General features: G+C 68.6%; 55 protein-coding genes (1 of these 55 running past the window's edge). 19 read left to right on the plus strand and 36 right to left on the minus strand.

What is annotated here, in order from left to right; translation table 11 throughout:
- Positions 1-221: 221 nt before the first annotated feature.
- From DW306_RS15815 to DW306_RS15830, 4 genes are read right to left on the minus strand one after another with little or no spacing between them, the layout of a single operon-like run.
- Complete coding sequence (locus DW306_RS15815) at positions 222-689, minus strand: hypothetical protein (protein ID WP_136056550.1); 468 nt, start codon at positions 687-689, stop codon at positions 222-224.
- Positions 686-3,001 carry an NAD-dependent DNA ligase LigA gene (gene ligA, locus DW306_RS15820; protein WP_136056551.1) on the minus strand — a complete coding sequence of 772 codons (2,316 nt, stop codon included), beginning with the start codon at positions 2,999-3,001 and terminating at the stop codon, positions 686-688. Before ligA ends, DW306_RS15815 begins: the two co-directional genes overlap by 4 nt.
- A gap of 39 nt (positions 3,002-3,040) precedes the next feature.
- Entirely contained in the window at positions 3,041-4,138 is a 1,098-nt protein-coding gene (mnmA, locus tag DW306_RS15825) for a tRNA 2-thiouridine(34) synthase MnmA (RefSeq protein WP_136056552.1), read from the minus strand.
- A 9-nt stretch (positions 4,139-4,147) separates the two neighbouring features.
- Positions 4,148-5,323 (minus strand): cysteine desulfurase family protein, encoded by a 1,176-nt coding sequence (locus tag DW306_RS15830; RefSeq protein WP_136056553.1) that lies wholly within the window; start codon positions 5,321-5,323, stop codon positions 4,148-4,150.
- A 100-nt stretch (positions 5,324-5,423) separates the two neighbouring features.
- On the opposite strand from DW306_RS15830, the gene glgX reads away from it, so the two are divergent.
- The 3 genes from glgX to glgB all read left to right on the plus strand — a co-directional run bounded on the left by glgX (position 5,424) and on the right by glgB (position 11,838).
- Complete coding sequence (gene glgX, locus DW306_RS15835) at positions 5,424-7,496, plus strand: glycogen debranching protein GlgX (RefSeq protein ID WP_136056554.1); 2,073 nt, start codon at positions 5,424-5,426, stop codon at positions 7,494-7,496.
- Between the two features lie 143 nt (positions 7,497-7,639).
- Positions 7,640-9,637, plus strand: coding sequence for an alpha-1,4-glucan--maltose-1-phosphate maltosyltransferase (locus DW306_RS15840; RefSeq protein WP_136056705.1), 1,998 nt, complete (start codon positions 7,640-7,642; stop codon positions 9,635-9,637).
- Positions 9,634-11,838, plus strand: a complete 2,205-nt coding sequence (gene glgB, locus DW306_RS15845) for a 1,4-alpha-glucan branching protein GlgB (RefSeq protein ID WP_136056555.1) — start codon at positions 9,634-9,636, stop codon at positions 11,836-11,838. Before DW306_RS15840 ends, glgB begins: the two co-directional genes overlap by 4 nt.
- 44 nt (positions 11,839-11,882) lie before the next feature.
- Here glgB and DW306_RS15850 read toward each other — a convergent pair whose 3' ends face one another.
- Together DW306_RS15850 and DW306_RS15855 are read right to left on the minus strand one after the other, a co-directional pair.
- The gene (locus tag DW306_RS15850) at positions 11,883-12,806 is read right to left on the minus strand and encodes a tetratricopeptide repeat protein (RefSeq protein WP_136056556.1); all 924 of its coding nucleotides are present in this window, start codon (positions 12,804-12,806) and stop codon (positions 11,883-11,885) included.
- A complete protein-coding gene (locus tag DW306_RS15855; RefSeq protein ID WP_136056557.1) occupies positions 12,803-14,815 on the minus strand; it encodes a glycosyl transferase in 2,013 nt (670 codons plus the stop codon). Before DW306_RS15855 ends, DW306_RS15850 begins: the two co-directional genes overlap by 4 nt.
- Positions 14,816-14,995: 180 nt before the next feature.
- Between DW306_RS15855 and DW306_RS15860 the strand changes: the two genes are divergently transcribed.
- Positions 14,996-16,057 carry an AI-2E family transporter gene (locus tag DW306_RS15860; protein WP_136056558.1) on the plus strand — a complete coding sequence of 354 codons (1,062 nt, stop codon included), beginning with the start codon at positions 14,996-14,998 and terminating at the stop codon, positions 16,055-16,057.
- Positions 16,058-16,063: 6 nt separating this feature from the next.
- On the opposite strand, the gene DW306_RS15865 is transcribed toward DW306_RS15860, so the two are convergent.
- From DW306_RS15865 to rpsB, 9 genes are all read right to left on the minus strand, one after another.
- On the minus strand, positions 16,064-16,780 hold the full coding sequence (locus tag DW306_RS15865) for an alpha/beta fold hydrolase (protein ID WP_136056706.1): 717 nt from the start codon (positions 16,778-16,780) through the stop codon (positions 16,064-16,066).
- Positions 16,781-16,782: 2 nt separating this feature from the next.
- Complete coding sequence (locus DW306_RS21655) at positions 16,783-17,070, minus strand: hypothetical protein (RefSeq protein ID WP_136056559.1); 288 nt, start codon at positions 17,068-17,070, stop codon at positions 16,783-16,785.
- Positions 17,071-17,079: 9 nt separating this feature from the next.
- Complete coding sequence (locus DW306_RS15875; protein ID WP_136056560.1) at positions 17,080-17,745, minus strand: transglycosylase SLT domain-containing protein; 666 nt, start codon at positions 17,743-17,745, stop codon at positions 17,080-17,082.
- A gap of 66 nt (positions 17,746-17,811) precedes the next feature.
- On the minus strand, positions 17,812-18,393 hold the full coding sequence (locus tag DW306_RS15880; protein ID WP_136056561.1) for a DivIVA domain-containing protein: 582 nt from the start codon (positions 18,391-18,393) through the stop codon (positions 17,812-17,814).
- Positions 18,393-19,535 (minus strand): phosphatidate cytidylyltransferase, encoded by a 1,143-nt coding sequence (locus DW306_RS15885; RefSeq protein WP_205814196.1) that lies wholly within the window; start codon positions 19,533-19,535, stop codon positions 18,393-18,395. Before DW306_RS15885 ends, DW306_RS15880 begins: the two co-directional genes overlap by 1 nt.
- 5 nt (positions 19,536-19,540) lie before the next feature.
- Positions 19,541-20,095, minus strand: a complete 555-nt coding sequence (gene frr / locus DW306_RS15890; RefSeq protein WP_116635057.1) for a ribosome recycling factor — start codon at positions 20,093-20,095, stop codon at positions 19,541-19,543.
- Positions 20,096-20,163: 68 nt separating this feature from the next.
- On the minus strand, positions 20,164-20,880 hold the full coding sequence (pyrH, locus tag DW306_RS15895; protein WP_017202017.1) for a UMP kinase: 717 nt from the start codon (positions 20,878-20,880) through the stop codon (positions 20,164-20,166).
- A gap of 92 nt (positions 20,881-20,972) precedes the next feature.
- Positions 20,973-21,800, minus strand: coding sequence for a translation elongation factor Ts (gene tsf / locus DW306_RS15900; protein WP_136056562.1), 828 nt, complete (start codon positions 21,798-21,800; stop codon positions 20,973-20,975).
- 46 nt (positions 21,801-21,846) lie between these two features.
- Entirely contained in the window at positions 21,847-22,821 is a 975-nt protein-coding gene (gene rpsB, locus DW306_RS15905; protein ID WP_136056563.1) for a 30S ribosomal protein S2, read from the minus strand.
- Between the two features lie 321 nt (positions 22,822-23,142).
- Between rpsB and DW306_RS15910 the strand changes: the two genes are divergently transcribed.
- Positions 23,143-23,664: a M23 family metallopeptidase gene (locus tag DW306_RS15910; protein WP_136056564.1), complete on the plus strand. Its 522-nt coding sequence runs from the start codon at positions 23,143-23,145 to the stop codon at positions 23,662-23,664.
- Between the two features lie 23 nt (positions 23,665-23,687).
- On the opposite strand, the gene DW306_RS15915 is transcribed toward DW306_RS15910, so the two are convergent.
- The 9 genes from DW306_RS15915 to DW306_RS15955 all read right to left on the minus strand — a co-directional run bounded on the left by DW306_RS15915 (position 23,688) and on the right by DW306_RS15955 (position 30,795).
- Entirely contained in the window at positions 23,688-24,590 is a 903-nt protein-coding gene (locus DW306_RS15915; protein ID WP_136056565.1) for a tyrosine-type recombinase/integrase, read from the minus strand.
- Between the two features lie 86 nt (positions 24,591-24,676).
- On the minus strand, positions 24,677-25,870 hold the full coding sequence (gene dprA, locus DW306_RS15920) for a DNA-processing protein DprA (protein ID WP_136056566.1): 1,194 nt from the start codon (positions 25,868-25,870) through the stop codon (positions 24,677-24,679).
- The gene (locus DW306_RS15925; RefSeq protein WP_136056567.1) at positions 25,867-27,396 is read right to left on the minus strand and encodes a YifB family Mg chelatase-like AAA ATPase; all 1,530 of its coding nucleotides are present in this window, start codon (positions 27,394-27,396) and stop codon (positions 25,867-25,869) included. The genes dprA and DW306_RS15925 overlap by 4 nt, the downstream gene beginning before the upstream one ends.
- A complete protein-coding gene (locus tag DW306_RS15930) occupies positions 27,393-27,755 on the minus strand; it encodes a YraN family protein (RefSeq protein ID WP_136056568.1) in 363 nt (120 codons plus the stop codon). Before DW306_RS15930 ends, DW306_RS15925 begins: the two co-directional genes overlap by 4 nt.
- A 131-nt stretch (positions 27,756-27,886) precedes the next feature.
- A complete protein-coding gene (locus DW306_RS15935; RefSeq protein ID WP_136056569.1) occupies positions 27,887-28,213 on the minus strand; it encodes a DUF2469 family protein in 327 nt (108 codons plus the stop codon).
- A gap of 70 nt (positions 28,214-28,283) precedes the next feature.
- On the minus strand, positions 28,284-28,943 hold the full coding sequence (locus DW306_RS15940; RefSeq protein ID WP_136056570.1) for a ribonuclease HII: 660 nt from the start codon (positions 28,941-28,943) through the stop codon (positions 28,284-28,286).
- Positions 28,940-29,671: a signal peptidase I gene (lepB, locus tag DW306_RS15945; protein WP_136056571.1), complete on the minus strand. Its 732-nt coding sequence runs from the start codon at positions 29,669-29,671 to the stop codon at positions 28,940-28,942. The genes DW306_RS15940 and lepB overlap by 4 nt, the downstream gene beginning before the upstream one ends.
- A 118-nt stretch (positions 29,672-29,789) precedes the next feature.
- The gene (gene rplS / locus DW306_RS15950; protein ID WP_136056708.1) at positions 29,790-30,137 is read right to left on the minus strand and encodes a 50S ribosomal protein L19; all 348 of its coding nucleotides are present in this window, start codon (positions 30,135-30,137) and stop codon (positions 29,790-29,792) included.
- Positions 30,138-30,306: 169 nt separating this feature from the next.
- On the minus strand, positions 30,307-30,795 hold the full coding sequence (locus tag DW306_RS15955; RefSeq protein WP_136056572.1) for an MFS transporter permease: 489 nt from the start codon (positions 30,793-30,795) through the stop codon (positions 30,307-30,309).
- Between the two features lie 109 nt (positions 30,796-30,904).
- Between DW306_RS15955 and map the strand changes: the two genes are divergently transcribed.
- Both map and DW306_RS15965 read left to right on the plus strand, forming a co-directional pair.
- Positions 30,905-31,687, plus strand: a complete 783-nt coding sequence (gene map / locus DW306_RS15960; RefSeq protein ID WP_136056573.1) for a type I methionyl aminopeptidase — start codon at positions 30,905-30,907, stop codon at positions 31,685-31,687.
- A 42-nt stretch (positions 31,688-31,729) separates the two neighbouring features.
- Positions 31,730-32,323, plus strand: a complete 594-nt coding sequence (locus DW306_RS15965; protein WP_240747228.1) for a histidine phosphatase family protein — start codon at positions 31,730-31,732, stop codon at positions 32,321-32,323.
- A gap of 18 nt (positions 32,324-32,341) precedes the next feature.
- Here DW306_RS15965 and trmD read toward each other — a convergent pair whose 3' ends face one another.
- Genes trmD through rpsP form a run of 4 tightly spaced genes read right to left on the minus strand, consistent with a single transcriptional unit; the run spans position 32,342 to position 34,365 of the window.
- Positions 32,342-33,052: a tRNA (guanosine(37)-N1)-methyltransferase TrmD gene (trmD, locus tag DW306_RS15970; protein ID WP_136056574.1), complete on the minus strand. Its 711-nt coding sequence runs from the start codon at positions 33,050-33,052 to the stop codon at positions 32,342-32,344.
- A gap of 19 nt (positions 33,053-33,071) precedes the next feature.
- Positions 33,072-33,686 (minus strand): ribosome maturation factor RimM, encoded by a 615-nt coding sequence (rimM, locus tag DW306_RS15975; protein ID WP_136056575.1) that lies wholly within the window; start codon positions 33,684-33,686, stop codon positions 33,072-33,074.
- Between the two features lies 1 nt (position 33,687).
- Positions 33,688-33,918: an RNA-binding protein gene (locus tag DW306_RS15980; protein ID WP_017830729.1), complete on the minus strand. Its 231-nt coding sequence runs from the start codon at positions 33,916-33,918 to the stop codon at positions 33,688-33,690.
- Between the two features lie 6 nt (positions 33,919-33,924).
- Positions 33,925-34,365, minus strand: a complete 441-nt coding sequence (gene rpsP / locus DW306_RS15985) for a 30S ribosomal protein S16 (RefSeq protein ID WP_136056576.1) — start codon at positions 34,363-34,365, stop codon at positions 33,925-33,927.
- A gap of 206 nt (positions 34,366-34,571) precedes the next feature.
- On the opposite strand from rpsP, the gene DW306_RS15990 reads away from it, so the two are divergent.
- Positions 34,572-35,723 carry a glutamate--cysteine ligase gene (locus tag DW306_RS15990; RefSeq protein ID WP_136056577.1) on the plus strand — a complete coding sequence of 384 codons (1,152 nt, stop codon included), beginning with the start codon at positions 34,572-34,574 and terminating at the stop codon, positions 35,721-35,723.
- Positions 35,724-35,726: 3 nt separating this feature from the next.
- Here DW306_RS15990 and DW306_RS15995 read toward each other — a convergent pair whose 3' ends face one another.
- Positions 35,727-36,698 (minus strand): sugar-binding domain-containing protein, encoded by a 972-nt coding sequence (locus tag DW306_RS15995; protein ID WP_136056578.1) that lies wholly within the window; start codon positions 36,696-36,698, stop codon positions 35,727-35,729.
- 102 nt (positions 36,699-36,800) lie between these two features.
- Between DW306_RS15995 and DW306_RS16000 the strand changes: the two genes are divergently transcribed.
- The 3 genes from DW306_RS16000 to glpK all read left to right on the plus strand — a co-directional run bounded on the left by DW306_RS16000 (position 36,801) and on the right by glpK (position 40,919).
- Entirely contained in the window at positions 36,801-38,510 is a 1,710-nt protein-coding gene (locus DW306_RS16000; RefSeq protein ID WP_136056579.1) for a glycerol-3-phosphate dehydrogenase/oxidase, read from the plus strand.
- Between the two features lie 92 nt (positions 38,511-38,602).
- A complete protein-coding gene (locus DW306_RS16005) occupies positions 38,603-39,358 on the plus strand; it encodes an MIP/aquaporin family protein (protein ID WP_136056580.1) in 756 nt (251 codons plus the stop codon).
- Positions 39,359-39,404: 46 nt separating this feature from the next.
- On the plus strand, positions 39,405-40,919 hold the full coding sequence (gene glpK, locus DW306_RS16010) for a glycerol kinase GlpK (RefSeq protein WP_136056581.1): 1,515 nt from the start codon (positions 39,405-39,407) through the stop codon (positions 40,917-40,919).
- An 85-nt stretch (positions 40,920-41,004) separates the two neighbouring features.
- On the opposite strand, the gene DW306_RS16015 is transcribed toward glpK, so the two are convergent.
- Both DW306_RS16015 and DW306_RS16020 read right to left on the minus strand, forming a co-directional pair.
- Positions 41,005-41,946, minus strand: coding sequence for a hypothetical protein (locus tag DW306_RS16015; RefSeq protein ID WP_136056582.1), 942 nt, complete (start codon positions 41,944-41,946; stop codon positions 41,005-41,007).
- 98 nt (positions 41,947-42,044) lie between these two features.
- A complete protein-coding gene (locus DW306_RS16020) occupies positions 42,045-42,926 on the minus strand; it encodes a LysR family transcriptional regulator (protein ID WP_136056583.1) in 882 nt (293 codons plus the stop codon).
- Positions 42,927-43,004: 78 nt separating this feature from the next.
- Here DW306_RS16020 and DW306_RS16025 point away from each other — a divergent pair, with 78 nt between their 5' ends.
- A complete protein-coding gene (locus DW306_RS16025) occupies positions 43,005-43,919 on the plus strand; it encodes an EamA family transporter (RefSeq protein ID WP_136056584.1) in 915 nt (304 codons plus the stop codon).
- A 5-nt stretch (positions 43,920-43,924) separates the two neighbouring features.
- Here the strand turns inward: DW306_RS16025 and ffh are convergent, their stop codons facing one another.
- Together ffh and DW306_RS16035 are read right to left on the minus strand one after the other, a co-directional pair.
- Complete coding sequence (gene ffh, locus DW306_RS16030) at positions 43,925-45,487, minus strand: signal recognition particle protein (protein WP_136056585.1); 1,563 nt, start codon at positions 45,485-45,487, stop codon at positions 43,925-43,927.
- Positions 45,488-45,541: 54 nt separating this feature from the next.
- A complete protein-coding gene (locus DW306_RS16035) occupies positions 45,542-46,129 on the minus strand; it encodes a TetR/AcrR family transcriptional regulator (RefSeq protein WP_136056586.1) in 588 nt (195 codons plus the stop codon).
- A gap of 97 nt (positions 46,130-46,226) precedes the next feature.
- Between DW306_RS16035 and lipB the strand changes: the two genes are divergently transcribed.
- Together lipB and lipA are read left to right on the plus strand one after the other, a co-directional pair.
- The gene (gene lipB / locus DW306_RS16040; RefSeq protein WP_136056710.1) at positions 46,227-46,886 is read left to right on the plus strand and encodes a lipoyl(octanoyl) transferase LipB; all 660 of its coding nucleotides are present in this window, start codon (positions 46,227-46,229) and stop codon (positions 46,884-46,886) included.
- A complete protein-coding gene (lipA, locus tag DW306_RS16045; protein WP_136056587.1) occupies positions 46,883-47,872 on the plus strand; it encodes a lipoyl synthase in 990 nt (329 codons plus the stop codon). The genes lipB and lipA overlap by 4 nt, the downstream gene beginning before the upstream one ends.
- Here lipA and DW306_RS16050 read toward each other — a convergent pair.
- From DW306_RS16050 to smc, 3 genes are read right to left on the minus strand one after another with little or no spacing between them, the layout of a single operon-like run.
- Positions 47,869-48,369, minus strand: a complete 501-nt coding sequence (locus DW306_RS16050; protein WP_136056588.1) for a DUF2004 domain-containing protein — start codon at positions 48,367-48,369, stop codon at positions 47,869-47,871. The two genes, lipA and DW306_RS16050, sit on opposite strands and share 4 nt — an antisense overlap.
- A gap of 43 nt (positions 48,370-48,412) precedes the next feature.
- A complete protein-coding gene (ftsY, locus tag DW306_RS16055) occupies positions 48,413-49,285 on the minus strand; it encodes a signal recognition particle-docking protein FtsY (protein ID WP_136056589.1) in 873 nt (290 codons plus the stop codon).
- A gap of 53 nt (positions 49,286-49,338) precedes the next feature.
- Positions 49,339-52,881 carry a chromosome segregation protein SMC gene (gene smc, locus DW306_RS16060; protein WP_136056590.1) on the minus strand — a complete coding sequence of 1,181 codons (3,543 nt, stop codon included), beginning with the start codon at positions 52,879-52,881 and terminating at the stop codon, positions 49,339-49,341.
- A 535-nt stretch (positions 52,882-53,416) separates the two neighbouring features.
- Here smc and DW306_RS16065 point away from each other — a divergent pair.
- The 5 genes from DW306_RS16065 to DW306_RS16085 form a co-directional block, all read left to right on the plus strand.
- Complete coding sequence (locus DW306_RS16065) at positions 53,417-53,698, plus strand: hypothetical protein (RefSeq protein WP_136056591.1); 282 nt, start codon at positions 53,417-53,419, stop codon at positions 53,696-53,698.
- A gap of 14 nt (positions 53,699-53,712) precedes the next feature.
- A complete protein-coding gene (locus DW306_RS16070; RefSeq protein WP_136056592.1) occupies positions 53,713-54,801 on the plus strand; it encodes a GNAT family N-acetyltransferase in 1,089 nt (362 codons plus the stop codon).
- Positions 54,798-55,877 (plus strand): GNAT family N-acetyltransferase, encoded by a 1,080-nt coding sequence (locus DW306_RS16075; protein WP_136056593.1) that lies wholly within the window; start codon positions 54,798-54,800, stop codon positions 55,875-55,877. Before DW306_RS16070 ends, DW306_RS16075 begins: the two co-directional genes overlap by 4 nt.
- A 99-nt stretch (positions 55,878-55,976) precedes the next feature.
- Positions 55,977-56,672, plus strand: a complete 696-nt coding sequence (locus tag DW306_RS16080) for an ABC transporter ATP-binding protein (RefSeq protein ID WP_136056594.1) — start codon at positions 55,977-55,979, stop codon at positions 56,670-56,672.
- Positions 56,669-56,801 carry the start of an FtsX-like permease family protein gene (locus DW306_RS16085; RefSeq protein ID WP_136056595.1) on the plus strand. It continues 1,190 nt past the right edge of the window, so 133 of the gene's 1,323 nt are visible here — the first part of the coding sequence; its start codon is at positions 56,669-56,671; the stop codon falls past the right edge of the window. Before DW306_RS16080 ends, DW306_RS16085 begins: the two co-directional genes overlap by 4 nt.

Here is a 56,801-nt window from a genome sequence, read left to right on the forward strand (position 1 = left end):
GACGGTGCGGACCGCGGCGATCGGTTCGAGCGTCGCGACCGCCCGGAGCGTCGCGACGAGCGCCCGGGCCGCAGCGGCGACCGCGAGGAGAAGCCCTTCCGCAAGCCGCGGCACAAGGGCTGACGCAGGACTTCCGCAGTACGACGCGAACTTCGCAGGGATTCACACGAACTCTGCGAAGTTCGCGTCGTTCTGCGGGGTTCCGACGGAGGACGCGACCGCTAGATGGATTCGCGCGCGAGCAGTGCGGCGATGTCGACCAACGGCTCGGGGTGGGCGAGCAGCGCCCGCTGCTCCGGGTGGGCGATGAGGTGTGCCAGCAGATGGTGCGCGCCGTCGACGGTCGGACCCCAGTACCCACCGACGTGATGACGGCTCAGCGGCATCACCCGTGGCTCACCGTCGACGACGAGGGTCACCCGCCCGTCGTCGGGATCGACACCGAGGTCTGAGAGAGCGATCGCCGTCAGCGCGCCGAGCACGACTGTCCCGACGAGCCCCGGCAGCCGGAACCTCGTGGTCGGCACATCGAGCGTGATGCGGTCGAGGCCGTCCCACGTGACGATGCCCCGATTCTCCGCTCCTTCCCGGAGGATCACCGCGTCCGGGGTCAGCCGAACGTGATTCCGGCCGGGGTCGCCCACAGCCAGAGCGCCGGGCACGGCGATCAGCGGTCCGTAGCGCTTCATGCGAGGGCGTCGGGGCCTTCGGTCACGAGGATGTGGAACTGCGCTGCGTCGAGGATGCGGATGCCGAGTTCTTCGGCCTTCGCGAGCTTGGAGCCCGCACCCGGGCCAGCGGCCACGAAGTCGGTCTTCTTCGACACGCTCGACGCCGCCTTTCCTCCTGCGGTGATGATGGCCTCCTGCGCCCCGTCGCGGGTGTACCCGTCGAGCGATCCTGTGGCGACGATCGTGAGTCCCTCGAGCACCCCTCCCGCGGCGATCGCCCCGCCAGGACCCGGATGACCGGGCGTCGCCCACTGCACCCCGGCCTCTGTCCAGCGCTGCACGATCTCCTGATGCCAGTCGATCTCGAACCAGGCGAGGAGCGAGTCGGCGATGATGCCTCCGACTCCCTCGACCGCCGCGAGCTCGTCTCGTGAAGCCGCACGGATCGCATCGAGCGAGCCGAACCACTGCGCCAGCGCCCGCGCCGCGGACGGACCGACATGACGGATGTTCAGTGAGACGAGCAGTCGCCAGAGATCTTTGGTCTTCGCCTTCTCGAGTTCGGCGAGCAGAGTGATGGCCTGGGACGACGGCTGCGGCCCTTCGACGCCGCTCTTCTTCTCGGCAGCCGTCGGATTCCGTCGGAACGGCGCCCGCGTCTTGACGAGGCCGTCTTCGTCTTCCTTGGGGAGTCCGGTCTCGGCGTCGCGCACGAAGAGCTCGATAGGCACGAGCTGATCGATCGTCAGGGCGAAGAGTCCGGCCTCGGTCTGCAGCGGCGGCACCTCGGGCGAGGTCGGCTGAGTCAACGCGGCGGCCGTCACCTCGCCGAGCGCCTCGACATCGAGAGCCCCTCGCGATCCGATGTGCTCGACCCGTCCGCGCACCTGGGCGGGGCACGATCGCGCGTTGGGACAGCGGAGATCGATGTCGCCCTCTTTCATCGGGCGCAGGGGCGTGCCGCATTCGGGGCATTCGACCGGCATGACGAACTCGCGCTCGGTGCCATCGCGCTTCTCGACCACCGGGCCGAGGACCTCGGGGATGACATCACCGGCTTTGCGCAGCACGACGGTGTCGCCGATGAGCACGCCCTTGGCCTTCACCACGTCTTTGTTGTGCAGAGTCGCCTGCCGCACGACCGAACCGGCGACCTGTGCCGGGGCCATGACCGCGAACGGCGTCGCGCGCCCGGTGCGCCCCACGGAGACGACGATGTCGAGCAGCTTCGTCTGCACCTCTTCGGGCGGGTACTTGTAGGCGATCGCCCAGCGCGGCGCGCGACTGGTCGCGCCGAGCTCGTCGTGCAGTTCGAGTTCGTCGACCTTCACGACGATGCCGTCGAGCTCGTGCTCGATGTCGTGGCGGTGCACGCCGAAATACTCCACGAACGAGGCGACTTCGTCGATCGACGCGCAGACCTTGGAGTGGGGGCTCGTCGGGAGCCCCCATCCGGCCAGCAGTTCGTAGACCTCGCTCTGGGCTTCGACCGGCGGATTCGTCCAGGCGCCGACGCCGTGCACGTAGAGGGCGAGCGATTCGATGCGCAGAAGACCCGCCTCGAGCTCGAGACCGTCCTTCTTGTCGATCTGCTGGCGGAGACCGCCGCTGGCCGCATTCCGGGGGTTGGCGAACGACGGGAAGCGCCGTGCGGCCGCCGTGCGCGCCTTCTCTTCGTCGAAGGGCTTCTTCGCGCCGCCGCGGGCCTCCCAGCGTGCGAGCGCGTCGTCGTAGGCGCGCTCGCGGAACGACGCCTGCGCGGCGTTGAGACGCTCGAACGCGGCGACCGGGATGAACACCTCGCCGCGGACCTCGACGATCGCCGGATGCCCTTCCCCGGTGAGGCGCTCGGGGATCTCGGGCAGCCGGAGCGCGTTCTCGGTGACGATCTCGCCCACGCGCCCGTCTCCTCGGGTGGCGGCCGAGGTGAGCACCCCGTTCTCATAGCGCAGGTTGATCGCGAGGCCGTCGATCTTCAGCTCGGTGAGCCACGCGACCTGGCGCCCGGCCGATGCCTGGGTCTTCGCGGCCCATTCCCGCAGCTCCTCGATCGAGAAGACGTTGTCGAGGCTCAGCATGCGCTCGGCGTGCTCGATCGTCGCGAGGCCCGTCGCCTCGGCGGCGCCGACCATCTGCGTCGGGGAATCCTGGCCCTGCAGCTCGGGATGCAGCCGCTCGAGTTCTTCGAGGCGATGCATCCACCCGTCATAGGTGAAGTCGTCGACCACGGAGGTGTCGCGCCCGTAGTAGGCGTCTTTGGCCTCGAGGATGCGAGTGGTCAGCTCTTCGGCTTCGGTTCGGGCGTCTTCCAGCGAGATGTTCTCCGGCACCCCGCCAGTCTAGGAGCGGGTACCGACATCCATCGAGACCTACGCGCCGACGGGGACGGCCGAGACGGTGGTGTCGATCGTGAACTGGCCGAGCACGCGCGTGCCGAGATAGAGCACGGCCGTCTGCCCCGGTGCGACGCCGTCGAGCGGCATCTCGGGGACGACCCGTACCCCGTCGTCGCTCACGAACGCCTCCGCAGCGACGGGCTCGGAATGCGCCCGGATCTGCACGTGGCACGCGAACGATTCTTCGGTCGGTGCGGCTCCCGCCCAGCTGAACCGCTCCCCTGCGATCTCCGCGATCGCCAGAGCCTCCTTCGGCCCCACGACCACGGTGTTCGACACCGGGCGCACCTCGAGCACGAACCGCGGCTTCCCGTCGGATGCCGGCACGCCGAGCTTGAGCCCTCGACGCTGTCCGACCGTGAACCCGTGCGCCCCCTCGTGCGAGCCGACGACGGCACCGCTGCGGTCGACGATCTCGCCGGTGGCGGTGCCGACCTTCTCGGCCAGCCATCCGCGCGTGTCGCCGTCGGGGATGAAGCAGATGTCGTGGCTGTCGGGCTTCTGCGCCACCGTGAGTCCACGCGCCTCCGCCTCCGCGCGCACGATCGCCTTCGACGGCGTCGTCCCGAGCGGGAAGTACGTGTGCGCCAGCTGCTCGGTCGTCAGGACGCCGAGCACGTAGGACTGGTCCTTGGCGTTGTCCGACGCGCGATGCAGCTCCAGCCCCTGCTCGCCGTCGACCAGCGTCGCGTAATGACCGGTGCACACCGCATCGAAGCCGAGCTCGATCGCACGCTCGAGGAGTGCGGCGAACTTGATCTTCTCGTTGCAGCGCATACACGGATTCGGCGTGCGCCCGGCCTGGTATTCGGCGATGAAGTCGTCGATCACGTCGTCCCGGAACCGCTCGGAGAAGTCCCACACGTAGAAGGGGATGCCGAGCAGATCGGCGGCGCGGCGCGCGTCGAGCGCGTCTTCGATCGTGCAGCAGCCACGGCTGCCGGTGCGAAGGGTGCCGCCGGCGCGCGAGAGCGCCAGGTGCACGCCCACGACGTCATGCCCCGCCTCCACGGCACGTGCGGCCGCGACGGCGGAGTCCACTCCCCCACTCATGGCTGCCAGGATCCGCATGGGACCAGTCTACGAGCGCGCGCCTGTGCCGGACCCGGATGCCCGTGCGTAGGCGTCGGAGATGGTGGCGAGCACCGCGTCGACATCGGCATCCGTCGAGGTGCGGCCGAGCGAGAATCGCAGCACGCTGCGCGCATCGCGCTCGCTCCTGCCCATCGCCATGACGACGTGGGACGGTTCGGCGACCCCTGCCTGGCAGGCGGATCCGGTGGATGCCGCGACGCCGGCGACGTCGAGCAGGAACAGGAGGCTCTCCCCGACAGCGCCGGGGAAGAGCAGGTGCGCGTTCCCGGGGAGCCGACGGATCGGATCCCCGAGCAGCTCCGCAGCGGGGACGGCGGAGCGGATGCCGGCGACGAGACGGTCGCGCAGCGCCGAGAGCCGAGCGGCTTCCACCTCGCGCTCCGCCTCCGCGAGCTCCAGCGCCGTCGCGAAGGCGGCTGCTCCCGCCACGTCCTGCGTTCCGGCACGGAGACCGCGCTGCTGAGCGCCGCCGCGCAGCAGCGCAGTGAGTCGGGCGGTCCGCGCCGCCACGAGCACGCCGACGCCGACCGGCGCACCGATCTTGTGCCCCGCGAGGCTCATCGCCACCAGCCCGACTCCGGGCGCGGCATCCGATCGCAGGTCACGGAAGGACAGCGCGACGTGGCCGAGCGCAGCGACCGCGTCGAGGTGGAACGGCACGCCTGCCGCGGCACTCGCCGCTGCGAGGGCGGCAGCATCGTTGAGGGTCCCCGCCTCGTTGTTCGCCATGAGAGCCGTCGCGACGGCGGCGCCGGGCAGCTGCGCGGCGAACGACGGGACATCGATGCCTGCCGACGGCGTGACGCCGACGACGCGCACCACGGCTCCTTCGTCGGCCAAGGCCGCGACGGTGTCCATCGTCGCGTGGTGCTCGGCATCCGGCAGCACGATCGCATCCGTGCCGGACGGACGGGAGTGCCACATCCCCTGGAGCGCGAGATTGATCGATTCCGTTCCTCCCGAGGTGAAGACGATCTCGATCGGGTCGGCGTCCAGGACGGCGGCGACGCGCTCACGCGACTCCTCGAGCAGACGACGCGCGTCCTGGCCGGCGCCGTGCGTCGATGAGGCGTTTCCGACCGTCTCGGTCGCCGTCAGCCACGCATCGCGCGCCTCGGGCCGCAGAGGCGTGGTCGCCGCGTGGTCCAGGTAGTGCCGCATCCTTCGATTCTCTCGCGGATCGGAGCATCCGCGGCCATCGTCTCGTGGCACTCAGTGCGCTGGGTCGTGGGACTGCGACACACACCCCTAAGGTGTACTCATGCCCGAGTCCCGAGACTTCACCGCGCCCGGCGGTCCAGCCCTGGACAACCTCGGCGTCCGTCTGCACGACGGCGTCGGAACGCTCCGCATCTGGTCGCAGAACGCCTCCTCCGTCGAGCTCGTCGTGTTCGACGCCACGGACCTCGATTGGGCGACCGACGTCGCTCCTCTGGAACGCCGCCCCGGGGGGATCTGGGAGATCACGACACCTCTCCTGCAGGCCGGAGTGCGCTATGCGGTCCGTGTCGGCGGCCCGCATGGTCCCGGCAACACGTTCAACCCCGAGAGCCTGCTGCTCGACCCCTACGCTCGCGGACTGGCCCAGGGCGACGGCTACGAGGAATGGCGCTCGGTCGTCATCGTCGACGGGTTCGACTGGGGAGACTCGCAGAAGCCGCGCGTACCGCTGGATCGCACGGTCATCTACGAAGGTCACCTGAAGGGGCTCACGAAGCGTCATCCGGACGTGCCGCCGGCGCTGCACGGAACCTATGCGGGTCTCGCGCACCCGGCGATGATCGAGTATCTGCACTCCCTCGGCATCACGTCGGTCGAGCTGCTGCCGGTGCACGCCTTCGTCCCCGAGCCGCGCCTGCTCGAGCGCGGACTCACGAACTACTGGGGTTACAACACCCTCAACTTCTTCACACCCCACACGGCCTACGCGACCGAGGAGTCGCGCAAACGAGGCCCCGAAGCCATCCTCGCCGAGTTCAAGGGCATGGTGCGGCTGCTGCACGAAGCGGGTCTGGAGGTGATCCTCGACGTCGTCTACAACCACACCTCCGAAGAGGGCATCGGCGGTCCTCGTTCGAGCCTTCGCGGCATCGACAACGCGAGCTACTACCGTCAGGAGGACACCGGCGTCTACATCGACACGACCGGCTGCGGCAACACCCTGAACACGTCGACGGATGCCGGTGCCCGGCTCGTCCTCGACTCCCTCCGCTACTGGGCGCAGGAGATGCAGATCGACGGCTTCCGATTCGATCTCGCCGCGGCCATCGCCCGCGACGGGGCGCACACCTACACGCCCGAGCATCCGCTGCTCACCGCCATCGCGAACGATCCGATCCTCGCCGACACGAAGCTCATCGCCGAGCCGTGGGACGTCGGGCTGGGCGGCTGGCAGACCGGCAACTTCCCCGCCGGCTGGCACGAATGGAACGACCGCTACCGCGATCGCGTCCGCAATTTCTGGCTCAGCGACATCGATTATGCGCGACGAGCCTCTGCTCCCGTCGGCATCGGCGGCTTCGCGACTCGGCTCGCCGGATCGTCCAACACCTTCAGCGAGGCGCGCGGACCTCTCGCGAGCGTGAACTTCGTCACAGCCCACGACGGATTCACCCTGCACGACCTGGTCTCGTACGACGTCAAGCACAACGAGGCGAACGGCGAGCAGAACCGCGACGGCGCCGACATGAACCGCGCGTTCAATCACGGCGTCGAAGGGCCCACCGACGACCCGGCGATCCTCACGGCCCGTCGGAAGGCCATGCGCAACCTGCTCGGCACCCTGCTGCTCTCGGCGGGGATCCCGATGCTCACCGCGGGCGACGAGGTCGGACGCACTCAGCGCGGCAACAACAACGCGTATGCCCAGGATTCGGCGATGACCTGGCTCTCCTGGGAGTTCGAGCCGTGGCAGAAGGATCTGCGCGCGCACGTCGCACGGTTGATCAGCCTCCGCGCGGAGAACCCGGCGCTCCGGCCGAGCAAGTACGCGCGACTCGGCGAGCACATCCCCAACGCGTCCGTCATGGACTGGTACGACCAGAACGGCGAGACCATGGAGAGTTCGCAGTGGGCGGATCCGCGCAACCGCACCCTGCAGTACGTGGCCGCGTCCACGCCCGACAAGGAAGCCGCCAACAGGATCCTGCTGATCGTGCATGGCACGGAATCGCCGATCGACGTGCGTCTTCCCGAGGAGATCGAGGGAGCGACGCGTTTCGTGTCGCTGTGGTCGAGCGCGGACGAGCAGCCCTCCGACGACGCCGAGGTCTTCGCGCCGGGCGATGTGCTGCCCACCTCCGGAACGTCGATGCGGCTGTTCCGCATCGAATGATGTCAAGCGACGGCGCCGTTGTCCACCCGCTGCGCCGTATTCGACCAGGAAGGTAGATTCGGCTTGTGGCTGCACGTCCTGGAAACACCCCGCCCCCGGCTCTTCGGAGTCCCGCGCAGATCCCGACGCGCCCCTCGGGTCAGATGGCGAGCGTCGCGGATACGCGAGCGCCGCGCATCCCGCTCCTGAACGGCTCGCCATCGGTGCCCGGCGGGTTCCCGGCGAAGGCGTTCGTCGGCGAGGTCGTGCCGTTCAGCGTCGTCGCCTTCCGCGAAGGCCACGACATCATCGGCGTGCATGTCCGGCTGACGTCGCCCGACGGCGAGGAGTCCCTGCTCCGGCTCTCGCCGCGACTCGACGGGACCGACACCTGGGCAGCCGAGGTCCGCCTCGACCTGCAGGGAACGTGGCGCTACCGCTTCGAGGCGTTCTCCGACGACTTCGCGACCTGGGCGCATGCGGCCGAGCTGAAGGTCGCGGCCGGTGTCGATGTGCCGATCATGGCGGCTCTCGGTGCGGAGCTGCTCACCAGAGCGGCCGCAGAGAGAGATCGCCCGGCAGCACAGCGCAAGCGCCTGCAGGCGGATGCCGCGGCTCTTGCCGACGGCGATGCCGCCACGACCATCGCGCTGTCCACGGATCCCGTGCTCGCTCAGATCTTCGCGGAGCGCCCCCTCGCCAGTCTCCGCTCCGCGGCTCCCGAGCAGACGCTGCTCGTCGAGCGCGTCACCGCCGGCGTCGGCGCCTGGTACGAGTTCTTCCCGCGGTCCGAAGGCGCCAAGCGCCTCAAGGACGGCACCGTGAAGACCGGCACGTTCCGTACGGCCGCGAAGCGGCTGCCCGGCGTGGCGCAGATGGGCTTCGACGTGATCTACCTCGTGCCGATCCACCCGATCGGCACCACGAACCGCAAGGGCCGGAACAACACCCTGGTCGCGGAAGCGAGCGATCCGGGCTCGCCCTACGCGATCGGTTCTGCCGAGGGCGGGCATGACGCCATCCACCCCGACCTGGGGACGCCGCAGGACTTCCGTGCCTTCGTCCGAGCTGCGCAGAAGGAGGGGCTCGAGGTCGCTCTCGACCTCGCTCTGCAGGCCTCACCCGATCACCCCTGGGTCGCCGAGCACCCCGAGTGGTTCACCACGCTGCCGGACGGCACGATCGCCTACGCCGAGAACCCGCCGAAGAAGTACCAGGACATCTATCCCCTGAACTTCGACAACGACCCGGCCGGAATCTACGCCGAGATGCTCCGCATCGTGCAGCACTGGGTCGCACAGGGCGTGAAGATCTTCCGCGTCGACAACCCGCACACCAAGCCGCTGCAGTTCTGGGAGTGGCTCATCGGCACCGTGAATGCCGCCGACCCCGACGTCATCTTCCTCGCCGAGGCGTTCACCCGACCGGCGGTCATGCGCGCACTCGCCGCCGTCGGCTTCCAGCAGAGCTACAGCTACTTCACGTGGCGCAACACCAAGGCCGAGCTCGAGGAGTTCCTGACGTCGATCTCGCACGAGACCAGCGACTACATGCGGCCGAACCTGTTCGTGAACACGCACGACATCCTCACCGAGTACCTGCAGTTCGGCGGAAGGGCCGCGTACCGCATCCGCGCCTGCATCGCCGCCACCGCTGCTCCGATCTACGGCGTGTACGCCGGGTACGAGCTGTTCGAGAACGTCGCCCGGCCGGGTTCCGAAGAGAACATCGACAACGAGAAGTACGAGTTCAAGGTGCGCGACTGGGTCGGCGCCGAGGAGCGCGGAGAATCGCTCGCCCCGCTGCTGCGCAGGCTCAACGAGATCCGCTCCGCGCATCCGGCCCTGCGGCAGCTTCGCAACTTCTCCGCGCACTGGAGCGATGACGACGCGGTGCTCGTCTACAGCAAGCACCTGGACGCCGCCTTCACCGGCACCGGCAGCGACGACACGATCATCGTCGTCGCCAACGTCGACCCGCACTCGGTGCGGGAGACGACGGTCCATCTCGACACGACGCTCTGGGGCGTGCCGCTCGGCGAGACGTTCGAGGTGGAGGATCTGCTGACCGGCGCCGTCTGGACCTGGGGCGATCACAACTACGTGCGACTCGACGCCTTCGCCGAGCCGGTGCACATCCTGAAGGTGAGGGAGCGATCATGAGTTACGTGGAAGACGCCACCGCGTCCGCCGATTGGGAGGCCGTCGCCTCTGCCGAGCACCATGACCCGCACGCCATTCTCGGCGCCCATCCCCTCAAGGATGCGGCCGATCGCACCGTCACGGTCGTCCGGGCTCGTCGGCCGCTTGCCGCGTCTGTCGAGGCCGTGTTCGACGACGGGAGCCGCCTGCCCCTGACACACGTCGCCCACGGCATCTGGGAGGCCCAGCACGCAGGACCCCCGCTCCCCTACCGCCTCGCGACCGCATACGGCGACGACGAGGAGACCGTCCAGGGCGACCCGTACCGGCACTCTCCGGTCCTGGGTGACATCGACCTGCACCTGATCGCCGAAGGACGCCATGAGCGCCTGTGGCAGGTGCTGGGCGCGCACCCGCGCACGCTCGAAGGCGAGCAGGGCGTCTCCTTCGCCGTGTGGGCGCCCAACGCCTCGGCCGTGCGCGTCGTCGGGGATCACAACGGCTGGAACGGCGAGTCCCATGCGATGCGCTCGATGGGCGCCAGCGGCGTGTGGGAGCTGTTCGTCCCGGACCTCTCCCTGGGGACGAAGTACAAGTATCAGATCCGTACCCGCGACGGCTCCTGGATCCTCAAGGCCGACCCGATGGCCCTCGCGGCGGAGGTTCCGCCGAACACGGCGTCCGTCGTCACGGAATCGGGCTACACCTGGACCGACGGGGCATGGATGACGCGCCGCGCGGCGACCCACGCCGTCGCGCAGCCCCTCTCCGTCTACGAGGTGCACCTCGGGTCGTGGCGAGGCGGCCTGGGATACCGCGAGATCGCGGACCCGTTGATCGAGCATGTGACCGAGGCCGGCTTCACGCACGTCGAGTTCATGCCGCTCGCCGAGCATCCGTTCGGCGGCTCCTGGGGGTACCAGGTCAGCGGCTACTACGCGCCGACGAGCCGGTACGGCTCTCCCGATGACCTCCGTCACCTGATCGACCGGCTGCACCAGGCCGGCATCGGCGTGATCATGGACTGGGTCCCCGGCCACTTCCCGAAGGATGCCTTCGCCCTGGCTCGCTTCGACGGTCAGGCCCTCTACGAGCACCCGGATCCGCGGCGCGGCGAGCACCAGGACTGGGGCACGCTCATCTTCGACTACGGCCGGAACGAGGTGCGCAACTTCCTGGTCGCGAACGCTCTCTACTGGTTCAGTGAGTTCCACGTCGACGGGCTCCGGGTCGACGCCGTCGCCTCGATGCTCTACCTCGACTACTCGCGCAACGCCGGCGAGTGGGAGCCGAACATCCACGGCGGTCGCGAGAACCTCGAGGCGATCCGCTTCCTGCAGGAGGTCAACGCGACCGCCTACCGCCTGAACCCGGGCATCCTGATGATCGCCGAGGAGTCGACGAGCTTCCCCGGGGTGACCGCGCCGACCGACCACGCCGGTCTCGGCTTCGGCTTCAAGTGGAACATGGGGTGGATGAACGACTCGCTCCAGTACATCGAGCGCGACCCGATGTACCGCTCGCATCACGAGGGCGAGATGACGTTCTCGTTCGTGTACGCGTTCGGCGAGAACTACCTCCTGCCGATCAGTCACGACGAGGTCGTGCACGGCAAGGGCAGCCTGCTGACGAAGATGCCCGGCGACCACTGGCACAAGCTCGCCAACGTGCGGGCCTACCTCGCCTACATGTGGGGACACCCCGGCAAGAAGCTGCTGTTCATGGGCCAGGAGTTCGGACAGCTCGCCGAGTGGTCGGAGGGACGCGAGCTCGACTGGTGGCTCCTCGACCAGCCGTCGCATGCGCAGCTCCAGAGCTTCGTCGGGGCTATGAACCACACCTACCGCGCTCAGGCTCCGCTGTGGGAACGCGACAGCGACGGCTCCTCCTTCTCCCGACTCGGTGCGCCGGACTGGGAGCCGACGGTGATCGCGTTCGAACGCCGCGACGCCCACGGCGGCAAGGTCGTCGTCATCAGCAACTTCGCCGGCGTCGAGCGCACCGGGCATCGTCTGGTGCTCCCTCGCGAGGGCGTGTGGCAGGAGATCCTCAACACGGATGCCGCGGACTACGGCGGCCGCGGATCGGGAAACCTCGGCGTGGTGATCGCCCGCTCCGAGAACGACGGAGCCCCGACCGCGACGCTGACGCTGCCCGCGCTCTCCACGCTGTGGCTGCGCCATCAGCAGGACCCGCACGTCCCGACGATCAGCCACGGCTGAGAGACCCCCGGCTGGCGCACAGCCGGTCGGGGGTCCTCAGGCGGTCAGAACAGCAGCGACGAGAGACGGTTCCGCGCCGAGACGACCCGCGGATCCGCCGCACCGATGAGACCGAACAGCTCGACGAGGCGCTCGCGCACGGGTGCGCGCTCGTCGGACGGCAGCTGCGCGAACAGATCGAGCAGACGGCCGAACGCGTCGTCGACGTGTCCGCCGGCGAGATCCAGGTCGGCCACCGCGAACTGCGCCTGGACGTCGAGAGGTGCCTCCGCGGCCGCGGCACGAGCCTGCTGCAGGTCGAGACCCTGCACACGGTCGAGCAGGCGGACCTGCCCGAGTCCGGCGATCGCATCCTCGTCGCGCGGGTTCTCCGCGAGAGCCTTCTCGTAGGCGCGAATAGCAGCGGCGTAGTCGCCGGTCTCGATCGCCGCGAACGCCTCGGCATGCAGCGGCGGAAGCGGCGGTTCCTCGACCGGAGCCTCAGGATCGGCATCTCCACCGACCGACAGCGTGCCGGTGACGCCGTTCTGCGCGGCGACCTGGAGCAGCTGTGCGAAGACCTCGCGGACCTGCTCCTCGGGCACGGCGCCGGTGAACATCGGCACCGGCTGACCGGCGATCAGCGCCACGACCATCGGGATGGACTGCGCGCGGAAGCTCTGGGCGAGCTGCGGGTTCGCGTCGACATCGACCTTGGCGAGAAGCACGCGTCCGCCGAGCTCGCGCGTGACCTTCTCGATGATCGGGCTCAGCTGCTTGCAGGGCCCGCACCATTCCGCCCACAGGTCGACGACGACCGGCACGGTGCGCGAGATCTCGAGGATCTGACCGAAGGTCTCGTCCGTGGCATCGACGACGAGATCGACGATTCCGGGCGCCGGTGCTCCGGCGGGCGCGGGAGCCGGGCGATTGCGCAGGCTCGACAGATCGACGGCGCCGCGGAGCGCGGCCGGGGAGATTTCACTCACTTGATCACCTCTACGGACAGAAGATCCTGGCGGACAGCCAGAAGCCTGATCTGCTCCGTCGATCCCTGGGCCGGGACCGAGAAGAACAGCTGGAACTCGTACGTGGTGGCGACGCCCTTGGCGGACTCCGACACACCTGTCAGGGCCTTGGCCTGCGCGTTGTCGCCGAACCGGATCACCGCATCGGCCGTCGTGGGCGCCACGGTCTCGGTGTCGGTCAACGACACGGCGACGATCGCCCCGCTGTCGAGAGTCGTCATCGAAACCGGCACGGATGTCGTGGGCGCCATGTCGAAGGTCGCCTGCGAGGTCTCGGCCGCACCGTTGTCCGCGAGAGTCTGCACCACGGCCTGGCGACTGTCGACGATCGACTTGGCCAGAGTGAGGGCCTGCTCGTCGAACAGGTCGTACGAGGCGCTCTGCTCGCCCTGGTCGACGACGTCGGCGAACGTGGTGGCGAGCTCACCCGGCGCGACCCGCAGGAATGCGGAGTCCTGCGGGACGAGCGACGTGCCGAGCCAGGTGGCCGCGACAGCCGGGAAGGCGGCATCTGCCGACATCTCGGCCATGTTCGTCACCTTGTAGTTCGACCACGGGTCTGCCTGCGTCATGGTGAGGATGACCGGCGGAACAGTCTCGTCGCTGGTGCCCTTGGAGAGCATCAGCACCGTGCGCGGCCACTTGTCGGTCGCCTCGGGGAGAACTACCTCCACCTCATCGGTGGGGATCACGGACGGGAGGGGCGAATCGGTGATCTGCGTACGCAGCGCGTACTCGGTGGTGCGTGCGGCGAGAGCCGGTCCGTCGAGACGGGTCGACGCCAGATCGACGTCGAGGGCGGTGTCGGCCTCCTCCAGCGTGCTGGAGACCGTCTGAAGGATCCGCGTCGCCTGAGCGTCGGTGACAGCAGGCGGCTTCTGGTTGTCCGGGGCGATCACGGTGGGACTCGGCGACGGCGACGGGGATCCCTCGCCGAACTGCGGCCAGGACTCCGCCGAGCATCCGGCGGCGAGCACGGCGGTGAGGCCGAGGGCGGGGATCACCAGCAGCCGCCGACGCCGACGTGCGGGAATCGCAGCGCGCATCGAGTTCTTCGACTCCTGCTCCTTGCCCTCGTCCACGATCTCGGCGTCCTCGATCTCGGCCTGGTCGGGAGCGCTCGCGGGCGCATCGGGCTCGGACGACTCGATCGCGGCGCGTTCCGCCGGCGGGAGTGCTGCGACATCGATCGGCTCGGTGACCGGAAGCGGGCCGGGACCCTTGCGACGCGGGCCGCGACCACGGCGCTGGTGCCGGATGCCGAGGACGTAGAGGATGAGGCCGACCAGCAGGACCAGACCACCGGCCACCATGAGCGGGCCCGCCCACGGGGTCGTGTTGTCGAGCGGCCACGAGACGGAGATGTCGTCCGGGGCGTCCTTCGTGCCGTCATAGGCGATCAGCACGCTCGTTCCCTCCGGGAGCTGCATGTTGTCGGCGATCAGCGAGTTCTCGTCGCCGAACGAGTCCAGCCACAGGTCTGAGCCTGCCGGGTTGCGACCGGCGGCCTCGTCGGTCGTGGTGTCGCCGGCATCGCCCTCGGCGCCGGCATCGGGTTCGGTCGTGGCTTCAGGCGTGGCCTCGGGGGTGGAGGTCTCCTCGGGCGCAGGAGTCGCCTCGGTCTCGTCGGATGAGTCCGCGTCGGCGGAGGCGGCGATGTGCTCGACATCGAGGGCCCCGCTCTTGCCCACGGTCACGCGGTTGTAGTCGGAGTCGGCCAGCCACGCCTCCATGTCAGGGGTGCGACCGTAGCTCGCGAAGATCTCTCCCTCGCCCTTGATGAGCAGCGTCTGGGCACCGGGGTGAGCGCGGAGGACGTCACCGTCCAGAAGGACGAAGGGCGCCGGTTCCTCGATCTCGACCTGGGTCTTCTGCGACTGCGGACCCAGGAAGATGGTTCGCTGGGCGATCCCGGCCCCGATCAGCGCCGCGGCCAGTACGAAGGCCACAACGGCCCATACGAAACGCACGAATAGTCTCCTCACGCAGCACGGATATCCACCCGGGCCGCAACACTCGACATTTCAGACTAGCGAAACCTCCTGTGTGTTGCCCACGAGCAGGTCCCGCCCCGCCGCCTGCGCGGCACGTCGCACCGGACGCCGTCACCCGGCTCGATAGCCTGGACACAGCCGTTCCGAGGAGTCCCGATGAAGATCCACAACCCCTTCCGCACCGCCCTGGTGGCGACGCTCGGCGTGGGACTCGGCATCCTGCTGATCGGCAGCGTCCAGACGCTGTCGACCGTGCTCCTGTACCTCGGGACCGCGCTGTTCCTGAGTCTCGGCCTCGACCCGCTCGTCTCCTTCCTCGAGCGGCGCCGCCTCCCGCGTTGGCTCGCGGTGCTCACGACGATCGTCGCGGTGCTCGCCGTGTTCGTGGGGATCGTGCTCATCGTCCTCCCCGTGCTCGTGGACCAGATCTCTCAGCTCATCGTGCAGATCTCCGCCATCGTCCAGCGCGGGGATCTGATCCCCGACATCAAGGCATGGATGCAGGACGCGTTCCCGAACCTCCTCGTCGACGACGTGTTCACCTACGTCACGGACTGGTTGACGACGAACCTCGCCGAGATCGGCGGGTCCATCGGACAGAGCGTTCTCGTCGCGAGCGGCGCGGTCCTCAGCGGCCTGTTCGGCGCGTTCATCGTCTTGATCCTCACGATCTACCTCACCGCCTCGACGCCCTCGCTCAAGCGCGCCGTGTACCAGCTCGCCCCCGCGTCGAAGCGCGACCGCTTCATCGACCTCGCCGACCAGATCACCGACTCGGTCGGCTACTACGTCATGGGACAGGTCACACAGGGCGTGATCAACGGCGTGCTCAGCGCGATCTTCCTCTCGATCATCAAGGCGCCGTTCCCGGCCGTCCTCGCGGTCGTGGCCTTCTTCTTCTCACTGATCCCGCTGGTCGGCACACTGACCGGATCCACGATCATCGTCCTGACCTGCCTGATCCCCGGGCTGGGCTCCCCCGCCACCGCGATCGCCGCAGGCATCTACTACCTGATCTACATGCAGATCGAGGCGTACATCATCTCTCCGCGCATCATGAGTCGCGCCGTCGCCGTGCCGGGCGCCGTGGTCGTGGTCGCCGCGCTCGCGGGCGGCAGCCTGCTGGGTCTGCTCGGAGCGCTCATCGCGATCCCCGTCGCCGCCAGCATCCTGATCCTCTACCGCCAGGTGCTGATCCCCCGCATGAACGAACTCTGACGGGTCTCAGTCGAGGGGCGGCCAGTGCGTCGCCAGCGGGAGCGCTGCAGGGTTCACCGCGGCCACGATCTCGGTCAGCACGCGACGGGTCTGCGTCTCGCCGACCCAGAGGTGCTTGCCGCCGTCGACGGCGATGAGCTGCGCGTGCGGGATGGATGCGAAACGCTCGCGCGCCTCGTCAGGACGGAGGTAGTCGTCGAGCTCGGGCACCAGCACCACCACAGGACGGTCCGTGCTCCCCCACGCGGCGACCTCGGCCTCGGTCGCCCGGTGCAGCGGCGGAGAGAGCAGGATGATGCCCTCGATGTCGTGCTCCCGACCGTATTTCAGGGCGAGCTCGGTGCCGAACGACCAGCCCAGCAGCCAGGGCCGGGGAAGCGCGCGGTCTCGCACGAAGTCCATGGCGGCCGCGACATCGAACTGCTCCGCTGCACCACCGTCGAAGGCACCGTCGCTGGTGCCGCGCTGCGAGCTCGTCCCGCGGGTGTTGAAGCGGAGCACCGCCAGGTCGGCGAGGGCAGGCAGCCGCGCCGCCGCCTTGCGGAGGATGTGCGAGTCCATGAAGCCACCCGCAGTGGGCAGCGGATGCAGCGTCACGAGGGTCGCGACCGGAGCGGAAAGCTCCGGCTGGGCGAGTTCGCCGACGAGCGTCAGATCATCCGCCGTCCGGAGCTCGATCTCCTCACGTCGGGCGGGAAGCTCCAGCGGCCCCCGGATCTCCATGCTCATGCGATCCTCCAGCAGTGCGTGTGCCAATGACGTCGTGCCGCGAGGTCGGCGGCATCCCCCAGAACGCCGTCGGCGCGCCAGGCGACGAGGTGCGGTGTACCGGCCTCGATGTCCTGTGCGCACCCGGGGCAGCGATAGGACTTCAGCGCCTGCGCTGCGGAGACCGGCTGCACCGTCCATTCGGTGCCACGGCGGGTCTCCGTACGCTTCCACCCCGCGATCAGACGATCGAGAGAGTCTTCGGTGTCAGGGCGCGTCGGACGGCGTCGATGGGAGCGTGGCACGATGCCGGCTCACCACCAGTGATTTCTCGTCCAGAAGCTGTAGGCGCCGGCCCAGCTGCCGTACCGACCGGTCGCATAGCCGGTGGCCCAGCGCAGGTTGTCGACCGGGTCGTATCCGTTGCCCGGCACCTTGCTGCAAGGCAGCGCCTGCACAAGACCGCACGCTCCGGACGACTTGTTCGTCGCGTTGGGGTTCCAGCCGCTCTCCTTGGAGACGATGTAGTCGACGTAGCCCCAGTCGGCCTCGGCGATGCCGGCCGCGGCCATCCACTCGGCGGGCGCGCCGCCGCCCGTGTAGAACAGGGGTCCGCCGCCGCCCGAGGATCCGCCTGTCGGCGTGGAGGCGACCACCGGAACGGGCTTCGGCTTTGGCTTCACGTAGACCTCGAAGGTGCCGCGCACCACGGGCGCGATCTCGGCACCCTCGACCGTCACGGTCAGGTTCTGCGTGTCTGCGAGAGCGGCGGCGTAGACCGAGTCCGGTGCCTCCGCCTGCACGGGCTCGGCCAGTGCCACGCCGGTCGGAGCGACCAGCGCACCGGCGAACCCGACGACGGCGAGAGCGCTGAAGACGCCGACCACACCGCGTCGTCGCGACCACCGCCGCGTGCCCTTGCGCGCCGAATTCACCGTCGCTGCGGGCACCAGCGAGGAGTGGCTTCGTTCGAGAGTCATGTCGTTTCGGGAGTTCACGATGGGTGACAGTCTACGCAGACCTTGCTGAGACGGCCATCAGAAACGTCAGCGGACGGCCAGGATGACGTCGATCGCCGCATCGAGGAGGGCGTCGACCTGCTCTTCGCGGTAGCCGCCGCGCTGCATCCGGAACGCTGCGGAACGCAGCTGCTCGGCGGTCAGGCCCTCGCCGTCGCGGAGGTATCGCACGATGCGCGTGGCGACGTGATCGACTTCGTCGATCCGGTAGCCGAAGGTGAGGACGCCCGTGCGCGCGAAGCGGTGGCGACGAGGTCGGGCGAGGTGGTCGAGGATGAGCTGCGCGTCTTCTCGAGCCTGCTCCACCCAGGCCCCTGCGCCCCGTGCGCGCACGACGCGCTCCCTCTCCCGCGCCGCGAAGGCATCCTCCACACGTCCGAGGGCGGCATCGACATCCGCCACGACGTAGCCGTTCTTGACGAGCGGGAACGAGGCCGTGCGCACATCGACGGCCCCCAGGTCGTCGCGTCCTGTCTCGAATGCCCGGCGCGCCGAGGCGAGGAACGTGTCGACCGCCGTGCGGTGATAGCCCCGGGTCCGCCCGGTGGTGAGCGCGAACGCGGGCGGGGCCTCGGGCTCCGTCCGTTCGTCGATCCGGTCTTCATTCATCAGAGAACCACCCAGGGAGAGAGGAGGAAGTACAGGCCGATGGCAGGGATGGTCGAGGGCAGGATGCTGTCCAGCCGGTCGAGCAGCCCGCCGTGGCCGGGAAGCCACGAACTCATGTCCTTGACGCCGAGGTCGCGCTTGAGCATCGATTCGCCGAGATCGCCGAGCGTCGCCGTGAGCAGGATCGCCGCACCGAAGATGAGCCCCGCCCACCACGGGAGGTCGAGCAGGAAGAGGGCCAGCAGCACGCCGACGGCGAGAGACGCGAGGACCGCGCCGCCGAATCCCTCCCAGGTCTTCTTCGGGCTGATCCGCGGCGCCATCGGGTGCTTCCCGAAGGCCACACCGGCGGCATAGGCACCCGTGTCGACGGCGACGGCGATGGCGATGAAGCCGAGGACCCACCATTGCCCACCCTCCTGCCCGAGCAGGATGAGCGCGAGGCCCGTGAGGAACGGCACGTAGATCTGCACGAATCCGCCGATGACGGCATCCGCCAGCACCTCGCCGTAGGTGCGGCCGTCCTTCACGATCATCTGGCCGATGAGGCGCCAGACGATGACGAAAGCCACGGCCACGAAGAGGACGACCCACCACAGCCACGGCTCCGCGAAGTACGCGGAGAGCACGAGCACCGACGCCGCGACGAGCTGGGGAACGACGTCCACCCGTCGGCCCGAGGCTCGCAGCGCGCGCGACAGCTCATACACGCCCAGAAGCGCCGCGGCGAGGGCGAACGGCACGAACAGCACCTTGATGAAGAGCAGGGATCCCAGCAGTGCCGCACCGAAGGCGAGGCCGATCAGGATGGCCACGATCAGGTCGCGGCCCGTGCGCTCCTTGATGCGCTCGTTGGCCTGATCGATCTGGTCGCGCGCGTACGAGACGTGACTGTTCAGTTCATCGCGCCGTACGCGCCACTGCTCCCTGATCGCGTTGTGATCGGCGGTGTCCAGCAGCCCCGGACCATCCGGCTGCGCCTCGGCGGGCGGCAGCGGAGGTCGTGGGGGGATGCTCGCCGCATCGAACGACGGGAACGCCGCGTCTGCGAGCGGGATGCCGTCGTCGGAAGTCCCCGCGTCACGCGCATCTCGGCGCGTGTGCGGCTGTCCCTCCTCGGCATCTCGCGTGTCGTCGGACATCCGCACTACACCTCGAGGAGTTCGGCCTCTTTGCGCTTGAGAGCGTCGTCGATGAGGTCGACGTGCTGGCGCGTCAGAGCATCGAGCTCCTTCTCGCCGCGCGCCAGTTCGTCCTCGCCGATCTCACTCTTGAGCGCATCGAGCTCGTCCTTGGCCTTGCGACGGATGCCACGCACGTGGACCTTGGCGTCCTCACCCTTGGACTTGACGAGCTTGACGTACTCCTTGCGCCGCTCGGCGGTGAGCTCGGGCATCGTCACGCGGACGAGATTGCCGTCGTTGGTCGGGTTCGCCCCGAGGTTCGGCATGTCGCGGACCGCCTGCTCGATCGCCTTGAGAGCCGACTTGTCATAGGGGGTGATGATGAGGGTGCGAGCCTCCTGGTTGGCCAGCGACGCGAGCTGTGCCAACGGGGTCGGCGTGCCGTAGTAGTCCACGAGCAGCTTCTGGAACAGCTGCGGGTTCGCACGGCCGGTGCGCACCGTGGAGAAGTCCTCCTTGGCAGCCTCGACCGCCCGCGACATACGGGAGGTGGTTTCAGCGAGGACATCCGCGATCACGGTGACTCCTATCGTCGGGGTGTTCTGGAAATTCTATCGGGCGAAGCGCACTCCACCCGGTCTTGGCCTCAGGCGGTGACGAGTGTGCCGATGGGTTCGCCCAGCAGCGCCCGGGTGACGTTGCCCGCGGGCTCCATGCCGAACACCCGCATGTCCATGCTGTTGTCCATGCACAGGCTGAACGCGGTCGAGTCGACGACCTTGAGACCGCGCTGCAGAGCATCGCGGTAGGTCACGCGCTCGATGCGCTCGGCGTCCGCGTGCTTGTTGGGGTCCGCGGTGTAGATCGCGTCGACGCCGTTCTTCGCGACGAGCACCTCCTGCGCGCCGATCTCGAGAGCACGCTGCGCGGCCACGGTGTCGGTGGAGAAGTACGGGAGTCCGGCGCCGGCGCCGAAGATCACGACGCGGCCCTTCTCGAGGTGACGCTCGGCGCGGCGCGGAATGTAGGGCTCCGCGACCTGGGTCATCGAGATGGCGGACTGCACGCGCGTCGCGGCCCCCGCCTGCTCGAGGAAGTCCTGGAGGGCGAGCGCGTTCATGACGGTGCCGAGCATGCCCATGTAGTCGGCGCGGCCTCGGTCCATGCCGCGCTGGCTGAGCTCGGCGCCGCGGAAGAAGTTTCCTCCCCCGACGACGATCGCGACCTCGACCCGGTCGACGGCCGCGGCGATGTCGCGTGCGATCTGAGAGACGACGTCGGGGCTGACACCCAGCTGACCGGCTCCGAAGGCCTCGCCGGAGAGCTTGAGAAGGACGCGGCGGCGTCCGGTGCGTTCAGTCATGTGGGGGTGTCCTCTCGTCCCGATTCAAGATAGTGCCTCGTGGGCACGAAGAAGGGGTTCGGATCTCGATGATCCGAACCCCTTCGACAGTGTTACGCGCCGACCTTGAAGCGCGCGAAGTCCGTCACGGTGATACCGGCGTCCTTCGCCACCTGGGCGACGGAGAGCTTGTTGTCCTTCGCGTAGTCCTGCTCGAGCAGGGCGACCTGCTTGATGAACGCGGACACGCGGCCCTCGACGATCTTGGGCAGCGCCGCTTCCGGCTTGCCCTCGTTGCGGGAGATCTCGGTGACGATCTCGCGCTCCTTCTCGACCGCATCCGCCGGAACGTCCTCGCGAGAGAGGTACGACGGGTTGGCGAACGAGATGTGCTGGGCGATGCTGCGCGCGGTCTCCGCGTCATCACCGCTGTAAGCGACGACGACACCGATCTGCGGCGGCAGGTCCTTGCTCGTACGGTGCAGGTAGACCTCTAGCTTGTCGCCCGAGATCGTGCGCACGCGACGCAGTTCGACCTTCTCGCCGATGATCGCCGCCTCTTCCGAGATCAGCTGCTCGACGGTCTGCGATCCGGCGGATGCCGCGAGGCCTGCCTCGACCGAGTCGGCCTTGACCGCAGCGACGGCGTCGGCGACCTTGTCGGCCAGCGTGATGAACCGGTCGTTCTTGGCGACGAAGTCGGTCTCGCAGGCGAGCTCGATGAGCGTCACGGCGCCGTCCTGCTCACGAGCGACGATGAGTCCCTCGCTGGTGGAACGGTCGGCGCGCTTCGCGTTGCCCTTCGCACCCTTGAGACGCAGGATCTCGGTGGCCTTCTCGACGTCTCCGTCAGCCTCCTCGAGCGCCTTCTTGGTGTCGACCATGCCCGTGCCGAGCTGCTCGCGCAGCGCCTTGAGGTCGGCGATGGTGAAGTTGGCCATGTGTGGTGGCTCCTTGCTTCGTTATGTATGTGTGTGTACGAGGGGATTACTTGGCGTCTTCGGCCTCGGCGGCGGCGACCTCAGCGGTCTCCTCACCGGAAGCGGCAGCGATCGCCTCGTCGTGCGCCTCAGCACCGGCCTCATCAGCGGCCGTCTCGTCAGCAGCGGGCGTCTCGACGACGGCGGCCTCATCTTCGGCGGTCACGATCTCGGCGGCGTCAGCCGACTCCTCGACGACCGGAGCCTCAGCGGCGGGTGCCTCGTCGGCCGGGGTCTCGAGAAGCTCCTTCTCCCACTCGGCGAGCGGCTCCGCGTCACCCGACTCCGGGTTGTGCTTCTGCTGCAGGCCCTCGGCCGCGGCGTCGGCGATGATGCGGGTGAGCAGCGAGACGGAGCGGATCGCGTCGTCGTTGCCGGGGATCGGGTACTGGAAGTCGTCGGGGTCGGCGTTCGTGTCGAGGATGCCGATCACGGGGATGCCGAGCTTCTTGGCCTCATCGATCGCGAGGTGCTCGCGCTTGGCGTCGACGACCCAGATGGCCGAAGGCGTCTTGGTGAGGTTGCGGATGCCGCCGAGCGACTTGTGCAGCTTGTCGAGCTCGCGCTTCTTGAGCAGGAGCTCCTTCTTCGTGAAGCCGCTGTTCGCGGGGACCTCGTAGTCGAGCTCCTCGAGCTCCTTCATGCGTGCGAGACGCTTGGAGATCGTCTGGAAGTTCGTGAGGAGTCCACCGAGCCACCGCTGGTTGACGAAGGGCTGGCCCACACGGGTCGCCTGCTCGGCGAGGATCTCCTGCGCCTGCTTCTTCGTGCCGACGAAGAGGATCGTGCCGCCGTGGGCGACGGTCTCCTTGACGAAGTCGTAGGCCTTGTCGATGTAGCCCAGCGACTGCTGGAGGTCGATGATGTGGATGCCGCTGCGCTCGGTGAGGATGAAGCGCTTCACCTTCGGGTTCCACCGACGGGTCTGGTGTCCGAAGTGCACGCCGCTGTCGAGCAGCTGGCGGATGGTGACCACAGCCATGGTCGTCTCCTGGTTCTGGCGCGTTCCTGCGCCGTTGAGGTTTCTGCCGATCTTCTGATCGGACTTCCTGGTGCCCGGCGCACACCCGCCCGCTCATGGAGTGGGACCTGTGGGTGTGGATGCCGCGACCTCTGTCTCTGCAGACGCCGGTCGCTCTGGGCACGCGTAGTCACCCCGATATCGAGGTGCTCCTCCAGCATACAGGATGCCGGGGGCAGGACTCACGCTGCACTCCCACGGATCCGTCGGGGTTCTCCCCCGATCGCGGCCCCCGGCGCCCGGCGCTCTCCGCCGTGCGGTTCGAACGATCAGAATGCCGACATGCGTGCCTCCTTCCGGCTCCTCCTCGGGGTCATCCTCGCCGTCAGCCTGGCCCTGACCGTCTCCCACCCGTCCGCAGCGACGCCCATCGCCCCTTCCGACGAGGAGCCTCGATGGCTCTGGCCGGTGGCCACCTCGCGCGAGATCCTGGAACCGTTCCGGGCACCGGCGCACGCGTTCGGCGCGGGGCATCGGGGCATCGATCTGGCTGCGCCCGACGGCGCCGTCCGCGCTCCCGCCGATGGGATCGTCGCTTTCCGGGGCGTCGTCGTCGATCGGCCGCTGCTGACGATCGAACACGCGGGAGGTCTGGTGACGACATTCGAGCCCCTTGCGTCGACGCTGCAGCCCGGCGACACGGTATCGGCCGGGGATCAGGTCGGAGTCGTGGCGACCGGGGGCCATTCCCCCGCGGGGGTGCTGCACCTCGGCGTGCGCCTCGACGGCGAGTACATCAACCCGATGATCCTGTTCGGAGGCGTAGCGCGCGCGGTGCTCCTCCCCTGCTGTGCGCCGCTGTGATCGCCACGGCGGCGGGAGCGGGATCAGGCGCGCGGGTGGGCCAGGCGGTACGTGGCGGTCAGCCGCTCCGCGGAGACGTGCGTGTAGATCTGCGTGGTGCCGAGGCTGGCGTGACCGAGGATCTCCTGGACCGCACGCAGGTCGGCTCCTCCGTCGAGGAGATGCGTGGCCGCCGTGTGACGCAGAGCGTGCGGGCCGACGGTCTCAGCGCCGACGATCGGTCCGAGAACGCGTGCCACGAGGGTGTAGACGGTGCGTGGACCGATCCGCCCACCCCGCGAACCGAGCATCACGGCGGGGGTCGCGGCTGTCGCCCGAGAGATCAGAGCCGGACGCGCACGGGTCAGGTAGGCCCGGAGGGCGTCGCGCGCCGGCGCGCCGTAGGGCACGACGCGTTCTTTGGCGCCCTTCCCGAGTACCCGCGCTGTGCCCCGGTCGAGGTCGAGGTCGTCGACATCGAGCCCGCAGAGCTCGGACACGCGGATACCGGAGCCGTAGAGCATCTCGAGGATCGCGTGGTCGCGCATCGCGACCGGTTCGCCGGCGCTTGCCGCAGCACGATGCGCTTCCAGCAGCTCCGCCATGCCGTCCCGCGAGGCGACGGTGGGAAGCGTCCGGCCCTTCTTCGGCGCGATCAGCCGCAGGCTCGGGTCATGGGTGACGAGGGCGTGCTCGTGCGCCCAGCTGAAGAACGAGCGGGCAGCGGCCGCACGGCGCGCGAGGGTGGATCGTGCATCTCCGCGCTGGGTGGCGTGCCAGAGCCAGTCTCGAAGAACCTCGAGGTCCACGTCCTCCAGGGCGATCGGGCCTGCCGAGGCCCCGAGGTCGCGAAGGTCCGAGCGGTACGCCCTGACGGTCGCCGGCGAGAGTCGTCGCACCCTCTCGAGGTGATCGGCGAACGCCTCGGCAGCGACCGCGAGTTCCATGGTCCCAGCTTGCCCGCCCACGCAGGGCCGGGACCACCGCCTCGCCGCCGAGTGTGAGGATCTCCTCGATGGGGCTGCATCCCCGCTCAGGGGACGGACACTCGTCGCCAGCCCGCCTCGTCCCGTCGGACCTCTCCTTCGAGCTGGAGAAGGCCGAGCAGGGAGCGGATGCGATCCGGCGCGAGTCCGGCGCGGCGGGCGAGCTCATCGACGGAGGCCGGCGACCTCGTGCTCATCGCATCGAGAAGACGGGTGCGATCCGGGTCGACCGGGTCCTCACGCAGCGATGCGGCGGCTGCCGTCCCCCAGAGCTCTCGCACCTCGGCCGCAGAGGTCACGCACACGGCGTCATACTCTCGCAACAGGCGATGGCATCCTGCCGAGGAAGCAGAGGTCACCGGCCCCGGTACGGCACCCAGCGGTCTGCCGAGCGCTGCAGCGTGCCCTGCCGTGTTGAGCGATCCGCTCCTCCACCCCGCCTCGATCACCACCGTCGCGTGGCCGAGCGCCGCGATGAGACGGTTGCGTGCGAGGAACCTCCACTTGGTGGGCGCCGCGCCGCACGGTGCCTCGCTCACGACGGCACCCACCTGAGCGATCCGCCCGATCAGCTGCTGATGTCCGGCAGGGTACGCTCGGTCGACCCCGCCCGCGAGGAATGCCACTGTGGCGCCGTCTACCCCCAGTGCGGCGCGGTGTGCGGCGCCGTCGATGCCGTAGGCCCCGCCGGAGACGACGACGGCACCGGTTGCAGCCAGGTCACCGGCGATCTCGGCGGCCACGTGCTCCCCGTAGCCACTCGAAGCTCTCGCGCCGACGAGCGATACCCGCGGCTCGGCGATGAGCAACTCCGAGCGGCCGCGCACCCACAGAGCACTCGGCGAGCTCGCGCCCAGATCGTCGAGCGACACGGGCCAGTTCTCGTCGCCCGGGATGAGCAGCGCCGCCCCGATATCGTGTGCACCTCGCAGAGCATCCCGCACGCCCCGTGGGTCGGCTCGTGGACGCCACCGTTTGCGACCTTCGGAGAGAGCGCGCCGCGCAGCCACGGCGATCCCGTCGGAGTCGGAGGCCGCGGCGCCTTCGGGGCGGCTTCCCAGTGCGAATGTCAGGGAGTCCGCAGCACCGAGTTCATGGATCAGCGTCCCTACCACGGCGTCCCCGGGTTCGGCGACGACCGTCCACGCCGCTCTCGCGACAGCCTCGGCGATATCGCCTTCCGGTCGAAGCCGACGTGCGGCGTCGACGATCTCGGCGTCTCCGAGCAGCTCTTCCATCATGGGTCCATCCCTCTCTTCAGGTGCAGCGCACGCCCGATCTCGTCGATCCCGGGGCGTTCGATCTCAGCCAAGTCGGCCATCGTCCATGCCAGTCGGAGCACGCGGTCGTAGCCGCGGAGGGTCAGCGCCCCGCGTTCGAGCGCACGATCCAGAGGTGTCCGCGCAGTGGGCGGGAGACGGAGGGCACCCTGACGCAGCCAGGTCCCCGGCACGTCGGCGTTGCGGCGCCACGGAGTGCTCCTCCACCGGTGAGCGGCGCGTTCGCGTGCCGCGTCGACACGCGCCAGCGCTTGAGCACTGGTCACCTCAGCGCGCCCGCCGGCCGTCGCCCGCGACGCGGAGACCCGTGTGACCGGAAGGTCGATGTCGACACGATCGCGCAACGGCCCGGACAGACGCGTCGAATAGCGCCGGATGGCCGCCGGCGGGCATACGCACTCCGCCCCGCGCACGCCGTAGTTGCCGCACGGACAGGGATTCATCGCCAGCAGGAGCTGGAACCTCGCCGGGAATCTCGCGGTGAATCCGGCACGGTGGACCTCGATCACGCCTGATTCGAGAGGCTGACGCAGCGCGTCGAGTGCCACCCGCGAGAACTCTGCGGCCTCGTCGAGGAACAGCACGCCGCAATGGGCGCGTGCGATGGCTCCGGGTCGCGCGACCCGCGATCCGCCGCCCACCAGTGCCGCGACGGACGCGCTGTGATGCGGTGCTTCCAGCGGAGGCAGCGAGTCGAGGGAGGTGACCGGTTCCCCGCTCAGCGATCGGATCGATGCGACTTCGAGGGATTCCTGCTCGCTCAACGGCGGGAGGATCCCGGGGAGCCGCCGGGCGAGCATGGTCTTCCCCGCGCCCGGCGGTCCGCTCAGGAGGAGGTGATGTCCTCCCGCCGCCGCCACGATGAGTGCCTCGACGGCATCCTCCTGCCCGACCACGTCGGCGAGGTCGAGGGCCTCTCCGGCGACCGCTGCACGTTCAGGCACGTCGACCGTCTCGACATCGGGCACCTCGATGTCGGCGCCGTGCCAGACGGCGACCTCGGCGAGCGACGCGGCGGCCCGTACCTCCACGCCCGGGACGAGCCGCGCCTCGGCCTCGTTGCCTCGCGGGACGATCACTCGTTCGAAACCCGCTCTGGCGGCCGCGAACACCGCCGGCAGCACTCCGGGCACCGGGCGGATTCGGCCATCGAGGCCGAGCTCGCCGATATGGACCGTGTGGGCGATGGCACGCCGTTCGATGGACCCGCCCGCAGCGAGTGTCGAGACCGCGATGCCGAGGTCGAACCCGGCCCCGTGCTTCGGCAGGCTCGCCGGCGAGAGGTTCACCGTGAGACGACGGCGAGGGAGATCGAGCCCGGCGTTCTTGCACGCGTTGTGCACCCGCTGGACCGCTTCGCCGAGCGACTTGTCCGGGAGGCCGATGATCTTGAACTCGGGTGTCTGGTTCGAGAGATCGGCCTCGACCTCGATGAGATGCCCGTCCACTCCGGTGAGGGCCACCGCCCACGTGCGCGCCGTGCTCACGAGATGTCCACGAGGTGCTCGAGAACGCCGACCGCCGGGTCCGTGCCGATGATGCCGATCGCCTCGACACGGATGTCGAGACCGCGCACGAGGTCAGGATGCTCTGCCCTCCACGCGAACGCGAGAGCCCAGAGCCGTCGGCGCTTCCTCTCGTCGATCGCCTCGAAAGGGTGCCCGAACGCGGCAGAGCGCCGCGTCTTCACCTCGACCACAGCGAGATGCGCGCCATGCCGGGCGATGATGTCGATCTCGCCCTGCGCGCACCGCCAGTTCCTGTCCAGCACGGTATAGCCGTGTCGTGTCAGGTGCTGCGCCGCGCGCTCTTCACCGGCTCTTCCGAGATCGTCCTTCGCTGCCATGTCGACAGCATCCTGCGTTGCGCCGACGTGTCGGAGCGCGGATCAGCGTGACTGCCGGCAGCTCGGGAGAAGATCTCGGACGGGCTGCTCTGTGCAGAGCGAGTCCGCAGGCGACGGAGCCGCCACAGACGTCACTCTCCGTCGAGAGAGAGCTCCGTCGGGATCTCGAACTCGCGGCGCTGGAGCTCCTCGACGTTCACATCCTTGAAGGTGAGGACCCGGACGGCCTTGACGAAACGGTCGGCGCGGTAGATGTCCCACACCCACACGTCGCTCATCGAGATCTCGAAGTAGAAATCGTGCTCGGTGTCGCGACGCACGACGTTGACCTCGTTCGCCAGGTAGAACCGGCGCTCGGTCTCGACCACGTACTGGAATTGGGACACCACGTCCCGGTATTCACGGAACAGCGCCAGCTCGAGCTCGCGGTCGTAGTCGTCGAAGGCTTCCTCATCCATGATGTGTCCATCCTAGAGTCGCTCGACGCACTGCGCGGCATCCGCGGGGTGGTGATGGCACCGTCGTCGGTCAGAACAGGGTGGGGGCGTCCGTGATCGCCCAGGACGCACGGTGGAACGGGGACAGGCCCACCGAGCGGATGGCCTCCCTGTGCTCGAGGCTCGCGTAGCCCTTGTTCCGGTCCCACTGGTATTCGCGGTGGCTGCCGTGGAGCTCTGCCATGAGACCGTCGCGCGCGACCTTCGCGATGACGGATGCCGCCGACACCGACGCGCAGTCCCGATCCGCCTTGATGACGGGGCGCACCCGGAGCGGCACGGGGTGGACCTTCGACACGTAGTCATGATTGCCGTCGAGCAGCACGAGCGCGTTCTCCACGGGCACCCCCTGGTCGACCACGGCCTGCACGGCGCGAGAGGCGGCGAGGCCGAGAGCCCGCATGATCCCGACCTCGTCGATCTCGGCGGCACTCGCCCAGCCGACAGCCGAGGCCTGGACCCACGCCGCTGCACGTGCCGCCACGTCGGGCCTGCGCTTCTCGGTGACCAGCTTCGAGTCGCGAAGGCCTTCGGGCACGCGACGGCGCGCGCCGGCGGCATCCATCACCGCTGCGCCGACCGCGACGGGCCCGGCCAGTGCGCCGCGACCGACCTCGTCGAGGGAGATGATCAGCTCGCACTCGCCCAGGAGCCTTCGCTCCAGGGTCAGTCTCGGCGTGGCGACGGTCATTCCGGATCCGGAACTCCGTTGAAGATCTCGTGGTGGCCGTCGATGGCCCCCATGCGATCGAGCGGCCACGTGGTGAGGAAGGCCTTGCCGACGACGTTGCCCAGGGGGACGAAGCCGCCGCTCGGCAGCTCCTGATGGGCGCGCGAATCGCGCGAGCGATCCCGGTTGTCGCCCAACAGCCAGAGCGAATCCTCCGGAACGACGACGTCGAACGGCTCGTTCGACGCCGCGGTGTCGCCCTGGGGAAGGTTCAGGTAGTCGAGCTCGTCGATGGGGGCGCCGTTGATGGTGATCTGTCCGAGGGCGTTGCAGCAGACGACCCGGTCACCGGCGACGCCGATCACGCGCTTGACGAGATGGTCCTGAGAATCCGTCGCCGAGATGCCGACGAAGTTCAGCACCCAGTCGACCGCCTGGACCAGCGGAGGCTGCGCGGGCGTCTGAGGCTGCGGGTCGAGCCAGCCACCCGGATCCTTGAAGACCACGATGTCGCCGCGCTCGTATCCGGTCCACCGCGGTGTGAGCTCATCGACGAGGATCCGGTCGTCGATCATCAGCGTCCGCTCCATCGACGCCGAGGGGATGTAGAACGACCGCACGACGAAGGACTTCACCACGAACGAGACCAGGGCGGCGATCACGATGATGACGAGGACGTCGCGGAGGAAGACCAGGAACCCCCGGCGTCGTCGTGACGCGGACGCGGGCGCTGTCGGGGATTCGGTCATCAGGTTCCTTCGCAGTCGTACACCGCCGAGATCGCGGCCGTATCAAGGTTCGCACACCCGGGACACAACAAAGCACCCCGGGACATCGTGTCCCGGGGTGCTGTGGAGCTGCTGCGACTCAGCGGTCGCGCTTCTCCTTGATCTTCGCCTTCTTGTCACGGAGCTGGCGGAGGTAGTAGAGCTTCGCGCGACGCACGTCACCGCGGGTGACGACCTCGATGTGGTCGATCACCGGGGAGTGCACCGGGAAGGTACGCTCGACGCCCACCGAGAAGCTGATCTTGCGGACCGTGAAGGTCTCGCGCACGCCGTCGCCCTGGCGGCCGATGACGACGCCCTGGAAGACCTGGATACGAGAGCGGTTTCCCTCGGTGATGTTCACGTGGACCTTCACGTTGTCACCGGGGTGGAAGACGGGGATGTCGGAGCGGAGTGAAGCCGCGTCGACGGCGTCGAGGATGTGCATGATCATCTCTCTCTGCACTCGCCACAGGTCGGGTGCATGATTTCAGAAGGAACAAGAATGGGATGTGCCGTACGGTGCTGACGCGACCGCGGACTCCCCTGAGGCAGAGCCGGTCACGGCACAAAGATCCATTCTGCCACGGAAGTTTCCCGTGGCCAAAACGGCGGCGTCAGTCGCGGTGCTCGGTCTCCCTGACCACGATGACCTCGTGCGCACGCGTCGGCGGCGCCTGCTCATCGACCGTCGGGACGGTCGACCAGGAGATGGTCTCGCGCAGCCGCGCCCCACTCCCCTTCGCCTCGTTCCACAGCTGCCAGAGCTGCAGCCAGATGAGAGCGATACCGACCACGATCGCCGCGGCGAGCAGCCAGCCGAACGCGCCGTCGATGAAGAACCCGACAGCGATCGTGAGGCTGTGCCAGAGCGTGAAGCCGGCCACGTCCCACCAGGACACCGCGCGTTCGATGCGCACGGAGGGGCGGGAGCGCGTCAGGAGCGTGAGCGCGAGCTGACCGACGAAGACGGAGGGGATCGCGATGAACAGGACCCAGAGGATGGACCAGCCGCCCTGGAAGACGCCCCATCCGATCAGCAGCCACAGAGGCAGCAGGAAAGCGGCCGGCAAGAGCCAGCGGAAGAACGCCTGACGCAACCACATGCTCAGATCGTACGTCGCGGACCCGACCCGAGTCCCCGTGTTCGCTGTGAGCGCGCGGGATCCGGCCCTCGCCCCATCAGGGAGAATGGAGGAGACGAGAGGACACCCGATGATCGAACTGCGCACCCCTGCCGAGATCGACGAGATGCGCGCTGCCGGGCGCTTCGTGGCCCAGACCCTGGCGACGCTGCGCGATGAGACGAAGGTGGGGACGAACCTGCTCTCGATCGACCGCCGTGCGCACGACATGATCCGGAAGGCCGGCGCGGAGTCCTGCTACATCGACTACCACCCCTCGTTCGGCGCGAGCCCGTTCGGCAAGGTCATCTGCACGTCCGTCAACGACGCCGTTCTTCACGGTCTGCCGCACGACTACACGCTGCGCGACGGCGACCTCGTGACGCTCGACTTCGCCGTGTCGGTCGACGGCTGGGTCGCGGACTCCGCCGTCTCGTTCGTCGTCGGCAGTCCGCGCGAGGAAGACCTCCGACTCATCGCCACCACAGAACGAGCCCTGGATGCCGCGATCGCCGCAGCCGTCGTCGGCAACCGCATCGGCGATATCTCGGCCTCCGTCGCGGAGATCGCGCACGGGGAGGGCTACTCGATCAACACCGATTTCGGCGGTCACGGCGTCGGCCGGACCATGCACGGCGACCCGCACGTCCCCAACGACGGACGCGCGGGCCGCGGCTTCCCGCTCCGATCGGGCCTCGTCCTCGCCCTGGAGCCCTGGCTCCTGGCGACGACGGACGAACTCGTGACCGACCCTGATGGCTGGACGCTGCGGAGCGTCGACGGCTCGCGCGGTGCGCACTCCGAGCACACGATCGCGATCACCGAGACAGGCCCGATCATCCTGACGGATCGGTCGTTCCTCGGCGTCGACTGACGAGACACCACGGCGGCACACGCCGTGTGCCATCCTGAGTCCATGATCCCGCAGGACCGTCACGTGCCGGAGCGTCTCTTCCTGGCCCGGCACGGCCAGACGACCTGGAATCTCCAGCATCGTCTGCAGGGTCAGCTGGACTCGCCGCTCACATCGGAGGGCGTCGCCCAGGCGACGGCGATGGCGGAACAGCTCGCGGACTCCGGCGTCGTCACCGTGTGCACGAGCCCTCTCGGGAGAGCGCTGCGCACGGCCGTCATCATCGCCGACCGGCTCGGCGCCGATCTGGTCGAGGTCCCGGAGCTCGCAGAGGTGCATCACGGCGCCCTGGCCGGCATGACGTGGGACGAGATCGACGAGGAGTTCCCCGGAGCGAGAGAGGAACGCGCCGCCAACCGCTACGGCTGGGCGTTCCCGGGCGGCGAGAGCTATGCCCAGGCCCGAGCGCGCGCCCGCAAGGCGCTCAGCAGCTGCGGCTGGGCGTCGACCGGCGTTCCGCTGCTCGTCGGCCACGAGATGATCGGACGGATGCTGCGTGCAGAACTCCGCGGGCTCGACGCCACGACGGCCCTGGCGCTGCGGCATCCGCAGGGCGTGATCTTCGAGATCGAACGCGGCGTCGAGCGGATGCTCTGACCGCCGGGCGCGGCGCGCTCAGCGTTCGGTCGGGTCCTCGGCAGGCAGCAGGTCCGGTCGACGGCGTCGCGTGCGCTCGAGCTGCTGCTCGTGCCGCCAGGACGCGATGACCGCATGGTTGCCGCTGAGGAGAACGTCGGGCACCGCGCGCTCCCGCCACACCGACGGCTTCGTGTAGGACGGGTACTCGAGCAGTCCGTCCTCGTGGCTCTCCTCCACCAGGCTCTCGGGGTTGCCCACGACGCCGGGGATGAGGCGGCCGATGGCTTCGATCATCGCCATGGTCGCCACCTCTCCCCCGTTGAGCACGTAGTCTCCGAGGCTGATCAGACGCACCTCTCCGAGCGACGCGGCGTATTCGAAGACGCGCTCGTCGATGCCCTCGTAGCGGCCGCAGCCGAAGATCAGGTGCTGACGGGTGGACAGCTGGCGTGCCGTCTTCTGGGTGAACACCTCGCCGGCGGGCGAGGGGAAGATGATCGTCGGCGGCTCGTCCGACGAGGTCGCCGCCAGCTCGTCGAGGGCGAGACCCCACGGCTCGGGCTTCATGACCATGCCGGCGCCGCCGCCGTACGGCGTGTCGTCGACGGTGCGGTGACGGTCGGACGTCCATTCGCGCAGGTCACGGACGTTCAGGTCGAGAATCCCGGCGTCGCGCGCCTTGCCGAGCAGGGAGAGCGTCAGACCGTCGAAATACGACGGGAAGATCGAGAGGACGTCGATGCGCACGGAGGAACCGTATCAGCGGTCACTCGGACGCGGCGGAGTCCGCGGCGTCGTCGGGCTCGGCATCCGCGGCATCCGGAAGCTCCTCGAAGAGACCCGGAGGCGGTGTCACGATGACGCGGCCGCCGGCGACGTCGACGGTCGGCACGATGGCCGAGACGAACGGCACCATGACCTCGTGACCGGTCGCTGAGCCCGACGAAGTGTTCACGATGAGGAGATCCTGCGCCGGGAAGTGCTCGACGCGGGCGACGCGGCCGACCACGACGTCGTCGCGGACGACGTCGAGGCCCACGAGCTGGTGGTCGAACCAGGCGTCGTCTTCGATCTCGTTCTCATCCTGATCGATCCAGAGGATCGCCTTGACGAGGCTCTCTGCGCCGTCTCGATCGTCGACGTCCGCGAAGAAGACGACGGGATTGCCGTTCATCACGCGGTATTCGCGGACGGTCAGCTCCTTGCCGTGCCACGGAGATGCCTCAGGCACCTGCAACGTGAACGCGGCTCCGGGGACGAATCGTCGCTCCGGGTTGTCGGTGTACAGCTCCAGCTTCAGCGCACCCTTGAGGCCATGGGCCTTGACGAGACGCCCGACGCGCAGCTGGTTCTTGCCCTGGTTTCGGTCTTTCGGCACCACGTCAGTCGTCCGCGACGTCGACGCGGACGCGACGCCCGTCGGCCAGAGCGCTGACGAGGGTGCGAAGAGCCTTCGCGGTGCGGCCGCCGCGCCCGATCACGCGTCCACGGTCGTCGGGGTGCACACGCACCTCGAGGAGGTCGCCTCGCGGCGATGTGGATTCGTTGATGCGGACATCCTCCGGGTGATCGACGATCCCCTTGACGATGTGTTCGAGCGCGGCGGCGAGCACGACGGATTACTCTGCGTCGGCGGCGGGAGCCTCGGCGGCCTCCGCGTCGGCGGCGGGAGCGGCGGGAGCCTCCTCAGCAGGAGCCTCTGCCTTCTTCTCGACCTTGGGCTTGACGACCGACTTCTTGGAGCCGTCGATCTCGAACGGAGCCTTGGGCTCCGCGACCTTGAGCGTGGACTTCGCGTCCTTGTCGCCCTTGAACTTGCCCCAGTCGCCGGTGATCTTGAGGATCGCCGCGACCTGCTCGGTCGGCTGCGCGCCGACGGAGAGCCAGTACTGCGCGCGGTCGGAGTCGACCTCGATGAACGAGGGCTCCTCGGTCGGGTGGTACTTGCCGATCTCCTCGATCACGCGACCGTCGCGCTTGGTCTTCGAGTCGGCGACGACGATGCGGTAGTAGGGCGCGCGGATCTTGCCCAGGCGCTTGAGACGAATCTTTACAGCCACGATTCTCCTGAATTGTGTGGAAGGAAGGAACTGATCGCCTGGAGAGTGGGGTGCACACCCGGCGGAAGCTCAATGGTCGGTCGACTGCTGGATAGAGGGTCGAGCAGGTCGTCCGACCTTCTATTCTGCCAGATGCCCGCCCCAGGCGCGAAACGCGGGGAAACGGCCCGGATCGTGTCGCGGCACCTGCGTGTCAGACTGTGCTCGTGAAGCTCGAATTCGCCCCATCGGCCCGATCCACCGTCGGCATCGAGTGGGAGATCATGCTCGCGGATCCTGCGAGCGGAGACCTGGTCGGGCGCGCCCCCGAACTGCTCGCGGCACTCGAGGCCGAGAGCGAGGACGAACGGCACACCGTCACCGGTGAACTCCTCACGAACACGATCGAGGTCACCAGCGGCGTCGGCGACTCGGTCGCTCACGCCGTGGACGACGTCGCCAACGCGATCGCCGCGGTCCGCTCGGCCACTGATCCCGCGGGGATCGAACTGCTGTCCGCCGGAAGCCACCCCTTCGCGCAGTGGTACGACCAGGAGGTGACCGACAAGACCCGCTACCACACCCTCATCGAGCGCACCCAGTGGTGGGGACGCAACATGATGATCTGGGGCATCCATGTGCACATCGGGGTCGAGGACCACCGCAAGGTGTTCCCCATCATCAACGCACTCGCCGGGTACCTCCCCCATCTGCAGGCGCTGGCGGCCTCGAGTCCGTTCTGGGCGGGTGAGCGCACCGGATACGCATCGAACCGTGCTCTGGTGTTCCAGCAGCTGCCGACCGCCGGACTCCCCTGGCCCCTGCACGATTGGTCGCAGTACGAGTCCTATCTCGATGACATGGTGCGAACGGGTGTCATGGCCGACGCCACGGAGGTGCGCTGGGACATCCGTCCGGCCCCGCGATGGGGCACCATCGAGGTGCGGGCGTGCGACGGGATGTCGACGCTCCCCGAACTCGCGTCGGTCGCCGCTCTCGTCCAGGTACTCGTCGAGGACTTCTCCCGGCAGCTCGACGAGGGGCGCACCCTCCCCGAGATGCCGGCGTGGTTCCACCGCGAGAACAAGTGGCGTGCCGCGCGCTACGGCATGGATGCCCGCGTGATCGTGGATGCCGCGGGCACGCAGCGTCCGGTGCGCGAGCACCTCGCCGAGTCCCTCGAGCAACTGGCGCCGGTGGCGGTGGAGCTCGGATGCGTCCGCGAGTTCGGCAGCATCGCGACGACGCTCGACGACGGCGCGAGCTACGAGCGGCAGCTCACGATCGCGAACGCGACCGGTGGCGACCTGGGCGCCGTCGTGCAGCACCTCATCCGGGAGTTCCGCTCGGGGCCGGAGTCGTCGATCGGCGAGCCGTAGGCCCTAGTCCTCGACGAGGCGACGCGCGAGCCCTTCGTCCAGCACGACATCGGTGATGAGTTCGGCGGCGATGGCGGCGCGCAGGCTCGCGAGCTTCGGGATCCCCGACACCACGCACACCCGTCGGGGAACGCGACGGAGACGGTCGAGGCCGGGGCCGGTCGCCCGAGCGTTGACCCGGATGTCCCGCCACGTGCCGTCGGCGCGGAAGAACACCGTGGCGACGTCGCCGATCGCGTGGTCCTCGCGCAGGCTCCGGTAGTCCTCGCGCCCGAGGTAGCCTCCCACGTAGACGCGGCTCGGAACCTCGGCGGCCGGTGAGCCGAGGCTGAACACCGCGATGTCCATCTTCGCCTGCAGATCGAGGACGCGGCGCGTGCTGCGCTCCCGCCACATCGCCTCTCGCGTCGCGGGATCGTCGAAGAACGCGGGCACCGGGAACTGCTGCACCTGCGCGCCGAAGGCGCTGCCGAAGCGCTGCAGGATGTCGCTGGAGTACTCCACGCCGCTGGTCTGCGTGTTGCCCGCGCCGTTGAGCTGCACGAACGTCGTGTTGTGCGTCTGCTTCTGCGTGAGACCGCGACTGACGGCGCTGATGGTGGAGCCCCACGCGACGCCGATGATCATGTTCGAGTCGACGAACTGCGAGAGAAGTCGTCCGGCCGTCAGCGCCACTCGCTCGAGCCGCTCGACCTCGCTCACGATCTCGGGCATCGGGACCACGTGAGCCGCTACGCGATACCGGTCGCGGATGCGCTGCTCCAGCATGCCGAGGCGCTCCAGAGGAGAGTTGATGCGGATGTCGACCAGTCCGCTCTCCCTGGCGAAGCTCAGCAGGCGCGAGACCGAGGACCGCGACGTGTGCAGCTCCTGCGCGATGACCTCCATGGTCTTGTCCTGCATGTAGTAGAGCTGCGCGGCGGTGAGCGCCGCGATCAGCTTCGCGTCGCGTGATTGCGCTCCGGGAGCGGCCATGACATCCTCCTCACCCCCGATCCTTGCACATATGTGCAGTGGGGTTGCGCACGGTGGTCGTAGAGGTCGATGCTGGGGGCAAGCAAGGAAGAGAGTTCGAGAATGAACGATTCGACACACTCATCGGCGGAGCGGACCGAGGTCCGCACAGTCCGCGAATCCGGCCGCACGAGCGTCCTCGTCATCGGCGGCGGGATCAACGGCATCTCGACATTCCGGGATCTGGCTCTGCAGGGCGTTGACGTGCTCCTCGTGGAACGCGGAGACTTCGCCTCCGGCGCCTCCTCCGCGTCGAGCCACATGATCCACGGCGGCATCCGCTACCTGGAGAACGGCGAGTTCCGACTCGTCCGCGAATCCGTCCAGGAGCGCAACGGCCTGCTGAAGATCGCGCCGCACTACGTCAAGCCGCTGCAGACGACCATTCCGATCTACTCGACGTTCTCGGGCATCCTCTCGGCTCCTCTGCGCTTCCTCACGCACAAGAGCGGCAAGCCGCAGGAACGCGGCGCGTTCCTGATCAAGGTCGGTCTGACGATCTATGACACCTTCTCGCGCGACGGCGGCATGGTGCCGCGTCACCGGTTCCTCGGACGCAAGAAGTCCCTCGCCGAGCTCCCCTCGCTCGACCCGAACATCAAATACACCGCGACCTACTACGACGCCTCCATGCACGACCCGGAGCGCCTCGCTCTGGACGTCCTCCAGGACGGTCTGGCGGCGCACCCCGGAGCCCATGCCCTCAACTACGTCGAGGCCATCGCTCGCGACGGCGACGAGGTCGTGCTCCGGGACCGCGAGAGCGGCACCGAGTTCCCGGTGAAGGCCGACGTGGTCGTGAACGCCTCCGGTCCGTGGACCGACCTGACGAACGACGCGCTCGGCGTGGACAGCCGCTTCATGGGCGGCACCAAGGGCTCGCACATCGTGCTCGACCACCCGGAACTGCTGGAGGCGACGCAGGGCCGCGAGATCTTCTTCGAGCACTCCGACGGCCGCATCGTCCTCATCTACCCGCTCAAGGGACGAGTGCTGGTCGGCACCACCGACATCGACGCCGACCCGAGCGAGGTCGCCGTGTGCACCGATGAGGAGGTCGACTACTTCTTCGAACTGGTCCACCACGTGTTCCCGTCGATCCCGGTGTCGAAGGACCAGATCGTCTACAAGTTCTCCGGCATCCGCCCGCTGCCCCGGCACGAGGACACCGCCCCCGGATTCGTGTCCCGCGATTACCGCATCGAGGTCGACGACAAGGGCTCCGTTCCCCTCGTGAGCCTCGTCGGCGGCAAGTGGACCACGTTCCGCGCACTGGGCGAATCCCTGTCCGACATCGTGCTCGGGCTCGTCCACCGCACCCGGACCGTCTCGACGCTGGGACGCGCCATCGGCGGCGGCCGCGACTTCCCGCGTACCGAGAAGGCGAAGCGGATCTGGATCCAGGAGAACCTTCCCGGAGCCGGTTCACGCGCAGAGCGCCTGCTCGCCCGCTACGGCACCCGTGCGGCGCAGGTCTGGGAGTACGTCGAGCAGGGTGCGGACGCGCCCCTGGCCGGCGGCGACCTGTCCACCCGCGAGCTGGAGTGGATGGTCGCACACGAGATGGTCGCCCGCCTGGAGGATGTCGTGCTGCGCCGCACGAGCATCGCCTTCCTCGGGAACGCGGATGCCGAGGTGCTCGACGAGATCGCCGACGCGCTCGCCCCCCTCCTCGGTTGGGATCGCTCGCGGCACGACGCCGAGCTCGAGCAGACCCGCGTGCTGCTGAACGAACGTCATGGGCTCCACATCTCGTCCCGCACCCGCGGCTGACGAGATATCCGACCGCCGCCCTCCTCGCGGCGAATCTCCCTCACCGTGTCGGGGCAGAGGGGCCCCGGCACTCAAGAAAGGTCAATGAAGACATGGCTGATGTGAATCTCGGTCTCTACTTCCTGTCGGAGCTCGTCGGCACAGCGATGCTGATCCTCCTCGGTTGTGGTGTCGTCGCCAACGTCGCACTCGCGAAGAACAAGGGCTTCGGCGGCGGCTTCCTGATGGTCAACTGGGGATGGGGCCTCGCGGTCTTCGCCGGTGTGCTCGTCTCCGCGTACTCCGGTGCGATCCTCAACCCCGCCGTCGGCATCGGCCTCCTGGTCGCCGGCAAGATCTCCTTCGTGATGTTCCTCGTCGCCACCGGCGCGGAACTGCTCGGAGCGATCCTGGGTGCGATCCTCGTGTGGCTGGCGTACAAGCAGCACTTCGACGAGGAGCCGGAGGCCGCCAACAAGCTCGGCGTCTTCTCGACCGGGCCTGCGATCCGCTCCTACGGCTGGAACCTCATCACGGAGATCATCGGCACGTTCGTGCTGGTGTTCGTCATCTTCGCGTTCGCCGACTACGGCGACATCGAGGTCGGCACGCCGGGAGGCCTCGGCCCGCTCACCGCTCTTCCGGTCGCCCTGCTCGTGGTCGCGATCGGTGCCTCGCTCGGTGGACCCACCGGCTACGCGATCAACCCGGCCCGTGACCTCGGTCCGCGCATCGCCCACGCCATCCTGCCCATCAAGGGCAAGGGCTCCAGCGACTGGTCCTACTCGTGGGTCCCGGTCGTCGGTCCGCTCATCGGTGGTGTCATCGCCGCCCTCGCCGCACCCGCGCTGCTCGGCCTCGCCGGCTGACATCTGACGCAACACGCATCCGCACGCTATTCAAAGGAGAAGCACAGTGGCTGACTACATCATCGCCATCGACCAGGGAACGACCTCGAGCCGTGCCATCATCTTCGACAAGAAGGGGAGCATCATCGAGTCGGGCCAGAAGGAGCACGAGCAGATCCTCCCGAAGGCCGGCTGGGTGGAGCACGACGCCGCCGAGATCTGGCGCAACGTCCAGGAGGTCATCGGTCTGGCCCTGAGCCGCGCCGACCTGACCCGGCACGACATCGCGGCGATCGGCATCACGAACCAGCGCGAGACCGCGGTGGTCTGGGACCGGACGACCGGCAAGCCGGTGTACAACGCGATCGTCTGGCAGGACACCCGCACCCAGGAGATCGTCGACCGCCTCGCGGCCGACGGCGGCGGTGACCGGTTCAAGGACATCGTCGGCCTCCCGCTGGCGACGTACTTCTCGGGCACGAAGATCGCCTGGATCCTGGAGAACGTCGAGGGCGCCCGGGAGAAGGCGGAAGCCGGTGACCTGGCATTCGGCACCACCGACAGCTGGGTCCTGTGGAACCTCACCGGCGGCGTGGACGGCGGCGTGCATGCGACCGACGTCACCAACGCATCGCGCACGATGTTCATGGATCTCGAGACGCTCGAGTGGCGCGACGACATCCTCGAGGTGTTCGGCGTTCCGCGCTCGATGATGCCGGAGATCCGCTCGTCGTCCGAGGTGTACGGAAATGCGGAGGACTCCTCGCTGCTGCGTGAGACGCCGATCGCCGGCATCCTCGGCGACCAGCAGGCGGCCACCTTCGGCCAGGCGGCGTTCAACACCGGCGAGAGCAAGAACACCTACGGCACGGGCTGCTTCCTGATCTTCAACACGGGCGAGGAGATCGTCCACTCGAAGAACGGACTGCTCACGACCGTCGGCTACAAGCTCGGCGACGGCCCGACGCACTACGCGCTCGAAGGCTCCATCGCCGTCACCGGATCGCTGATCCAGTGGCTGCGCGACCAGCTCGGCATCATCTCCTCGGCCCCTGAGGTCGAGAAGCTGGCTGAGCAGGTCGACGACAACGGCGGCGTCTACATCGTGCCGGCGTTCTCCGGGTTGTTCGCTCCATACTGGCGGCCGGATGCGCGCGGTGCGATCGTCGGCCTCACCCGCTACGCGAACAAGAACCACATCGCTCGTGCGGCGCTCGAGGCCGTGGCATTCCAGACGCGCGACGTTCTCGACGCCGTGAACGCGGATGCCGGCGTGGATCTCACGGAGCTCAAGGTCGACGGCGGCATGGTCGCCAACGACGCGCTCATGCAGTTCCAGGCCGATGTGCTCGGCGTTCCGGTGGTCCGTCCGGTGGTCGCGGAGACGACGGCGCTCGGCGCGGCGTATGCCGCCGGCCTCGCGGTGGGCTTCTGGAACGGTCTCGACGACCTGTCCGCCAACTGGCAGGAGGACAAGCGCTGGGAGCCCTCCATGGAGGACGCGGAGCGCGACCGCCAGCTGCGACTGTGGCGCAAGGCCGTCACGAAGTCGATGGACTGGGTCGACGAGGACGTCAAGTAGCCCGACGCGACAGACGAAGCGGGCCGGGAGAACTTCTCCGGGCCCGCTTTCTGGTGTCGGCGCGGGGGTTCAGACGCTGTTGGGGTCAGAAGCTGTTTATGGCCGAGAAGAACGCGCCGGTGCCGTCGACGGTCACCGATCCGCTCGCATCCGTCGACGTGACCCGCTCATACCCTGCACCGCTCCAGAAGTAGACTTCCGGCGAGATCTCTCCGACGCCCTTCGTGAAGCCCATCTGAGCGAGTTGGGCCATCTCGTTCACGACGGAGAGCGCGCTCGGGCTCTCCACCGCGTGGAACAGCAGCTGGTGCCTCGAAGGGACGGCGAACAGAACACCGTGAGGCGCTGAAGCGATATCCGCCCGCGCCAGCAGGGCGGGGACATCGAGGACGTGACTCGCCGTGAAGAGCGAGTCCGTCATCGCCCCGAGAATCCGCCCCGAACCGGCATCGAGGATCGCGAACTGGTCGAGCGGTTCGGCCGACACGGCGGCGATCGCCGTCTGCCACAGGGAATCCGCCTCGAACCGGCTGACGATCGCGTCGGGGATCGCGCTGGTGGTCTCCGGGAAGTCGAGCATGAGGATCGCTTCGAGTCCGTCCGCGATCGTGCGCCGGTAGGTGAACGTCTCGCGGTGGCTCTCCGGAAGGTAGGAGGTCGGGATGAGCCGGGCCTTCACGAGCGACAGGACCTCGTCGTCGGACAGATCCCCTTCCTGGGGCGCGGAGTCGCGGCTCAGCAGTCCCGAGATGTGCCGCTCGACGACCTCCGGCCAGTTCGGCCTCGGCTCGAGCTTCACCGCACGCGAGAGGTTGTACAGCCCGAACTGACGTCCGGAAGAACTCTGCGCGTATTCCCCATGCAGCGTGATGGTTCCCTCGGATGCCGGCCACATCTCGGCGAACAGCCGCCGGAGGAAGTCTGCCTCTTCGACGGTCAGGTCGTCGAGGTCGGGGTCGAACTCCTGCGCCGACTTCTTCTTTCCGAAATTCAGGAATCCCACTCCGTGCTCTCCTTCAGTGATCACGGGCAGGAGGATCTCTTCTGCCCGACTCGCAGCCGCCCACATTAGTGGAAATCCCCCCTGAGGGTCCGATGCCCTGTGGAGAACTCTCGGACACTCCGTCAGCGAGCTCGATCAGCTGCGAGAACAGCGAGGAATGCCCGGGCGACGCTCCGAGGCGCGGCGGCATCCCAGGCGACGTATTCGTTGCGGACGGGGCCTCGCCGCACGTCGACCGTGACCACGTCGGCCGACGATCGGGCGACCACCCCGGGTGCGAGCAGCGTCACGGCGAGCCCGGCCGCGACCAGGCCGAGGATGAGTTCGGCGGAGTCCGCCTCGAAGGCGACGTCGCGCTCCACCTTCGCGGCGGCGAAGGCACCGTCGCTCTGCGCCCGCCCGGAGGTGCCCGCGGGGAAGTCGGCGAAAGTCATGCCGCCGAGGTCGTGGATCCGGACCGACGCCAGGTCCGCCAGAGCATGGCCGGAGGGGACGACGGCGACCAGCCTGTCGGAGGCGAGCAGTCGCGAGGCGACGCCTGTCGGCTGCACCTCTTCGCGGAACCCGAGGAGCGCGGCATCCAGATCACCCCGGCGGATGGCCGCCATGAGCGCATCACTGTTCCCGACCTGCAGTTCGACCCTCGCAGAAGGATGCGCCGCTCGGAAGGCGACGAGCAGCCCGGGAACGTCCACCGCGGTGACCGTGGGGATGACGCCGAGTCGCAGAGTGCCGACGACCTCGCCCACCGCCGCCGCCGCATCCTCCCTGGCCTGCTCGGCCGCCAGCAGTGCGGCGCGCGCCGGCACGACGAACGCCTCCCCCGCCTCGGTCAGGCGAACGCTGCGACTCGAGCGCACGAACAGCCGCTGACCCAGTTCACGCTCGAGCGCGGCGATCTGGTGACTCAACGCGGACTGGGTGACGAAGCACCGCTCCGCCGCGCGGGTGAAGCTCGAGGTCGCCGCGACTTCCACGACATATCGAAGCTGTTGGAGATCCATGCATCCATGATCTCCGCTCATCCTCAACGTGACAAGCATGCGTTGGACTCATGAAAGGGCTGCGAGGAGCCTGGAGACATGAACCGACTGACAGTCCTCCTCCTCACAGCACTCGCGCCGATCGCGTGGGGCACGACATACCTCATCACCACCGAGCTCCTCCCGGCCGGCCATCCGCTGTTCGCAGGACTGCTGCGCTCCCTTCCCGCCGGGCTCCTCGCGGTGGCGATCAGCCGCAGACTCCCCCGCGGCGCGTGGTGGTGGAAGGGTCTCGCGCTGGGAGCGCTCAACATCGGCGCGTTCTTCCCACTGCTGTTCCTCGCGGCGGAACGTCTCCCTGGAGGCGTGGCCGCTGCCGTGGCCGGCGCGCAGCCGCTGATCGTTCTCGCGCTCGGCGCCCTCGTGCTGCACGAGCGCATCAGGCCGCTCACCGCCGCGGCTGCGGTGGCCGGCGCCGGTGGCGTGGCACTGGTCGTGCTCGGCCCTGCTGCCGACCTCGACTTCTGGGGCATCCTGGCAGCACTCGGCGGAGTCTCCGCCACCGGCGTCGGCATGATCCTCACCAAGCGCTGGGGTCGGCCGAGCGGAGTCGGGCCTGTGGCATACGCGGGCTGGCAGCTCACGGCCGGCGGGCTCCTGCTGCTGCCGGTGACGCTCCTCGTCGAGGGTGTGCCCGCGTCCGTCGATGGAGAGGCCGTCCTCGGCTACCTGTGGCTGGGCACCGCCGGGGGGATCATCGCGTACACGCTCTGGTTCCGCGGCATCCAGCAGCTGCCGGTGATCGCCCCGGGACTCCTTGCGCTGCTCTCCCCCGTTGTCGCGACCGCCCTCGGCACCCTCGTCGCCGGCGAGGCCTTCACACCGGTCCAGGCGATCGGATTCGTCATCACCCTCGCAGCGCTCGTCTCCGGGCAGATCTTCGCGCGCCGAGGACGCACGACGGCACCCACCGTGGAACCTTCGACAGCGCCGACCCTGGTCGCCCGGCGCTGAACGGATCAGCCCTTGCCGAAGAGCTTCTGGATCTCGGCGAGGTCCGCCTCGCTGGGAGCCTGAGCCGCGCCACCTCCACCGAGGCCGAAACCGGAGCCCGTGGGCGTCGCCGTCGTTGCGAGACCGGCGTTCTCAGCCGCCCGCTTGGCCGGGTTCCCCGACCGCGAGCCGCCCGAGGACTTGCCCTTCTTGCCGCGCTTCGACGAGGCGCCAGGACGGCCCATGCCGGGCACCGGCCCCATGCCGGGGATGTTCGGGGTGCCGCCGCGCGCGACCGTCTTCATCATCTTCGCTGCCTGCTCGAAGCGCTGAACGAGCTGATTGACATCGGTCACGGTCATGCCGGAGCCTCGCGCGATGCGCAGGCGACGGGAGCCGTTGAGCACCTTCGGATTGCGTCGCTCTCCGGGCGTCATCGAACGGATGATGGCCTCGGTGCGGTCGATCTCGCGCTCGTCGAAGTCGTCGAGCTGCTGCTTCATCTGCCCCATGCCCGGGAGCATCCCGAGCATCTTCTTCATCGAGCCCATCTTCTTCATCTGCTGAAGCTGGTCGAGGAAGTCCTCGAGAGTGAAGGCTTCGTTGGCGAGCTTCTCGGCCATCTTGGTGGCCTCTTCCTCATCGAAGGCCTGCTGGGCCTGTTCGATGAGGGTGAGGATGTCACCGAGGTCGAGGATGCGGCTCGCCATGCGGTCGGGGTGGAAGGGCTCGAGGTCCTCGAGACGCTCGCCGGTCGACGCGAAGATGATCGGACGGCCCGTGATCGACGCCACGGACAGTGCTGCTCCACCCCGCGCGTCTCCGTCGAGCTTCGACAGCACGACACCCGTGAAGTCGACGCCCTCCTGGAACGCCTTCGCCGTGTTGACCGCGTCCTGACCGATCATCGCGTCGATGACGAAGAGGACCTCGTCGGGGTTCACGGCCTTGCGGATGTCGGCGGCCTGCTTCATGAGCTCGGCGTCTACACCGAGGCGACCCGCGGTGTCGATGATGACGACGTCATGCTGCTGACGACGCGCGTACTCGACGCCGTCGCGCGACACCTTGACGGGGTCCCCGACCCCGTTGCCCGGCTCGGGCGCGTAGACAGCGGCACCCGCCTGCTGCGCGACGACCTGGAGCTGGTTGACGGCGTTCGGACGCTGCAGGTCGGCGGCGACGAGGATCGGCGTGTGCCCTTCGCCCTCGAGCTGCTTGGCGAGCTTGCCGGCGAAGGTCGTCTTTCCGGATCCCTGGAGGCCGGCGAGCATGATCACGGTCGGCGCGGTCTTCGCGAACTGCAGGCGACGCTGCTCGCCGCCGAGGATCTGGACCAGCTCCTCATTGACGATCTGCACGACCTGCTGAGCAGGGTTGAGCGCCTTGTTCACCTCATCGCCGAGCGCGCGTTCGCGCACCTTGGCGGTGAAGTCCTTCACCACGACGAGCGCGACGTCGGCGTCGAGCAGGGCGCGACGGATCTCGCGCACAGTGCCGTCGACGTCGGCCGCGGTGAGCTTCCCCTTCGTGCGCAGGTTGCGGAAGGTCTCGGTGAGCCGATCGGAGAGCGTGCCAAAGGTAGCCATGGTGCTGTCGATTCTACGCGAGCGGAGGCGCGTGCCGATCCGGGCCTGTGCCGGTCAATCCGCCCACGGGAGATCGTGGATGGTGCCGAGCGCCTGCAGCAGAACGGCCTCCGGCGTGCCCTGACCGGCGCCGTGCTCCGCCCAGACGCGCAGCGATGAGAGCACGGCGGCCGCGTGGGCCGCTCCCAGAATGTCGGCGCGGACGATGTCGACGCCCGACGCGTTGGCGGCTCGGGCGATCGCTGTCGAGAGCCGGGCGAGGCGCAGGCCCGTGTCACGCACGAGTTCTTCCTGGAGGCCCATCGCCGCCGCGTTGCGGAGGGCGAGGGCGAGCGGGTCCGGTTCGAAGTCCCGGACGACCACCAGCAGGATGCCGCGCACGGCGTCTCCCGTCGCCTCTCTGCCGAGGGTCTCGAGCGACGAGATCGCCTCCCGGATGCGTTCGTCCACGCCCGACCACAGCACGTCGCTCTTCGACGTGAAGTAGTTGAAGAAACTCGATCGGCTCACGCCGGCGCGCTGGGTGATGTCGGCCACCGAAGTCGCGTCATATCCGCGCTCGAGAAAGAGCTCGCAGGCGGCCTCGGCGAGCGTCTCCCGCGACGACGCCTTGGGGCGACCAGCGCGACCGGTGGAGTTCATGCCCTCACGCTACCGCCCGGCGCGGCGCGGCGAGATCCGGATCGACGATCAGGAGTATTGTTAGACGCAATCCAACTACTCTGTGAAGGCGGACATGATGCTCGATATCCTGACTCCCGGATTCACGCCGAACCCTGTCCCGTACACCGAGGGCTGGGAGCTGCAGCGACGCGTCCATGCCGACGTCGTCGAAGGCACCCGCCCGAACACGCTCATCCTGCTCGAGCACGAGGCCGTGTACACGGCCGGAAAGCGCACCGAGCCCCAGGAACGCCCGCAGGACGGGACACCCGTGGTCGACGTCGACCGCGGTGGCAAGATCACCTGGCACGGCCCCGGCCAACTCGTCGGCTATCCGATCGTCCGGCTCCCCGAGCCGATGGATGTCGTCGCCCACGTGCGTCGCCTGGAGCGGCTCCTGATCGACGTGCTGCGTCCGTTCGGCGTCGACGGCTATCAGGTGGAAGGGCGCAGCGGCGTCTGGGTGCGTCGCCCCCTCTCCGAGGACAAGGTCGCGGCCATCGGCGTGCGCGTGCAGCAGGGCGTGACGATGCACGGCTTCGCGATCAACTGCGACAATTCGCTCGCCGGCTTCCGGGGCATCATCCCCTGCGGGATCACCGACGCCGGAGTCACCACGGTGAGCGAAGCCGTGGGGACGACGGTCACTCCCGCCGACCTCGTCGACGCCGTGATCACAGCCTTCACCACCGACTACGCCGACGCCGGCGCCGACCTCGCAGGAGCATCCGCATGACCGCCGCACCCGAGGGCCGCAAGCTCCTCCGTCTCGAGATCCGCAACGCCGAGACCCCCATCGAGCGCAAGCCCGAGTGGATCAAGACCAAGGCGAAGATGGGTCCCGAGTACACGGCGCTGCACTCCCTCGTCAAGAGCGAGGACCTGCACACGGTCTGCCAGGAGGCCGGCTGCCCGAACATCTTCGAGTGTTGGGAAGACCGGGAGGCGACCTTCCTCATCGGCGGCTCGCAGTGCACGAGGCGGTGCGACTTCTGCCAGATCGACACCGGCAAGCCCGAGGCCTACGACACCGACGAACCCCGGCGCGTCGCGGAGAGCGTCCAGAAGATGGGGCTCCGCTACGCCACGGTCACCAGCGTCGCGCGCGACGATCTCCCCGACACGGGAGCCTGGCTCAACGCCGAGACGGTGCGCAAGATCCACGAACTCAACCCGAACACGGGTGTCGAGCTCCTCGCGAACGAGCACAATGCCGATCCGGCGTTCCTCGGCCAGATCTTCGACGCGCGCCCCGAGGTCTTCGCGCACAACGTCGAGACGGTCCCGCGCATCTTCAAGCGGATCCGTCCGGCGTTCCGCTACGAGCGGTCGCTGGACGTGCTCACGCAGGGACGGAATGCAGGACTGATCACCAAGTCCAACCTCATCCTCGGAATGGGCGAGGAACCGGAAGAGGTCGTGCAGGCGCTGCACGATCTGCACGATGCCGGCTGCGACATCATCACCATCACGCAGTATCTGCGGCCCACGCCGCGTCACCTCCCGGTGTCGCGCTGGGTCAAGCCGTCCGAGTTCGTCGAGTTCAAGGAGGAGGCGGAGCGCATCGGCTTCCTCGGAGTTCTCGCCGGCCCCCTCGTCCGCTCGTCGTACCGGGCCGGACGCCTGTGGGCGCAGTCGATGGCGTCGAAGGGACGCGAGATCCCCGCCCACCTCGCTCACATCGCCGAGAGCGCCGATCTCGGGTTCGCGCAGGCCGTCTAGTCGGCGCTCATCACCGACTGCACGCTGCCGTCGGAGCCGAGGTTCACGAGCAGGACGTCGTCGGTCGAGCTGTCGTCGAGCGCGTACTCGAGCACGGCGAACGGCTCCGAGCCTCCGTGCTCGTCGGCCAGGATCGTCATGCTCATCAGGCGGAGGGAACGGATGATGTCGACCGCCGCATCGCCCGAGACGTCCACGAGGACATCGGGGAGATCCTCTCCGTAGGTCTCCTGCTGCTGCAGGATGTACTCCGTCACCTCGCTGGTGCGATCATCCACCTCGGAGAGCATTCCCCTCCGGGCGGTGTCGTCGACGCTCTCCAGGCCCGCGATGAGGCTCGCGGCGATGTCGAGCGCGTCAGCGGACACGTCGTCCTGGTCCGGAGCCGTCAGATCCACGGTGACGCTCTGGTCGCCGAGCTCCACGGTCTCCGACCAGAAGATCGAGCCGTCGGGTCCTGACGAGAGGAGTCCGAAGTAGTCGTGTTCGATCGCCATAACGCTATGAAACCAGCCTCGTGCTCACGGCGGTAGTCCCGTCTCAGCCGACCAGCGACTGGACGAAGACGTGGGGGGTGAAACCGGTCAGATCGTCGATGCCCTCACCCTGCCCGAGGAGCTTCACGGGGATGCCGGTGCGCTCCTGCACGGCGAGCACGAAACCGCCCTTGGCGGACCCGTCGAGCTTCGTGATGACGAGCCCGGTGACACCGGCGTGCTCCAGGAACGACTCGGCCTGCATGACGCCGTTCTGGCCGGTGGTGGCGTCGAGGACCAGCAGCACCTCGCTGATCGGCGCCTGCTTCTCGACGACGCGGCGGATCTTGCCGAGCTCGTCCATGAGGCCACCCTTGGTGTGCAGGCGGCCGGCGGTGTCGATGATGGCGATCTCGATGCCCTCGCGCTTGGCGTAGTCGATGGTCTGGAAGGCGACGGATGCCGGGTCCTGCCCCTCCTGCTGGGGACGCACGATGGCCGCTCCCCCGCGCTGCGCCCAGGTGGCGAGCTGATCGACGGCCGCGGCGCGGAAGGTGTCGGCCGCTCCGACGACGACGCTGCGCTGATAGCCGCGCAGGAACTTCGTGAACTTGCCGATCGTCGTGGTCTTGCCGACGCCGTTCACGCCGACGACGAGCACGACAGCAGGACGCTCGGTGAGCTTGAGCGTGGTGTCGAACTTCGCGAAATGCTCTTCCAGGGTCTCGCGCAGCATCCGCTGAAGGTCCTGCGGATCGGTCGTGCGGAAGCGCTCCACCTTCTCGCGGAGCTCCTCGACGACGCGCTCGCTGATGTCGGGACCGAAGTCGGCGGTGATCAGCGCCGTCTCGAGGTCCTCCCAGGTCGTCTCGTCGATGGTGGGCTTGACGAACATGCCGCGCAGCGCGCGACCGAGAGACCAGGACTTCTCCGCCATGACTCCAGCCTACGGGTCATCGAGCGCTTCGAGCGGTCGCGGGGCGCAGCGGATCAGCTCGCAGCCGCCCGGTCGCCGACGCGCTGGCCGACGACCGCCGAGACGCCGTCCTGACGCATGGAGACGCCGTAGAGCGCATCGGCGATCTCCATGGTGCGCTTCTGGTGCGTGATGACGAGCAGCTGCGAGCTCTCGCGCAACTGCTCGAACACGGTCAGCAGCCGCCCGAGGTTCGCGTCGTCGAGCGCGGCCTCGACCTCGTCGAGGATGTAGAACGGGCTGGGTCGCGCCTTGAAGATCGCGACGAGCAGGGCGACGGCGGCGAGGGACCGCTCACCGCCGGAGAGCAGGGACAGGCGCTCGATCTTCTTGCCGACGGGACGGACGGAGACCTCGATGCCCGTGGTGAGCATGTTGTCGGGATCGGTGAGCGAGATGCTCCCCGCGCCGCCGGGGAACAGCAGCGGGAACACCTGGCCGAAGGCTTCCTTCGTGTCTTCGAAGGCGCTCGCGAAGATGGTCTGCATCCGCTCGTCGAGGTCGCCGATGATCGTCAGCAGGTCCTGTCGCGTCTGGGTCAGATCGGCCAGCTGCTCGGTGAGGAATGCATGACGCTGCTCGAGTGCGGCGAACTCCTCAAGGGCGAGCGGATTGACGCGGCCGAGCTGGGCCAGCTTGCGCTCGGCTTCGGCGAGTCGGCGCTGCTGGATCCGGCGATCGAACGGGATGGCGGTGTCGTCGATGAGCTCATCGGCCGCGGGCCCGACGCCGGGATCGCGGGGAACGAGCTGATCAGGTCCATATTCCGCAACGAGAATATCTTCATCCAGGGCGAGTTCCGACGCCACCCTCTCGAGCAGGCTGTTCAGGTGCAGCTTCTTCTCGTGGATCTGCAGCTCCAGCCCATGCACGCTCTCGGTCAGGCCCGCCAGACGCTCTCTCAGGGAGGTCTCCTGCGCGCGCAGGGCGACGAGCTCCTCGTTCTGCGCCGAACGCGCCGCCTCCGCCTCCCCCAGCGCGACCCGCGCCTCGGTGACGGAACGATCGAGCGAGTCGAGGATGCGCGGCAGCTCCTCGGCGACACCGGAGGCGGCCTCGCGCTGGGCACGACGGATGACGGCTCTGCGGGCAGCCTCGGCGGCGGCATCCCGCTCCTGCTCGCGCTGACGCTCGAGGCTCGTCACCCGTGCCTGCGCGGCACGGACGCGCTCCCGGAGCGTCTCGATCTCGAGTCGCGCCCGCACCTCGTCCTCGCGTGCCGCCTCGAGGGCTTCGAGCAGTCCATCGCGGGCCGTGGCATCGAGGACCGGACGCGGGGCGGCGATCGCCGCGTCCACCTCGTCCTTCGCGGCCTGCGCCTTCGCCTCGGCATCCGCCACGGCAGCCTGCGCCTGCGCGAGTCCGGTCTCCAGACGTTCGCACTCCGCGACAGCGGATTCGTGGCGCACGGTGATGCGGTTCACCTGCTCCGCGTGGCTCGCGAGCGCCGCGTCGTGCTCACGGAGCGCGCGCAGTGCATCCTTCGCCTGACGACGCGTCGTCTCGACCGCCTCGTTCGCGTCTTCGCGTGCTTCGCGCAGTGAATCCACGACGATCTGGATCTCGGTGAGACGCTCCCGCGCGGCGTCCCGCTCGGCAGCGAGCTCCAGACGAGACCTCTCGCCGCCGGAGCCGGTCCGGAGCGTCTGGGCGGTGACGACATCTCCGCCGATCGTGACGATCGTGGTCGTCGTGTCTCCCGCGGTGTCGAGAGCCGCACGCGCCGCGCGTGCCGCATCGAGATCGGCGGCGACGAGCACGTGCGAGAGGATGCCGAGCACCCCGTCGGGAGCCGTGACCGTCTCGGTGGCGGGAGTCACGCCATCGATGACGGGCAGGGCGACCGACGGGCGGAGGGCATCCGCCACGACGAAATCGACCACGCCTCGCCGCTGTTCGGCAGCCTCTGCGGCCAACGCGAACGCATCGGCCGAGGAGTCGATCAGAACGCCCTCTGCGAGCGGGCCGAGAACCGCGGCGATGGCCGCTTCGAATCCGGCGCGGACCTGCACGGCGTCGCCCACGAGCCCACGCACGCCGGCGCCGCCCGCCTTGACGATCTCGGCGGCACCGCCCGACAGCGCGAGAGCGCTGCTCAGCGCCGCGGCCTTCGCCGTCAGGGAATCGACCTCGCGCTCGGCGGCATGCAGTCGCTCCCGCAGGGCCTCTCGCTCTGCCTCTGCGGCCGACGACGCCCGTTGCGCGCTGTCATAGGCCGCGGCGTGCTCTGCGGCCGTGCCTTCCGGAGCCTCCGCATCGTCGATCGCCTCGAGCGCTTCCGTGGCCTCTCGGCGACGCACGTTCGCCGCTTCGAGCGCGTTCTCCTGCCGGAGCACCGCTCCGCGCACCGCGGCGAGGGCGGAAGCTGCGGCATCCGCCGTTCCGCGCAACGTCGAGAGCCGCATGTCGTACTCCGAGACGAGCGCGCTCTGCTCGGCGATGTCGACGTCGAGCGTGTCGAGCTCGGCCCTGGCGTGCACGACTTCGCGGCTCGCCGCCACAGCGGCATCCTGCGCATCGCCGAGCCCGGCGGAGATCAGATCGATCTCCTCCTTCGCCTCGTCGATCGTGCTCTGGGTCACGGTCACCGCCGTGACGGCGGCGTCGTCCTCCTCGGAGCCCAACAGCGCGAGGCGCTGGTTCGCCAGCGTGTACAGACCGCGCATGCGCTCCTGCACCTGCTCGAGCCCGAACGCCACGCCGCGCGCCTGATCGACGGCGACGGAGTTCTGGTCCTGCTCGAGGCGGGCGATGCTCGACCGCACGGTCTCCGCCTGATCGGACAGCACCAGCCGCTCGGTGTGCCGTTCGTGCTCGGTACGGGTGTGATCGGCGAGAGCGGAACGCAGGGCGACGACGTCGTCCGCGAAGATGCGTGCCTTCGCGTCGCGGACCACGGCGGCGATCGTCTGCGCCTCGCGAGCGATCTCCGCCTGACGACCGAGAGGCTTCAGCTGGCGTCGGATCTCGCCGGCGAGATCGCTCAGGCGCGTGAGATTCGCCTCCATGGCATCGAGCTTGCGGAGGGTCTTCTCCTTGCGACGGCGGTGCTTCAGGATTCCGGCGGCCTCCTCGATGAACCCGCGACGATCCTCCGGCGACGCCTGGAGCACGGTGTCGAGCCGGCCCTGGCCGACGATGACGTGCATCTCGCGCCCGAGACCCGAGTCGCTGAGCAGCTCCTGCACGTCGAGCAGACGGCAGCTGTCGCCGTTGATCGCATACTCGCTCGACCCGTTGCGGAAGAGCGTGCGGCTGATCGTCACTTCGGCGTACTCGATCGGAAGAGCGCCGTCGGCGTTGTCGATCGTCAGCTGCACCTCCGCGCGTCCGAGAGGTCCGCGCGTCGACGTGCCGGCGAAGATGACGTCCTCCATCTTGCCGCCACGGAGGGTCTTGGCGCCCTGCTCGCCCATCACCCAGGCCAGGGCATCGACGACGTTCGACTTGCCGGATCCGTTCGGTCCGACGATGCACGTCACACCCGGCTCGAACACGAAACTCGTCGGCTGGGCGAACGACTTGAACCCCTTGAGCGTCAGGCTCTTCAGATGCATGCGGGCACCGCTCGTCCGGGGAGAATCACGCCGCTACGCTACCGGAATCCCGGCGCACACCCGTGATCCCGCGCGGTCCGGGACAGAACCCGACCTCCGTGCGACACGCCGACCGCACGCCGATGTGCTTGACGGCACCCGCTGACGTTCGCTACGGTAACGTCCGGATCGCCACACGAAAGGAGGTTACCGATGTTTATTCAGCTCAACGCACAGGCCACAGGCCTCACCGCGCCCGCGCACTCTGCGCCGCGCTACGCGTACTCGGTAACCGCCGGCGTCCGCATCAGCGCGCTCGCATAGAACCGCAGCCCGAGATATCCGGCCCGCAAGGGTCGGAGCTTCGCCGGTTCTTCCGCGCCCACCGTCTGATCTGCACCCAGATCACGGATCTCCGCCTCACTCGGCATCCGCTTCTCTGCGGAACTCCGGTGTCGCCTCTTCCGCGCCGCGCCCGACTGCCCGTGCAGCCTCGGGGCGACCTCTCCGACCCATTCTCATCTCATCTCATCCATGTCATCTCGAAGGAATCATCGTGAATACGACGCTGCACCGCGGCATCACCCACCCGCCCGATATCGAGGACCGGACGGTCCTCCAGATCCCCCGCCCTGACGAACTGCGAAAGCTCGCTCTCGCTGATCGTCTCTCCCTCCGGATCGGCCTCTGGCTGTTCCAGAGGGCGCAGCGTCCTCGGCGTGAACGCCGGAACCTGCACATCGCGCCCGCGGATCCCTGGTTCCTCGGAGAGCGCCACCGCTCCGCCGCGGAGACCTACGCGCTGTTCACCTACGACATGCAGCGCGGAATGCGCTGATCGGAGATCTGATCATGACAATCCCGCTCATCGCAGGCGCGACCCTGCATCCGCTCGTGCTCCCGGCACGGGCGGATGCAGCGGACGCGGGTGAGTTCCGCGAACTCGCCCGCGTCCGCAACACCGTCTACCGCGAGATCACCGGTCGAGGCGAGGACGATCTCACGCCGGAGGCGCTGCTGCCGATCCTCCGCTCGCGCGCCGAGCGCACCACCGTGGTCTGGGTGATCCGCGTCGACGACGAGATGGTCGGTCGCGCGGTCGTCAACATCCCGCATGAGGAGGGCTCGCGCGTCGCCATCGCGATGATCGAACTGCTTCCGAAGGTCTGGGGCCGAGGCATCGGCAGTGCCGTGCTGCCTCACGTCGAGGCCGTCGCCCGCGAACACGGCCGCACCGTCATCCAGAACTGGAACGAGCAGCAGCCGAACGATGGTCCGCGCATCGATGCGCCGACCGGCTTCGGCAGCGTTCCCGAAGATCACGTGGCGCGCTTCCTCGTGCGGCACGGCTTCCGCCTCGAGCAGGTGTATCGGGTGAGCCACCTGGAGCTGACGGCGGACGCCCTGGAGCGCGCGCGGGAGCTGCTGACCCAGGCGCGAGCGGCATCCGCCGACTACCGCGTGGTGCAGTGGACGCTGCCGACTCCGCCCGAGCACGCCGCCGGCTATGCGTGGATGAAGTCCCGCATGTCGACGGATGCCCCGGCCGCCGGGCTCGAGATGGACGAGGAGAAGTGGGACGTCGCACGCCTGGTCGACGCCGAGCAGCGCATCGCCGAGATGGGCAGCACGATGCTCGTGACCGCTGCACAGCACATCGCCTCAGGCGAGCTGTGCGCCTTCTCGGAGCTCGCCATCGGCTCGCATCCGGAGGAGGTCACGCATCAGGAGGACACACTGGTGCTTCGCGAGCACCGCGGCCACCGACTGGGACTGCTGGTGAAGAGCGCGGCACTGCTCGCGTGGCCCGAGATCGCACCACGGTCGCCGCGCGTCATCACCTACAACGCCGAGGAGAACCGGCCGATGCTCTCCATCAATGAGGCCCTGGGCTTCACCCCCACCGCTTACGAGGGGGCCTGGAAGAAGGAACTGACATGAACACGATCGCGCTGACCATCGCGCCGCTCACCGTCCCGCGCTCCCTGGACGATGCCGACGCCGCGGAATTCCTCGCCTACGGCGAACTCAACCGGCTGATCTGCGACGAGGCCGTCGGGCTCCCCGACCTGGCCCCGGATGCCGCACAGATGCTGCCCGCCTGGCACGACAGCACGGACACGCTGCAGACCGGATTCGTCGCACGCGCGGAGGGGAAGATCGTCGGCATGGTGACGGTCTCCTTCGCGCAGGAGTCCGAGGCTCACGCCGCCGAGATCGACATGCTCGTCCCGGCGGAGCACTGGGGCCACGGCATCGAAGAGGCGCTGCTCACGCGGGCCGAGGACGAAGCGCGGGCACGTGGACGCAGCATCCTGCAGATCTGGAGCCTGCACCGTCCGGAGGAGGCAGAGCGGATGCTGGTTCCCCGCACCGGCTGGGGACGGGTACCCGCGATCGCCCTCAGCGATCTGCTCGAGGCCCGCGGCTACGACCTCGAGCAGGTCGAGCGCAACAGCGAGTTCGACCTGCATGCCGATCCGGCTCCACTGCGCCGCGCCCTCGACGAGGCGCAGACGTTCGCCGGCGCCGACTACCGTGTGCTCCACTGGATGCTTCCGACGCCTCCGGAGTTCCGCGACGGCTTCGCGGCCGTGCTCGCCCGGCTGTCGACGGACGCGCCCAGCGGTGACATGGACTTCGTCGCCGAGGAGTGGGACGCGGACCGCGTGGTGCGTCGTGAGGCTCAGCTCACCGGCGCGGGCCAGGCGGTGTCGGTCGTGGCCGTCGAGCACGTCCCGAGCGGAGAGCTGGTCGCCTACAACGAGCTGCTGATCTCTGCCGACCGTTCCGGCGTCACGCATCAGTTCGGCACGCTGGTGTCGAAGGAGCACCGCGGGCACCGGCTCGGCATGATCGTGAAATGCGCGAACCTGGTGCGATGGCGCGAGCTCATGCCGGCATCATCGGTCGTCTCGACGTTCAACGCCGAGGAGAACCGGCCGATGCTGAGCATCAACGAGGCCATCGGCTTCGTGCCCGTCTCGTACGCGGGAGCGTGGCAGAAGAGGATCTGACGGCGGCGGACCCGATCTCATTCTCCGGTATGACGTCGGGTCCGCATCCTCATCCGCCTGACGGACGACTGCGGCCCGGCAGGCGACGACGCTGGATGTATGAACATCCCCGTGATCGAAGCCCATGCCCTCCTCAAGAACTTCGGCTCGACCCGCGCCCTCGCCGGTGTCGACCTCGCCGTCGCGCGCGGAGAGTCCGTCGCGATCATGGGGGCATCGGGCTCAGGCAAGACCACGCTCCTGCACGTCCTGGCAGGGATCATCGCCCCGGATGCCGGTGCCGTGACCTTCCGGCCTGCGGAGGGAGCACCCGTCGAGGTCACCGCCCTGGGAGAATCGGCCCGCTCCCGCCTGCGGCGCGAACGCTTCGGGTTCGTGTTCCAGCGGGGTCTGCTGATCCCCGAGCTGACCGCCGTCGAGAACGTGGCTCTGGCCTCGATGATCAACGGAGTCCGGCGGCAGGATGCCGTGCAGCACGCCGCGGCGTGGCTCGCAGCGCTCGGCCTCGCCGGGATGGAGGACCGCCGCATCGGCGAGCTCTCCGGCGGCCAGGCCCAGCGCGTCGCCATCGCGCGCGCTCAGGCCACAGGCGCGGAACTCGTCTTCGCCGACGAGCCCACCGGTGCGCTCGACTCGCGCACTTCGGCGGAGGTGATGGACGCCCTGCTCTGGTCGACGACCGGTCAGGGACGCACCCTCGTCGTGGTCACGCACGATCCCGAGGTCGCCGCGCGATGCACACGCACGATCGCCGTGCGCGACGGCCGCATCGTCTCCTCGGCGGTGACCGCATGAACTTCAACGTGCTCTCCCTGCTGCTGCGTCCGGCGCCCGGGCAGAACAGCGTCCTCGCGCTTCCGATCGTCGCGTTCGGCGTAGTGACCACCCTTGTGCTCACCGTGATCGGCGGCGCGCAGTCGTTCT

The organism is Microbacterium sp. K24, from assembly GCF_004794465.1.
Taxonomy (GTDB): domain Bacteria; phylum Actinomycetota; class Actinomycetes; order Actinomycetales; family Microbacteriaceae; genus Microbacterium.

Excerpts from the sequence above, each read along its gene's own strand:
- DW306_RS15815 (WP_136056550.1), bottom strand. The coding sequence starts at position 689 with ATGAAGCGCTACGGACCGCTGATCGCCGTGCCCGGCGCTCTGGCTGTG.
- mnmA (WP_136056552.1), bottom strand. The coding sequence starts at position 4,138 with ATGCGGATCCTGGCAGCCATGAGTGGGGGAGTGGACTCCGCCGTCGCG.
- DW306_RS15830 (WP_136056553.1), bottom strand. The coding sequence starts at position 5,323 with ATGCGGCACTACCTGGACCACGCGGCGACCACGCCTCTGCGGCCCGAG.
- glgX (WP_136056554.1), top strand. The coding sequence starts at position 5,424 with ATGCCCGAGTCCCGAGACTTCACCGCGCCCGGCGGTCCAGCCCTGGAC.
- DW306_RS15840 (WP_136056705.1), top strand. The coding sequence starts at position 7,640 with ATGGCGAGCGTCGCGGATACGCGAGCGCCGCGCATCCCGCTCCTGAAC.
- glgB (WP_136056555.1), top strand. The coding sequence starts at position 9,634 with ATGAGTTACGTGGAAGACGCCACCGCGTCCGCCGATTGGGAGGCCGTC.
- DW306_RS15860 (WP_136056558.1), top strand. The coding sequence starts at position 14,996 with ATGAAGATCCACAACCCCTTCCGCACCGCCCTGGTGGCGACGCTCGGC.
- DW306_RS15865 (WP_136056706.1), bottom strand. The coding sequence starts at position 16,780 with ATGGAGATCCGGGGGCCGCTGGAGCTTCCCGCCCGACGTGAGGAGATC.
- DW306_RS15875 (WP_136056560.1), bottom strand. The coding sequence starts at position 17,745 with ATGACTCTCGAACGAAGCCACTCCTCGCTGGTGCCCGCAGCGACGGTG.
- DW306_RS15880 (WP_136056561.1), bottom strand. The coding sequence starts at position 18,393 with ATGAATGAAGACCGGATCGACGAACGGACGGAGCCCGAGGCCCCGCCC.
- DW306_RS15885 (WP_205814196.1), bottom strand. The coding sequence starts at position 19,535 with ATGTCCGACGACACGCGAGATGCCGAGGAGGGACAGCCGCACACGCGC.
- pyrH (WP_017202017.1), bottom strand. The coding sequence starts at position 20,880 with ATGACTGAACGCACCGGACGCCGCCGCGTCCTTCTCAAGCTCTCCGGC.
- tsf (WP_136056562.1), bottom strand. The coding sequence starts at position 21,800 with ATGGCCAACTTCACCATCGCCGACCTCAAGGCGCTGCGCGAGCAGCTC.
- rpsB (WP_136056563.1), bottom strand. The coding sequence starts at position 22,821 with ATGGCTGTGGTCACCATCCGCCAGCTGCTCGACAGCGGCGTGCACTTC.
- DW306_RS15910 (WP_136056564.1), top strand. The coding sequence starts at position 23,143 with ATGCGTGCCTCCTTCCGGCTCCTCCTCGGGGTCATCCTCGCCGTCAGC.
- DW306_RS15915 (WP_136056565.1), bottom strand. The coding sequence starts at position 24,590 with ATGGAACTCGCGGTCGCTGCCGAGGCGTTCGCCGATCACCTCGAGAGG.
- dprA (WP_136056566.1), bottom strand. The coding sequence starts at position 25,870 with ATGATGGAAGAGCTGCTCGGAGACGCCGAGATCGTCGACGCCGCACGT.
- DW306_RS15930 (WP_136056568.1), bottom strand. The coding sequence starts at position 27,755 with ATGGCAGCGAAGGACGATCTCGGAAGAGCCGGTGAAGAGCGCGCGGCG.
- DW306_RS15935 (WP_136056569.1), bottom strand. The coding sequence starts at position 28,213 with ATGGATGAGGAAGCCTTCGACGACTACGACCGCGAGCTCGAGCTGGCG.
- DW306_RS15940 (WP_136056570.1), bottom strand. The coding sequence starts at position 28,943 with ATGACCGTCGCCACGCCGAGACTGACCCTGGAGCGAAGGCTCCTGGGC.
- lepB (WP_136056571.1), bottom strand. The coding sequence starts at position 29,671 with ATGACCGAATCCCCGACAGCGCCCGCGTCCGCGTCACGACGACGCCGG.
- rplS (WP_136056708.1), bottom strand. The coding sequence starts at position 30,137 with ATGCACATCCTCGACGCCGTCGACGCGGCTTCACTCCGCTCCGACATC.
- DW306_RS15955 (WP_136056572.1), bottom strand. The coding sequence starts at position 30,795 with ATGTGGTTGCGTCAGGCGTTCTTCCGCTGGCTCTTGCCGGCCGCTTTC.
- map (WP_136056573.1), top strand. The coding sequence starts at position 30,905 with ATGATCGAACTGCGCACCCCTGCCGAGATCGACGAGATGCGCGCTGCC.
- DW306_RS15965 (WP_240747228.1), top strand. The coding sequence starts at position 31,730 with ATGATCCCGCAGGACCGTCACGTGCCGGAGCGTCTCTTCCTGGCCCGG.
- DW306_RS15995 (WP_136056578.1), bottom strand. The coding sequence starts at position 36,698 with ATGGCCGCTCCCGGAGCGCAATCACGCGACGCGAAGCTGATCGCGGCG.
- DW306_RS16000 (WP_136056579.1), top strand. The coding sequence starts at position 36,801 with ATGAACGATTCGACACACTCATCGGCGGAGCGGACCGAGGTCCGCACA.
- DW306_RS16005 (WP_136056580.1), top strand. The coding sequence starts at position 38,603 with ATGGCTGATGTGAATCTCGGTCTCTACTTCCTGTCGGAGCTCGTCGGC.
- DW306_RS16020 (WP_136056583.1), bottom strand. The coding sequence starts at position 42,926 with ATGGATCTCCAACAGCTTCGATATGTCGTGGAAGTCGCGGCGACCTCG.
- DW306_RS16025 (WP_136056584.1), top strand. The coding sequence starts at position 43,005 with ATGAACCGACTGACAGTCCTCCTCCTCACAGCACTCGCGCCGATCGCG.
- ffh (WP_136056585.1), bottom strand. The coding sequence starts at position 45,487 with ATGGCTACCTTTGGCACGCTCTCCGATCGGCTCACCGAGACCTTCCGC.
- DW306_RS16035 (WP_136056586.1), bottom strand. The coding sequence starts at position 46,129 with ATGAACTCCACCGGTCGCGCTGGTCGCCCCAAGGCGTCGTCGCGGGAG.
- lipB (WP_136056710.1), top strand. The coding sequence starts at position 46,227 with ATGCTCGATATCCTGACTCCCGGATTCACGCCGAACCCTGTCCCGTAC.
- lipA (WP_136056587.1), top strand. The coding sequence starts at position 46,883 with ATGACCGCCGCACCCGAGGGCCGCAAGCTCCTCCGTCTCGAGATCCGC.
- DW306_RS16050 (WP_136056588.1), bottom strand. The coding sequence starts at position 48,369 with ATGGCGATCGAACACGACTACTTCGGACTCCTCTCGTCAGGACCCGAC.
- ftsY (WP_136056589.1), bottom strand. The coding sequence starts at position 49,285 with ATGGCGGAGAAGTCCTGGTCTCTCGGTCGCGCGCTGCGCGGCATGTTC.
- smc (WP_136056590.1), bottom strand. The coding sequence starts at position 52,881 with ATGCATCTGAAGAGCCTGACGCTCAAGGGGTTCAAGTCGTTCGCCCAG.
- DW306_RS16070 (WP_136056592.1), top strand. The coding sequence starts at position 53,713 with ATGACAATCCCGCTCATCGCAGGCGCGACCCTGCATCCGCTCGTGCTC.
- DW306_RS16075 (WP_136056593.1), top strand. The coding sequence starts at position 54,798 with ATGAACACGATCGCGCTGACCATCGCGCCGCTCACCGTCCCGCGCTCC.
- DW306_RS16080 (WP_136056594.1), top strand. The coding sequence starts at position 55,977 with ATGAACATCCCCGTGATCGAAGCCCATGCCCTCCTCAAGAACTTCGGC.